Origin of the sequence: Microbacterium salsuginis (assembly GCF_012524205.1) — a bacterium.
Classification (GTDB): domain Bacteria; phylum Actinomycetota; class Actinomycetes; order Actinomycetales; family Microbacteriaceae; genus Microbacterium; species Microbacterium salsuginis.
Genome location: NZ_JABACI010000001.1, coordinates 286,865 through 344,535, shown reverse-complemented (window position 1 = coordinate 344,535; position 57,671 = coordinate 286,865). Strand labels below are relative to the sequence as shown.

Below are 57,671 nucleotides of genomic sequence, written 5' to 3'. Positions count from 1 at the left end.
GTTCACGATCACGGCAGAGCTGCCTGCGGCGACCGAGTTGGTCGACCTGTACCGATCGGTGGGCTGGACCGCCTACACCGATGATGCGGAGCGGCTCGTCGACGCGGTGAACGCATCGCACTGCGTGCTCGTGGCACGGAGCGAGTCGGGCGCGCTCGTCGGTCTGGCCAGGACCGTCTCGGATGGGCTGACGGTCGCCTATCTGCAAGACATCCTCGTCGCACCCGAGTACCAGCGGCGCGGCGTCGGCGGAGCGTTGCTGGACGAGATCCTGGTGCGCACGCGTGGCATCCGCCAGCTGGTCCTGCTGACCGACGCCGAAGAGGCTCAGCGGGCGTTCTACGAGTCGCGCGGGCTCGTCGAGGCGCACGACTTCGCTCCGAATCAGCTCAGGTCGTTCGTGCTGCTCCGCTGACGCCGTGCCCTGGGCCGAAACCGACCGCTATGCCGGGACCGCCGGGGCGGGCGCGTCGATCGCGAGCTTCACGCCGACGATGCCGAGCAGAACGCCGGTGATCTTCCGCTGCCAGCGCACCCACATCGGCCGGCGGCGCAGGAACACCGCGACGGACCCGGCCGCGAGGATGATCGCACCGTTCACGATGACGGCGACGGCGATCTGAACGGCGCCGAGCTGGAAGCCCTGGGCGATGACATCGCCGGCGCTCGCGTCGATGAACTGAGGGATCAGCGCGAGGTAGACGATCGCGGTCTTGGGGTTGAGCAGGTTGGTCACGAGCCCCATCCGGAAGAGCTTGCCGGCGGAGTCGCGGGGGAGGTCCCGGGGTTCGAACAGGGACGTGCCGCCAGGGCGGAGGGTCTTGTACGCCAGCCAGAGCAGGTAGAGCGCACCGGCCACCTTCAGCGCGGTGTAGAGCCACGGGACCACGAGGAACACGGCCGCGAGGCCGAGATTCGCCATGGTCATGTAGACCACGAATCCCACCGTGGTGCCGGCCAACGACATCATGCCTGCGCGCCAGCCCTGGCCGATGCTGCGGGAGACGAGGTAGACCATGTTCGGGCCGGGTGTGAGCGCCATTCCCAGTTCGACGAGCGCGATACCGGTGGCGGCGGCGAGTGTGATCAAGACGACCCCTTGGGTGACGGGTGGGGGCATCGTCGTCGACGCGCAGTGTTCCAGAACGAGTGTGGCACGGATCGAGTGGGAACCCTGCGCCCTCACTTTCCTCGAACATAACTGTCGGAAGTGCGAGGTATCCTCGTTCCCTGCGGGTTGAACGCATAGAACATGTGTTCTAGCCTGAGGGGATGGGGGCGATCGTGCAGCTCACAGCACAGCATGTGCTCGAGCCCGTCGGCCAGGAGCCGGCGGGCGCAGAGTCGAGCGGTGCTGAGCTGACCGGTACGGGTCTGACAAGCACGGGTCTGACAAGCACTGGTCTGACAAGCACCGTCGCACGGCTGCGGGCCCAGGTCGAACGCGTGCAGGGTCGCCGGCTCGACGCGCCGGTGCTGCCGGTGCATCCCGCACTCGCGGCGCTGCTTCCCGGCGGGGGCCTGCAGCCGGGCGCGGCATACTCGCTCCCTCGCTCGACCTCGCTGCTGCTGGCGCTGCTGGCGCTGCCGACGCAGTCCGGGTCATGGTGCGGGGTGGTGGGGATGCCTCGGCTCGGCGCCGAAGCGGCCGAGGCGCTGGGGGTCGATCTGTCGCGACTCGTGCTCGTCCCTGATCCGGGGGCCCGCTGGCTCGCGGTGACCGCGACCGTCGCCGAGGTGCTGCCGGTGGTGGCTGTCCGCCCGTCCGGGCGGGCGCCCGACGGCGAGGTGGCACGGCTGGCGGCGCGGTTGCGCGACCGTGGCGCTGTGCTGCTGGTGCAGGGTCCGTGGCCGCAGGCCGAGGCGGCGCTCGAGGTCGGCGAACCGGTGTGGGAGGGCGTGGGACGCGGCCATGGGTATCTCGCGGGGCGCGAGGTGACCCTCACCGCCTCCAGCAGGCGCTGGCCGCGGCCGCGTCGCGCGCGGGTGATGCTGCCGGATGCCGCGGGGCATGTCTCCGCGACGCCGGAGCAGGCGCGCCCGGTGCAGCCGGTGCGTCCCGTCGATGTCGAGACGCGGTCGGTCTACCCCCTCGAGGCCAGGGCGGTGGGTTGACATGGCGCTGCGCTCTCCGGTGCGCAGCCTGGTGCTGTGGTTTCCGGACTGGCCGGTCACGGCATTGGTCCGCGACGCGGCGATGTCGATGGATCCGGCGCGTCCGGTGGCCGTCGTCGAACGCAACCTCGTCGTCGCGTGCTCGGCAGCGGCGCGCGCCGAGGGGGTGCGGCGCGGTCAGCGTCGCCGCGATGCGCAGGCACGCTGCCCAGGACTGACGGTGGTTGCGGGGGATGCCGCGCGCGAGCACCGCGCGTTCGCTCCGATCGTGTCGCTGATCGAAGAGAAGGCGCCGGGCGTGCAGCTGGTGCGTGCCGGGCTCTGCGCACTGCGGGTGCGAGGCCCCGCCCGGTACTACGGCGGTGAGGCCGAGGCGGCGCGCGTGCTGATCGAGGCTCTGCACGGCTTCGGTCTCGATGAGGTGCGGGCAGGGATCGCCGACGGACCGTTCACGGCCGAGCAGGCGGCGAAGGCCGGTGCGAGCGCGCGGGACCCGGTGTTCGTCGTGCCCGCGGGCGGCGCCGCCGGCTTCCTCGCGCCGCTGTCGGTGGCGGTGCTCGATTCCTCGTCGTTCTCCGCGGGCGAGACGGCCGATCTGGTGGGGCTGCTCGCGAGACTCGGCGTGCAGACGCTCGGCGCGTTCGCGGCGATGGAGCCCGATCGGGTGCGCGAGCGGTTCGGCGAGCGTGGCATCCGCGTGCACGCCCTCGCCGCCGGCCGCGACTCGCGCCCCGTCGAGCCTCGTACGCCCCCGCCCGAGCTGCAGCGAGAGGTCGCGTTCGAGCCGCCGCTCGAGATCGCCGACCAGGTGGCGTTCGCGATGCGTCTGACCGCCGACGACTTCATCGCGGGGCTCGGAGCGGTCGACCTCGTGTGCACCGAGCTGCGCGTCGAGCTCGTCGGCGACCGGGGCGAGCGCAGCGAGCGGGTGTGGCTGCATCCCGGCTCGTTCGACGCCGCCGCGGTGGTCGACCGGGTGCGCTGGCAGCTCGCCGAGGACGTCGGCGGCGGCACGGACGGGGGAGGCCTGCGCAACGGGGGTCTGCATAGTGGGGTCGCACTCGTGCGGATCTCGCCCGAGGCGGTGGACGAGGCATCCCATCACGCCCCCGCGCTCTTCGGCGGCGGACCGGAGGAGCGCGTGCACCATGCGCTGTCGCGCGTGCAGGCGATGCTCGGCCATCGCGGTGTGCTGACCCCCGCGATCGGTGGCGGCCGGTGGCTGGCCGAACGGCAGGTGCTCGTGCCGTGGGGGGACCGGCACGTGAAGGGCCCCGACGGACTCGCCGTGCAGCGCAGCCGGCCGTGGCCGGGGAGCCTGCCCGACCCGCTGCCGGCGACGGTGTTCGCCGATCCGGTGCCGGTCGACGTGCGCGCCCTGGGCGGCGAGATCATCGATGTCGACGAGCGGGGCAATGTCTCGGCGGTCCCGGCCTTCCTCGTGGAGAGCGGGCGACGGCGCGAGATCGAGGCGTGGGCAGGACCGTGGCCGGTGGTCGAGAGGGGATGGGATGCCGCGCGCGCGCGTCGTGCGCACCGGTTCCAGGTGGTCGACGCCGAGGGCGGGGCGTGGCTGCTCGTCTGCGAGGGCGACACGTGGACGGCGGAGGCGGCGTATGACTGACGTGATCCGCCCCGAGCCGACGACCGAAGGCATCTTCCGGTCGTTGAGCGAACGAGGAACGAGCGAGACGAAACGTCCCGAGCCGACGAACGACGGCGGTGATCGCTGATGGGCTTCCACAACCCCGGTGTGCCGTGGTCCGAGATGGAGCGCGTGCTGAGCGGGCGCCGCCGCCCCGACGCGCGCCCCGCGGATGCGGACGGCGGCGACAGCCCGGCCTGGTCGCACAAGCGCGGTCCATATGTGCCGCCGAAGATCGATCGCCCGCCCGAGGTGATCCCGTACGCGGAGCTGCACGCGCATTCGTCGTTCTCGTTCCTCGATGGGGCGTCCTCTCCCGAAGAGCTCGCCGAAGAGGCCGAACGGCTTGGGCTGCACGCGCTCGCGATCACCGATCACGACGGCTTCTACGGGATCGTGCGCTTCGCCGAAGCGGCCGAGTCGCTCGAGCTGAAGACGGTGTTCGGTGCCGAACTGTCGCTCGAGCTTCCCCAGCCGCAGAACGGCGAGCCCGACCCGGTGGGGTCGCATCTGCTCGTGCTGGCCCGCGGCGAAGAGGGGTACCACCGGCTCGCGGGCGCGCTCACCCACGCGCAGCTGGCGGGCGCGGAGAAGGGGCGGCCGCGATACGACCTCGAGGAGCTCGCCGCCCAGGCCGGCGGGGAATGGGCGGTCCTCACCGGATGCCGCAAGGGCGCGGTGCGTCGCGCGCTGGCGCCGGGAGGGGAGGGACCGGATGCCGCGGCCCGCGAGCTCGATCGGCTGGTCTCGCTGTTCGGGCGCGAGGCCGTGCACGTCGAACTGATGGATCACGGCAATCCGCTCGACACGCGCGACAACGACGTGCTGGCAGGGCTCGCGCGCGAGCGGGGACTGCCGCTCCTCGCGACGAACAACGTGCACTACGCGGTGCCCCGGCGGCAGCTGCTGGCGGCGGCGGTCGCGGCGGTTCGTGCGAACCGCGGCCTCGACGAGCTGGACGGCTGGCTGCCGTCGCACGCGGGCGCCCATCTGCGCTCGGGGGCCGAGATGGCGGAGCGGTTCGTGCGATATCCGGATGCCGTGGCCCGCACCGTCACGCTGGCCGACGAGCTCGCCTTCCCACTGCGGCGTGCGAAGCCGGCGCTGCCGAAGCAGGAAGTGCCCGAGGGGCATACGCCGATGTCGTGGCTGCGGCACCTGGTGTGGGAGGCGGTGCCCCGCAAGTACCCCGATCTCGCGAGGAAGGACCGCGACCGCATCGAGCGCGAGCTCGGGGTCATCGAGATGAAGGACTTCCCGGGTTACTTCCTGATCGTCTACGGCATCGTGCAAGAGGCCCGGCGCCGCGGCATCCTGTGTCAAGGCCGCGGCTCGGCCGCCAACAGCGCCATCTGCTACCTGCTCGACATCACGGCGGTCGACGCGATCGCGTACGACCTGCCGTTCGAGCGGTTCCTGTCGAGCCTGCGTGACGAAGAGCCCGACATCGACGTCGACTTCGACTCGGACCGCCGCGAAGAGATCATCCAGTGGGTCTACGCCACCTACGGGCGCGAGCGCGCGGCGCAGGTCGCGAACGTGATCCAGTACCGGCCGAAGAACGCCGTCCGCGACATGGCGAAGGCGCTCGGGCATTCGCCGGGTCAGCAGGATGCGTGGTCGAAGCAGGTGGAGCGCTGGGGCGCGATGCTCGACACCGGCGACGACCACGACATCCCCGACCAGGTCATCGAGTTCGCCTCGGAGCTGCTGAAGGCACCGCGGCATCTCGGCATCCATTCCGGCGGCATGGTGCTCACCGACCGGCCGGTAGGCGAGGTCGTGCCGATCGAGCACGCGCGCATGGAGAACCGCACGGTGATCCAGTGGGACAAGGACGACGCCGCATGGATGGGCCTGGTGAAGTTCGACCTTCTGGGGCTCGGGATGCTGGCAGCCCTGCAGTACTGCTTCGACATGATCCGCGCCTCGACAGGGGAGGACTGGGAGCTGTCGACCATCCCCAAGGAGGAGAAGGCGGTGTACGACATGCTGTGCCGCGCCGATTCCATCGGGGTGTTCCAGGTCGAGTCGCGCGCGCAGATGGGGCTGTTGCCCAGGTTGCAGCCGCGACGCTTCTACGACCTCGTGATCGAGATCGCTCTGATCCGTCCCGGGCCCATCCAGGGCGGCGCGGTGCACCCGTACGTGCGGCGCAAGATGGGGCTCGAGGAGGTGACCTATGCCCACGAGAAGCTCGAGCCGGTGCTGGCGCGCACCCTCGGCATCCCGGTGTTCCAGGAGCAGCTCATGCAGATGGCGGTCGCCGTCGGCGAGGTCAGCGGTGAGGATGCCGACCTGCTGCGCCGGGCGATGGGCTCCAAGCGCGGGATCGAGCGCATCGACTCGCTGAAGGAGAAGCTCTACGCCGGCATGGCGAAGAACAATCTCGTGGGGGAGGACGCCGACGCGATCTACGCGAAGATCCAGGCGTTCGCGAACTTCGGCTTCGCCGAGTCGCACTCGCTGTCGTTCGGGCTGCTCGTGTACGCCAGCTCGTGGATCAAGCTGCACTATCCGGCGGCGTTCCTCGCGGGGCTGCTGCGCGCGCAGCCGATGGGCTTCTACTCGCCCGGCACGCTCGTGTCGGACGCACGCCGCCACGGTGTGGAGGTGCGTCGCCCCGATCTGCATCTGTCCGGCGTCGAGGCGGTGCTCGAGTCGGCCTCCCCCCGGTCGTTGAGCGAGGAGCGCAGCGACGAGACGAAACGCACCGGGCTGGACTCGTGCCTGGACCGGCACCAGCCGCCGGTGGGGGAGTTCGATCTCCACGCGCCCGACGAATCGGCGGCGCACCGCCGCGACGGGGGGTTCGCGGTGCGGCTGGGTCTTGCCGGGGTGAAGGGCATCGGCAAGACGGTCGCGCAGCGCGTCGTCGCCGAGCGTGAGGCGCAGGGGCCGTTCCGGGATCTGCGCGATCTGGTGCGCCGCACCGGCATCACCGCCGCGCAGGTCGAAGCGCTGGCGACGGCGGGAGCCTTCGAGAGCCTGGGGCTCGCTCGCCGAGAGGCGATCTGGCTCGCCGGCTCGGCCGCCCAGGATCGCCCGGAGTTCCTGCCCGACTCTCTCGTCTCGGTGCAGCCGCCGCTGTTCACCGATCCCACCAGCTACGAGATCCTCGCCGCCGACCTGTGGGCCACCGGCATCTCGACCGACGATCATCCGATGACGCACTACCGGTCCGGACTGGTTGCCCGCGGTGTCCTGACCTCGCGTGAGCTGCGCAGTCACGAGACCGGGCGTCGTGTGGAGGTCGCGGGACTCGTGACGCACCGGCAACGGCCGGCCACGGCATCCGGGGTCACCTTCCTCAATCTCGAGGACGAGCACGGGCTCGTGAACATCGTGTGCTCGGTGGGGGTGTGGAACCGCTACCGCCGTATCGTGCGGGACTCCCCGGCGCTGGTCGCGCGCGGCATCCTCGAGCGCTCCGCCGAAGGCGTGACGAACCTCGTCGCCGACCGATTCGAAGACCTGCGGGTGGGTGTGCAGCACCGGGCCCGGGACTTCCGGTGAACGTCAGGTCGTAGCGGTGCCCGGGCATCGTCGCAACCCCCTACGGCATCGAAGGTTGCGCACGTAACGTCGCAGCATCGAAAGGAGATCATCGATGTCACAGACGATGCTCGAAACCCCCACCGACCTGCTCCGCTTCCAGCTGCGGACCGCCTTCACGATGGAGGAGGACTCGCTCGCTGCCCTCGGAGAGCTTGCCCAGGCCGCGAAGTCGGCCGACGTCAAGAAGCTCTTCCGCCACCACGCGGACGAGACCAAGGAGCAGATCGAGATCCTGCGTCGCGTGTTCGGCGTTCTCGACTTTCCGGTCTCGACGGCCGCGTCGCCGAGCACGAAGGGCATTTCGAAGCAGGCCAAGTCGCTGATCGATCGATCGGCACCCGCGCTGCGCGACCAGGTCACCCTGTCTGCGGCGCTGGGGAACGAGCATTACGAGATCTCGGCGTACGAGTCGCTCATCCTCGCGACGCGCTCGATCGGAGCAGCCGATGCCGTCGCGATGCTGCAGCAGAACCTCGACCAGGAAGTTCGTACAAGCCAGGAGCTGAACACCCGCCTTTCGACGATGACGGGTTGACGCTTCATGCCGCTCCCGGGAGAGCGGCAGGAAGGTCGACGTGACAACGCGCCACCAGTTGGTCATCAATGGCCACACGTATCCACTCGCCGACGATGATCGCGTCGTCGACGTGAAACATGCGATCCTGACAGCGGTCCACGACGGCGGCGCGTTCGTCGAAGTGCCCGCCGGTGCGATCACCACCGCCGAGGTGCTCGTGACGCCGGCGACGGCCGTCTTCATCGAGCACATCGACGTCGCCGACAACGGTCACTACGAGCTGCGGGAGCTCGAGACTTTGCGGTCCGAGTCGGGGCACGATGACGAGACCGACCTCTGGATATGAGGCAACGACGGGCCCTGAACACGGGCGCCGCCGACGCGGTCTGCGTACGATCGAGGCATGACGGATGCCTCTCTCGTACTCGTGGCCAACGCCGGCGACGGCAGCATCAGCACCTTCCGGCTCGCCGGAGGTGCGCTCGAACGCATCGCCGTCACTGACGGGCTGCCGGGCTGCTCGACGTTCGCGGTCGATTCGGACCGTGACCTCGTATATGCGGGCGTCAAGGGCCGCACCGACGACGAGGGCGCCGGCATCCTGACCCTGCGGCTGCATCGCGACACGGGAGAACTCGAGCCGCTGTCGCGCCACGATCTCACTGGCGGCGGCATGAACTATCTCGCGCTCACGCGGGACGGCACGGGCCTGCTCGGGGCGTCGTACGGCGGCGGGTACGGGATCAGCTGTGCCGTGGCGGATGGCGTCGTGGGTGAGCCCGTGTCGCGCATCGAATTCCCCAACCTGCACGCCGTACTGCCCAGTGCCGACGGCCGCTTCGCGTACTTCGTCTCGCTCGGGGCCGACCTCGTCGCGCAATACTCACTTGCCGATGATCTGCGTCTGGTGCCGCTCACGCCCGAGACGGTGGCCGCGCCCGAGGGAAGCGGTCCACGACACCTGGTGCTCAATGACGCGCAGGACGCGCTCTATGTCCTCACCGAGTTCTCGGGGGAGGTGCTGCACTTCTCGCGCGACACCGAGGCCGGAACCCTCGAACTCCGCAATGCCGCCACAGCGTTCGACCTCTCGAAAGGCCTGGGGCACAGCCGCTTCGGGGCGGACCCCATGAAGGAGCACTTCGTCTGGGGCGCAGACATCCACTTCGCGGACGGCGGCCGGCGCCTGTGGTGCACCGAGCGGACGGAGAGCACGCTCGGCGCCGTGGCCGTCGCGGCCGATGGGTCGGTGTCGGCGCCGGCGCGCTTCATCACGACCGAGCCGCAGCCGCGCGGTTTCGCGGTGAGCCCGGACGGCGCATACCTGGTTGCGGCGGGAGAGCGGTCGACCACCGTCTCGCTGTATGCCGTGGACGGCGACGGCCTGGAGCTGCTGCAGCGGGCCGAGACCGGTCGCGGGGCGAACTGGGTGCGCTTCGTGTGAGCTTGCAGGGCACCGGTGCGCTGCCCTAACCGGTGCTCGCGGGTGGCGTCAAGCCCCTCAGTGAAAGGGGCGCCGATGACGCACGCTGAGCGGACTTCGCCGCTCGAAACCGTCCCGGAACCAAGGCAGCAGCATGACCACCACGATCGGACCTTCTCCCTCGGGCAGGCTCACCGCCCCGCCGCCGACGGAGTCCACGCGGCCGCGAGACGAGCACCGGGTTGAGCTGGAGTGGATCGGCGACGGTGCGTGGCGCGCGTGCGATGTGACCGTGCCTCCGGATGACGCCACCTGTCTGATCGCCTACGTGGAGTGCCGGGCCGACTGCGTCGAGGTGACCTGGGTTCGTCCCTTCCGTCCCATGTCCACCTTCGAATCGCTGCGTGAGGCATACACGGCCGTCAGTCGAGCGTTGTAGAAGAGCATCGTCATCGGGCGCCGTAATGCGGCCTGAGTCGACGTTGCGATCTGCGAGTCGCGCCGCGCACCCGTGCGGCGCTGAGACGAAGGGGGCCGACCATTGGGTCTGGAGTACGACCTCTCGGTGTGGGAAGGCTATGCGACCGAACTCGCGCTCGGGTTCGGCGATACGCCGACGAGGGTTCGCGCTGTGCGGACGGCCTACTATCAGCACGGCTTCGACATCGATCTGATCTCGCAGGCCAGCGGCTTCCCTGCCTGGCGCGTGCGCCAGGCGATCCTTGCCGAGCGCCCGGGCTCAGAGCGGGAGTGAACCCGCGATCTGCGCGCCGATGAGGCGTTCGGACTCGTCCCACACCCGCCGCGCGGCGTCCATGGCGGTCAGCGGCGCCCACAGGTTCCGTCGGGCGGGCGGTCCGCTCATGACGCGCTTCGGACCGTAGAACTCGTCGCCGCGCGCATCCGGATCCGTCGCCGCCATGAGCGCCGGCAGGGCGGCGCTCGCCGGGGTGCCGGCGATGCCGATGCGTGACAGCATCCGGATCACGCGGCGTCCGCCGACCTCGCGGGCTCGGCCCAGCGCCGGCTGCGCGGCCAGCAGGTTCGTGGGCGAGACGCCGGGGTGCGACAGGTTGCTGCTGATGCCCCAGCCCTCCCGACGGCTGCGCGCGTCGAGCTCACGGGCGAACAAGCCCACCGCGATCTTCGACTGCACATATGCCTTCATGCCGTCGTAGTCGTTCTCCCAGTTCAGGTCGCTCCAGTTGATGCCGCCGCTGCGTGCCGCGATGCTCGTCTGATGCGTGACCCGTGCGCGGCCCTGCCGCAGCAGTGGGAGCAAGCCCAGCGTGAGCGCGAAGTGGCCCAGATGGTTCGTGCCGAACTGCAGTTCGAAGCCGTCCTTCGTGAGCTGACGGTTCGGCGGGGTCATGACGCCGGCGTTGTTGATGAGGATGTGGATGGGGCGGCCCTCACTCACGAGACTGCCGGTCAGCGCCGTCACCGAGTCCAGCGACGACAGGTCGAGTGCGCGGGTCGAGACCGCGGCATCCGGAATCTCTCGACGGATGCGGTCCGCCGCGGCATCACCCTTCGCGGACGAGCGCACCGGCATGACCACCTCGGCTCCCGCCTCAGCGAGGCGTGACGCGATGACAGAGCCGATGCCGTCGCTGGCGCCGGTCACGACGGCGAGCTTTCCGTTCAGGTCGGGAATCCGGATGCCGGGGGTACGAGTCATGGCGATGGGCCCTTCAGATCAGGGAGCGGGGTGCTCATGACCATGCTCGGGCCGCGCCGCATCGGCGTTCAGTGCCCGTTGATCCACTGATCGCCGATCCACCCCTTCGCGGGGGCGCCGTCGGCACTCGCGTGCGCCGCGCGGTCAGCGGATGGTCTGCGAGCCGATCACGCTGAGCAGCTGGAGTTTGTCGTAGCTCTCGCTGCCGGGCACGGCGGTGTACACGAGCAGGCGATGCGACTGCTCCGGGTCGAGCAGGGTCTGGCAGTGCAGCTCGAGCGCGCCGACCTCAGGATGGTGGAATCGCTTGATATCAGGCGGTCGCACGCCGACTTCATGCGAGTCCCACAGTTCACGGAACTCCGGGCTCAGAGCGAGGAGGAGGTCCGCGAGGTGCGCAGGCCGCGATTCCGGGCCACGTACGGTGATGAGCTCACGCAGACCCGACGCGTACACGCGCGACAGCATCCGCTGCTCGTCCGGCGGGTAGGGCGTGCGCGCCTGCGGGTCGGTGAACCAGCGGTAGCCGAGACTGCGTGCAGGCCCCTCGCGCAGGCGCGCGTCGCCGAGCAGCGAGACTCCCATCGGGGACTGGCGCAAGGTTTCGCCGAGCTCGGTGACGATCTCGGCCGGAGTGTCGGACAGCCGGTCGAGGATGCGCAGCAGGCCGGGGCCGATGTGCTCGCTCGATGCTCCGCGGGCAGGCGGGTTGTGGCCGGCGAGCCGGAACACATGATCGCGCTCGTCCAGTGAGAGGTGCAGTCCCTGTGCGATCGAGGCGACCATCTGCTCCGACGGCTGCGGGCCGGTGCCGCGCTCGAGGCGCGCGTAGTAGTCGGTCGACATGTGGCACAGTGCGGCGACCTCCTCGCGGCGCAGCCCACCCGTCCGCCGGCGCGGGCCGCGCGAGAGCCCGACATCCTCGGGCTGCAGCGACTCCCTGCGGCGTCGAAGGAACTCGGCCAGACCATCGCGATCGATCATCGACGCCCTCTCGTCCGCCCGTTCGCCTGGATCCTTCCTACCGTCCGCCGGTGACGCGAGCCAGGCTCCGCCGATCCACCCCTGGGCCGGAGGGCGCGCCCGCAGCGCTAGACGGGCGAGCGGCGCAGCACATCCACGATCCGTGACCATCCGTCGCCGGCGTGTCCCCGCTCGACGGCCTCCCGTGCGAGGTCGCGCATGAGGACTGGCAGAGCCGGGTCGACGCCCGCATCGCGGTTGGTCTCGACCATGTGGTTGAGCGCAGAGAGCTCCATACCGAGATTGTCTTCGTCGCCGGGATGCTCGCCCCGGTCGGTGTCCGACGCGAGTCCGGTGAACGTGGCGGGCAGGATGTCGAGCATCGAATTCGCCCAGGGCACGAAGTCGGACGCCGATAGTCCGTTGGCCGTCACGAGCGCGGCTGCATGGAGGAACGCGGTCATCCCGGTGAAGAAGACCTCCAGCATGGCGGTGTCGAGCACCGACGCCATCCCGGGGTCGGCGCCGACGAACGGCGAACGCGGCGCGAGCTTCTCGAGCGTGGGTCGATGCGCCGCCAGCAGCTCTTCTCGCCCGCTGTAGAGGATGAGCGCATCCGGCGCGCCGATCACGGGTGTCGGCACCATGATGGCCCCGATCAGCAGATCGATCCCCTTGGCCTCGGCCCAGGCCTGTGTCTTTCTGGCCTCAGCCGGCGTGGACGAGGCGAACACCACGACGGTGCGATCAGCCAGGTCGGCGGTCGGAATCTCGTCGAGCAGCTGCCGTGTGGAGGCGTGGTCGCGTAGGCACGTGATCACCAGGTCGGATGCCGCAACCGCAGCGGCGGCATCCGGAGCGATCACTGCCCCAGAGCGCTCCAGCGGCTGTGCCTTCGAAGCGGTGCGATTCCAGACCGTGGTGGTGGTCCGGGAGTTCAGCAGGGCATTCGCGAGCGCGGTGCCCATCGGGCCGAGACCGAGAACGGAGGCGGTGTTCGTGGTAAGGGGATGCGGATCGTTCGTCACATTCTCAGTCTTCGGAGTACCGCGGATCACGCAAGTACCCACTATTTTGTTCTCTACCCACCAATCGGTAAGGAGACGTGCGCGATGCCTGAATTCTTCTGTGGACTGGATGCCGCGGTGGCCGTCGTCGGCGGAAAGTGGAAGCCGCTGATCCTCTGGGCGCTGTCGACGGGGCCTCGTCGCACGGGAGAGCTGCGGCGGGAGCTTCCGGGTGTCTCGGAGAAGATGCTGACGCAGCACCTGCGAGAGCTCGAGCGCGACGGCGTCGTCCACCGCGAGGTGCATCATGAGGTGCCCCCGAAGGTGGTCTACAGCCTGACCCCGGCGGGGACATCCCTGGAGCTCGCGCTTCGACCGCTCGGAGACTGGGGCGAGGACCATATGCCGGCGATCGCCGCGGCGCGAGCGAGCTAGGACGAGCACAGTGGATGCATCACATGATGGGATGCATCCGCGCGCTCACGGCCGGGGTGGCCGGGACCTGGTCGCGGCCTGGATGCCCCACGCGATGAGTCCGCCGACGGCACCCGTAAGCGCGCCGGCGAAGAGACTCCCGGGAAGCACGGCGAGTCGTGGGATCACCCCCGCGATGCCGCTGTTGTCGAGGAAGGCGGGATTGCCGGCGTACAGCGAGGACCACAGCAGCTGATGTGTGATCGCGAGCATGACCGCGAAGATCAGGCCGATGACGAAGACCGTCAGGAACGGATTGGGCACCTTCTTCGCCACCGCGACGGCGATCCAGACCGCGACGGGTACGAGCGCAAGGAACCATGACGCCGGCTGCATCTCCTCGATGATGTGGAGATCGTGCAGGATCACGCGCGGCAGACCGAGGGTCGCGAGGCCGATGAGGGCGAGAACGGACAGTCCGAGCGGGCGTCGACGGACGGGGGGAGTGGGGTTGGGAGGTGTGTGGGAGGTCATGGCGCTCACGCTAGGTCTGGCGCCCGGCCGCCGTCGTCCTCTCGGGAGCGACACCTGAGTCGTGCGGCGACGACACCTCGGTCGCTCGACGCGTCACGCTCGTCGACGCCGCGTCCGCTGGATGGGAGTTGCGATGGCCCCCGCCAGGGCTCCGAGTCCCGCTGCGCGGGCGACCTCGATCCCACCCGCCGTGACGTTCAGGCCCACCCCGTAATCGGGCCATTCGCCGACGAGCACCGTTGTGGCGATGACTAACGCGCCGGAGAGGACCCCCGAGAGAGTGAGGGTGAGCACAGGCCGCGGTACGTCGCCGAACCCGGCGCCCAGTATCCAGACCAGCAGCGTCGCGACGAGCGCGACCAACGCCGTGCCGGTGTCCCCGATCACCGCATCGAGCCTCACCAGGCGCAGAACCGGCCAGAGGAGGCCGAGGGTGCCGAAGCCGATCACGGACGCCCAGCTGATCCGGCCACGGGCGGGCATAGGAGGTGACGCCGGGTGCGGCGGCGGGTCGAGGTGGCTCATGCCGTCAGCTAACGGCGATGCCGGCGGATTCGCGTCAGCCGAGGATCGGTCATGCTGTCGCCCCGGAGCGACACCCTTCGTCCTCGAGACGACTGGGCGCGTGCGCGCGCAGAGCGCGGCCGCGGCTGGCACCAACGCCGGACGACAACCGGGGTCGCCTCGCGTCGACGAGCGGAGCGTCGGGTCTCAGTCGGAAAGTCGTCCGGCGGGGGCATCCTTCGAAGCGCCCCGGATCGCACGATGGGATCCCATTCGACGCTTAGGAAGGCCCGAGATGGCAACCTCATCGCCCTATCTGTCCGTTCGCTCTCTCGGCGGCTCCGATCTGGATGCCGCGGCCAGGCTGCTCGGACGGGGAATGGCCGACAACCCGGTGCACGTCGCCGCGTACCGGGGCGACGACGCCTCGAGGGCACGCCGTCACGAGTTGCTCGTGCGCACCCTCCTTCGCCACTCGCCCTCGTGGCAGATCGAGGGCGTCGACCGGGGCGACGTGCTCGCCGGGGTCGCGGCATCCGCACCGCCTGGCCGCTGCCAACCGACCGTTTCGGCACGGCTGCGTCTGCTCGGACGAGCCTCCACGTTCGGACCGGTTGCTGCCTCACGGCTGGTGTCGTGGCAGAACGCATGGTCCCGGCACGACCCCGACGCGCCGCATGTCCACCTGGGGCCGGTCTCGGTAGACCGGCATCTGCGCGGCCACGGCATCGGGGGCCTGCTGTTGCTCCGTCACGTGGCGAGGCTCGATGCCACGGGTGCGACGGGCTACCTCGAGACCGACCGCCCGCAAGCGATCGAGTTCTATGAGCGGTTCGGATATGTCGTGGTCGAAGCGGCGGAGGTCATCGGCGTTCCCTGCTGGTTCATGCGCCGCCCCGCTGCGTAGGCGCTACGAGACGACCAAGCCGGACTTGTGGGCGATGACGACCAGCTCGGGCCGGTCGCGTGCCCCGAGCTTGGCGAGGATCCGACTCACGTACGTCCGAGCCGTCGCCGGGCTCAGGTGCAGAACCGCGGCGATCTCGTCGTTGGTGTCGCCGTGCCCGATCCGCGTCAGCACTTCGAGCTCGCGCGCACTCAGATAGGTCAGCCGGGGATCGGGGACCGGGGCGGCGTGCCCGGCTGCGACCATGTCCATCAGACGCTGCGTGATCGCAGGCGAGAGCAGACGCTCGCCCTGACCGGCACGCCTGACGGCGTCGCGGAGCTCGTCGCGCGGGGTGTTCTTGAGCAGGTATCCGATCGCGCCCGCGCGGATCGCCTCGACGACGTCGGCATCGTCGTCGAAGGTGGTCAGCACCACGACGTGCGTGCCGGTGAGCTGCTCATCGGCGCGGATCATGCGGGTCGCCTCGATGCCGTCCATGACCGGCATGCGGAGGTCCATGAGCACGACGTCGGGATTGTGCTTCCGCGCCGCCTCGACGCCGCGTCGGCCGCCGCGACCGATGGGGCCTGGGGCGCACGCCGACCGTCATCGACGATATTCACAATGATCATTCCGTCCTCGCTCTCGTGAACGTCGACGTCGACGCGAGTGGCGTCGGCGTGGCGGACGACATTGGTGATCGACTCCTGCACGATCCGGAACACGGCGGCCTCCACCGTCGGCGATGGCGTGGAGCGTAGGTCTACTCGGAGCTGCACGTCGAGGCCCGCCTGCCGGGCAGGGTTCGCCGCCGCCTCCAGGTCGGCGATGCGCAGGAGGGCGCGCGAGGCGACGCCGTCTCTGCGCAGGCTGGCGACCGTGCGACGCAGGTCGGTGAAGGTCGCGTCGGTGGTGTCGGCGATGGCCTTGAGGGAGCGCCGGACCTCGGCGTCGTCCAACCCGAGTGCGTCCTCGACCACCTGCGTGTGCAGTGTGATGACCGTCAGGGCATGCCCGACCGAGTCGTGCAGCTCGCGGGCGATCGCCAGGCGCTCGGCCAGCACCCGCTGCTCGGCCTCGCGCGCGTAGCGCTCCGCCGTCAGCTCGGCGATCTTGGCCGCCTGCCGCCGGAGTACACGGCGTGACCGCACGCTGTCGCCGAGCGCGACGGCGCCCGCGAGAAGCAGCGCGTGGCCGGGAAGGTCGTACCCCACGACGAATGCCGGGTCTTGATCGTTCACCAGCCGATAGACGACAGAGATCGTCATGACTGTCGCCGATGCGATGATCGCGGCACCGATCCGCCCGTACTCGGCGGCGGAGAACACCGCCGCGGCCAACGGCACCGCGACGCCGATCGGCGGGTTTCCGGCCGCGTAGTAGGCGATGAGGGCCACGACCGACAGCACGACGACGACGACCGGGTACCGGCGGCGCACCAGCATGAGGGCGCCGAGGCCGACCGCCCAGAGGTACGCCCACCCGTCGGGCTGGTCTCGGCTGATGTCTGCGGCGATCACCAGCGAGACGGTCAGGGCGACGCCGATGCCGAGGAGGACGTCGAGCACCCAGGGCGCGGGTCCCGTTTCGGACCGGCGGAGGCCGCGATCGTCGTCGATCATGCTGACATGGTAGGTCGCGACCCGGCGGCATGCGCCGTGCCGTGATCGCCCGCGCCGCGACTACTTCGGCCGCCGAGCAGCAGCCGCATCGCGCCGTTACGGAGCCCGAGACCTCGGCGCGCCGTCGCGATGCTGTTGAGCGTGCGCGCAGCGCGCACGATGCGCTGCGTGCGGCGGCGCCGCGCGCGGTCGTACCGCTGCAGGCCCGTCGGCACATCCGGGGCTGCGCTCACCGCGCTCGCGAGCACGACCGCGTCGATCAAGGACTCGCAGGCCCCGCGGCCGAGGTTCGGCGCCATCGCATGGGCGGCATCGCCGACCAGCGCCACCGTGGCCAGGACGTAGGGGTGGGGGAGTGCGACATCGAACAGCTCGCGTCGATCGATGCCGTCGTTGCTCAGCCGCGACACGATGGCAGCGACGGCGGGATGCCACGTCGAGAAGTGGCGGGCGAGCTCGGCGGCGGCATCCGATCCCGGTGGCGGGCTCATGTCGGCGCGTAGGCACGCGAACCAGTTGGCCAGGCCGTCGCTCGACGGGGTGATGCCGAAGAGGGCACCCTCGCCCCACGTCTCGGTCACTGAGCCGACGTCGCCGTCCACGACTCCGCGGAACGCGACGGTGCCGAGCGGGCGCTGAGCCCTGCGATCCCACAGGGCCGATCGCACGGCGCTGTGGATCCCGTCCGCACCGACGACGAGGTCGCTCTCGGGCAGATCGTCGATCGAACGCACCGGACTGGCCCATTGCACGGTGCCGTGGGGAAGCGCCTCATGGAGCGCGTGCAGTAGTCGCACGCGCGAGACGAGGTGTGCGCGGCGGCTCGCGGGGATGCGCGCGAGCACATCGCCATGGGGATCGAGGATCGTGCCGCCGTAGCTGAGCACCGCGTGGGCTCTTACGTGTGCGCCGACGTTCAGCTCGTCGAGCGTCGACATCGCCTCCGGCCACATGCCCAGCGCGGTGCCGCCCCCGGCGATGCCGTCGGCGCGTTCGAGCACCGTCACCGACCACCCGCGGTTGAGCAGTGCCCCCGCCGTGGCGAGACCGCCGATTCCTGCTCCGACGACGACTGCTCGCTTGACCACGCCGCATCACCCCTTCTCGTCCTGCACGACGGTATCGGGCCGCGGCGCGCCGGCGATATCGACGGGGGGCGCGTGTTGATGTCGCGCACAGGCGACATGCCCCATGTCGCTTCGAGTCGACTCGACATGTTGCCCTCGTGCGGACGCGGCGCCCTCGTCGCGGCTCGTATCGTCCCTGCCATGACCACAGCGCCGCCCTCAATCCCGCTCCCGACGCCGCGCCGGCGCCGCAACGCCGTCGGGCCCGTCGTCCTGCTCGGCGCGACCCTGCTGACGGCGGCAGCTGTCTTCACGGCCTGCACGATCGGGCCCGGCTTTTCGGATTCGTCGGTCTTCCAGCCCAAGGCGCCGCCGGCCTTCGATACGCCCCTGCCCATCCCGCCATTGGCGGACTCGCGGGTCGACGGCGGCACGCGGGTGTTCTCACTGACGGCCGATGAAGGGCAGATGGAGTTCACCCCGGGCATGACCACCCCCACGTGGGGCTTCAACGGCGACTACCTCGGCCCGACGCTCCGTGCGAGGCGAGGCGAGAAGGTCGCCGTCGAGGTGACCAACAAGCTGCCCGAGACGACGACGGTGCACTGGCACGGCATGCACCTTCCGGTCGCGATGGACGGTGGACCGCACCAGCCCATCGAACCAGACGCACAATGGCGTGCCTCGTGGCGCGTCGACCAGCCGGCCGCGACGCTGTGGTACCACCCGCATCCGCACGGCGACACCGAAGAGCACGTGCTGCGTGGCCTCTCGGGGATGTTCATCGTCGACGACGAGAACACCGGCACCTACGGCCTGCCGGCGCAATACGGGGTCGACGACATCCCGCTCGTGGTCCAGGACAAGAAGTTCACGGCGGGAGGCGAGTTCCAGCTCGACGCGCAGGGAAACGAAGTGGGTCTGCTCGGCAACGTCATCCTCACCAACGGCGCGTGGGGTTCCGTCCTCGATGTGACCACTGAGCTGGTGCGGCTCAGGATCCTCAACGGATCGAGCGCTCGCACCTACGACTTCGCGTTCGACGACGGCCGCGAGTTCTCCCTCGTCGGCACCGACGGAGGCCTGCTCGAGGCGCCGCACTCCACCGATCACGTGCGTCTCTCGCCGGGGGAGCGCGCCGAGATCGTGGTAGGGCTCGAGCCCGGCTCCGAGACGATGCTCCGCTCGCTCCCGCCGGATCTCGGGAATGTCGCCCTGCCGTCGGCGTATGGCGGCACCGACGAGTTTGACGTGCTGCTGCTGAGGGCCGCCGATGCGCTGCAGCCGTCGGCATCCCTCGCCGACCGGTTCGCTCCGGTCGAGCGTTTCGCCGAGCGCGACGCCGACTACGAGCGGACGTTCGAGGTACAGAACCGCGAGATCAACGGACTGCGGATGGACATGAACCGCATCGACGAGGTCATGCAGATCGACTCGACCGAGCTGTGGACCGTCACGAACCGCGACCTGTTCCCGCACAACTGGCACGTCCACGACGTCCAGTTCCAGGTGCTCGACATCGACGGCACACCGCCGCCCGCGGAGCTGCTGGGCTGGAAAGACACCATCTACCTCGAGCCGCGCCGCCAGTACCGCATCATGATGCGCTTCGAGGACTACGTCGACGACGACAAGCCGTACATGATCCACTGCCACCTGCTGCTGCACGAAGACGAAGGTCTGATGTCGCAGTTCGTCGTCAGCAAGAGCGAGCCCAGCCGCAACACCGAGCCTTCCGACGGCGGGGGTGGTCACGGCACGCACTGACCCCCGTCCCACCCTGACCACCGACCCGAAGGATCTTCGTGAACACCACCGGCCCCGTCGGACAGCATCACACCGACCTCTCCGTTCGCCCCGATGACGATGACGCCGAGTCACCGGCGAGCCGCCGCAAGATCGCCGTGTCGCGGCGGGCGCTACTGGGATCCGCACTCGCGACCGTGGGTGGCGCCGCCGTGGTCGGATTCACAGGAGGGCGTCTGCTCGCGAGCGCAGATGAGACAGCAGCCCAGCCGGCTCCCTCCGAGCACTCCGACATCGTCTCGGCGTTCGGAGCGCACCAGGCCGGCATAGCCACAGCCCAGCAGCGCTACGCCACTCTCGTCGTCGCTGATCTGACCGTCTCGGACGCCGCATCGTTTCGTCGCCTGATGGTCGACGTCTCCGCCACGGTGGCGCTGATCACGCGCGGCGAGGAACCGCCGCCGTCACGGATGTTCCCCGAGGGTGCGACCACTCCGACAGACTTCGCGACCGGGCTCTCGCCCTCACGGCTGACGGTGACTGTGGGGGTGGGCGCTGGGGTGTTCGAGCTGCCCGGCATGACGCGTGAAGCACCTCGGCGCCTTCGACCCCTCCCCGCATTCGCCGGCGATCACCTCGACCCGCGGTGGGGCGGGGGAGACATGATCTTCCAGATCTGCGCGGACGATGCCCAGGTGGTCAGCGCCGCGATGCGGGCATTGCGCGCACGATTGCCCGGCTACGCGGTCATCCGCTGGACCCAGTCCGGGTTCATCAGCGTCCCCGAGGGCGGCGGGACGCCGCGTAACATGTTCGGGCAGAAGGACGGTACCTCCAACCCGCCCACCGGCTCGGTCGAGTTCGCAGACACAGTGTGGACGCTTCCCGACGAGCCGGAATGGTTCGCTGGAGGCTCGTACCTGGTCTTCCGCAAGATCCGGATGAAGACGGCGAATTGGGATCTCACAGCCCGAGACGAGCAGGATGCGGTGATCGGCCGGCGCCGCTCGGACGGGGCGCCGCTCACGGGAAACGAGGAGTTCGACGAGCCCGACCTCGAGGCCACGGGTGCAGACGGCACGACCGTGATCGCCTCGGATGCCCATGTCCGCAGGGTGCATGGCTTTTCGATGCTGCGCCGCAGCTACAACTACGACTACGGCTTTCTGACCGCGATGGCCGGCGGCAGCCCCGATCCGCTGGAGCACCCCGAGAACCATCCGCATGCTCCCGGGACCGCGGACCACCATCACGGCGGACACGGCAAGCTCGACGTCGGGCTGCTGTTCTGCGCGTACGGCAACGACCCCGACAGTCAGTTCATCGCCGCCCAGCAGCGCATGGCCGAGCAGGATCGGCTGAATGCCTTCATCCAGCACACTGGGAGCGCCATCTTCGCGATCCTGCCTGGTTTTGGAAAGGACGGCTACCTTGGTGACACCCTCGTCTGAGCCGCGATCCGTCACGCCGGCCGAGCAGGCGACTCTCGCCGAGCTCGGCGCGCGCCACGCCCTGTGGCCGGAGGACGCAGCAGTCGTCACTCTGGCCAGAGGCGGCGAGAACACCACCTTCGCCGTCGCCGACTGCGTCGTGCGCATCAACGAAGACCGTGACGCTGTCGACCGTGAGGTCGCACTGCTCCGCGCGCTCGCCGAGGCGACAACCCTCGCGACGCCGGTGCCGCTGGTGCACGATGCCGCGCTCGGCCTCATCGCCTATCGCACGCTGCCGGGCGAGCCCCTGCTGCGCCGACCCCAGCGGCGCTCGACCGGTCTCGTGGAGGCACTGACCCAGGTGCTTGCCGCGCTGCGCGAGCTGCCCGTGGCCCAGCAGCTGCCCCGCGACGACAATCCGAACGACGCCTGGCACGCCGACGCCGTCGAGAACTTCCGCGCTGCACAGTCGCGGTTCGAGCCTCGACAGGCAGCCGCGGTCGCGTCGTTTCTGAGTGATCCGCCACCGTCCGACCGAGGTCTCGTGGTGCCGCAGCACAACGACCTCGGCGCCGAGCACCTCCTCGCCGACCCGGAGGGTGCACTGACGGGGATCATCGATTGGACGGATGCCGCCTGTGCCGACCCCGCTCGCGACCTCGGGCTGCTCTATCGCGATCTCGGGAGCGACGTCGCGTTCGCCATCGCCGCCGGGCTGGGCGGTCCTCTCACCGATGATGAGCGTGCGCGCATCCGCTTCCATGCCCGGTGCAAATGGCTGGAAGACTTCCGGTACGCCGTCGACGAGCCCGAGACGCGGGCCGCCTATCTCGCGAACTGCCTCTGGACCTTCGATCACACCTTCCGCGATCACGCATGATCGACCGAGAGTGCCTCCCCGCTGCTGCGGCATCCGCTCGCCCCGCCGCGCGAGCAGGCCGGCGGAGGACGGTGCTGATGCTGATCCTGACGGCTGCACCCGGCTTGCTGACGGGGTGCCATACCGTCGCCGACGCCGGACCATCCGCCCGGGACTCGGCGCACGAGCAGCTCGTCGAAAGCGCGGCAGCGGCGGATTCGACCTGCGTCTCGGTCGCCGAGGGCGACACGACCATCGTCAGCGACGGCGATCCGGATGGCGACCCGGTTCGTGCGTTCTCGATCACGAAGTCCGTCACCTCGCTCCTCATCGGCATCGCGCAGGACGAGGGACACCTCGAAATCTCCGATCCGGTCGCCGACTTCGTTTCGGACTGGCAGAACACCTCGTCCGCGGCGGTGACGATCCGAGATCTGTTGACGAACACATCGGGTCGCGAGTGGGACAGCCGGACCGACTATCGCGAGATGGCCCTGCAAGCCGACGATAAGACGGCTTTCGCCCTGGGGCTGGGGCAGGATGCCGACCCCGGCGAAGAGTGGATCTACAACAACTCCGCTGTGCAGGTTCTCGAAGCGGTCCTCGAAGCGGCGACCGGGATGGCCGTCGACGAGTTCGCACAGACGAGGCTGTTCGAACCGCTGGGACTGACGGGTACAAGGCTGGAGCACGACGGGACCGGCAACGCGAACGTCTTCGCCGGGCTGTGGACGACCTGCGCCGATCTGAGTAGTCTCGGTCGCCTGCTTCTGGACGACGGAATGGTCGACGGTCGCCGAGTGATCTCGGAGGAGTTCCTCGATGAGGCCGTGGGCGGGCCCAGCACCGACCTCAATGCGGCGTACGGATTGTTGTGGTGGCTCAATCGCCCCGGACCCGCCGTCGCGCCCGAGGTGGCCACGAGTGCGCGCGGCGGAGCCATCGAAGGACCTCTCGTTCCCGCTGCGCCCGAAGACACGTTCTGGGCCCTCGGGTTCCACGATCAGATCCTGATGGTCGTCCCCTCGCTGGACGCCGTGGCGGTGCGGCTGGGTGAAAAGCCTCCGTCCGGCAGCGGCTTCGGGCTGCGCGCGTTCAGCGAGGGCGTCCTGCAGGTCGTTCGCGAGGGCTAGAGGCCCGACCGCTCAGCGGTGGCGGTGCGGGCCAACCCGATGGCGACGTCGAGCGCACGCTCCACCTCGACCTCGACGTCCGGTGCGACTCCGGTGTGATCCCAGTTCGTCTGCGTGCGCGGATCGATCGGTGCACCGGTCGAGATGTAGACGGCGAACCCGATGCTGTCGATGAACGATTCGACGGGGTTTGCTGCCCCGGCGGTGTGCTCGCCGATGAGCGTGGCCCGCTTCGTCGTCTGCAGGGCGTAGGCGAAGCTCTCCGCCGCCGAGGCTGTGCCCGGCCCGATGACCGCGAACAGCGGCATCCGTTCCAGACCCGCGAGGGCAGGTTCGGGTCGCGACCACGAGATCACCTCGGGGTGCTCGGCGCTTTGGAATGTGACGATGGCGACCGGATCGGGTCCGACGAACGGTCCGAGCACGTACTCCACCATCGAGGGCCATCCGCCAGGGTTGCAGCGCAGGTCGACCACGGCAGCGTCGCAGTGGGACAGCTGGTCGAGCGCCTCCCTGGCCTGGTCTGCGGCACGCTCGTCGTCAGCATCGTCGAACAGCCGGATGGTGAGGATGCCGATCCGGCCGTCGCGATGGAAGCTCACGGTCGTGTCGTCCCGCTGCGAAGCATTTCGGAGTGGCAGGTCGGTAGGAGCCCCCCACGTCACGGAGAAGTGGCGATCGTGCTTCCGAAGCTGCTGCGTCAGCTGACGGCTGAACTCGACGGTCGTCGGCCCCTCGTCGGCGACCGGTCGCTCACGCAGTTCTCGCGCGCACTCGGCGGCGACGTCGGCGAAGACGTAGTGGCGCTCGATGAGCGCCGCGATGCCGTTGAGCGCGTCGCGCTGATCAGCGGGGGTCATGCGCCGGCTCGGCGGCGCGGCGTCGCGGCCCTCGCCGAGCTCGAATCGCATGCGGGGAAGTGATCGACCCGGGATCGAGCCGCTCGGCGTCTCACCGATGACGACCGCGCCGTGGCGGCGGTAGAAATCGGAGGCGTACGGGTCGGCATCCAGGTACAGCTCGGTGAATCCGGCGCTCGCCGCCTGGGTGAGCGCGTGCTGAAGCAGCAGTCCGCCGAGGCCGGTGCCGATGTGGTCGGGATCGACGAACAGCGCGTCCAGCTCACCGCCGGGTGCGTCGCCTTCGGTGGCGTAGAAGCCCAGGATGCTACCGTCTCGGGCCGCGACGAAGACCCGGCCCGATGCGCACCGGTCGGGCGTGTAGGTGAGTTCAGCTCGGCACTGCTCGAGGAAGTCCGGCGAGTAACCCCAGTGCGCCTTGGACCGCAGCGCGAGGGCCGAGATGGTCTCGGATTCGCTCGCGAGCGCCGGTCGGATCGTGAGTTCGGTCACTTCTGCCCTTTCAGCCTTGCGCCGCCGGTCGGCGTCAGTGCGGGACAGCCGATGGGGGCTTCGGTCATTCTGCGATGGATCGGTCGCGCCGCGGTACGTCAGCAAGCGACATCGGATGCCGCCTCTGGACGGCATATGCGCGTGAGACGCGCAGCCATGCTGGAGCCCGCTCGGCACTGACCTGGTCGAGCGGGGACCGGAAGGGAGGCGGTTGTGATGCGGCTGAGGACCAACGTCGGTGTTCTGCTCGCGATCGCTCTGGTCATCGTCTCAGTGGCGCCGGCGGGGGCGCACGACGAGCTCGTCGAGTCGAGCCCCAGCGCCGGCGCGGTGCTGGCATCGGCGCCGGCGGAGGTGAGGCTGACGTTCTCGGCGGAGATCATGGATGCCGGCGCCGTCGTCGCCGTCACGGATGTCCGGGACGAGAGCTGGACGATCGGTGAACCCCAGGTGGTCGAGAACCTCGTGACCGTGGGGATCCCCGACGTCCTGCCGGATGGCGGGTACGTCGTGCTGTGGCGGGTGGTGTCGTCGGACGGGCACCCCGTTTCAGGGACGTTCAGCTTCGCCGTCGGGAGCGGGGAGGATGCTGCGGCGCCGGGTTCGTCGGTGGGGGAGGAGCATGACGAGAGCGGCGGCGACTCGGATGCTCAGGGGGCGGCAGACGAACCGCTCCCCGTCGTGCTCGTGGCGATCGTGTCAGGATCGACGATCGCGCTTGTTCTCGGCGGGTCGGTGTTCTGGTACCGCCGGCGGCGCTTCCGAGGCGTTCAGTGACGTCGCCTCGGGACGACCGGTGAGGACGCCGGTTCGCGATCGCTCCGATGTCGTCGCCTACGCTTTCTCGGATGAGCACTTCGATCGGGACTGGATCGGTACGGGAGCCGACCGCGACACTCATCACCGGTGTGCAGGCTCCGGGCAAGACGACCGTTGGGCGGCTGCTGGCGGAACGGCTGTCGCCGGCCGCGTTCATCGAGGGTGACGACCTGTGGCGCATGGTCGTCAGCGGTCGTTCCGACATGAGCGAGACGCCGAGCGATGCCGCCCTCGCGCGACTTCAGCTGCGGTACCGGCACGGCGCGATGCTGAGCCAGTCGTTCGTCGGCGAGGGCATCCACGCCGTGCACGTCGACAACATCTACGGCACCGGGGTCACGGACCAGCTCGATCGCCTGTCATGCCGGCGCGCGCTGGTGGTGCTGCGGCCGAGTGTCGAAGCGGTGGCGGGGCGTGAGGCCCGACGCGGCACCGGCGCCTACGACGCGTGGCGCGGAGAGGGGACGATCGTCGATGCCGTGCGCCGGTTCGATGATTGGCTCGCTGAGACTCCGCCCATCGGGCTGTGGGTGGACTCGACCGGGCAGTCGGCCGAGCAGACTGTCGACTGGATCCTCGATCACTGGGATCACGCCGTTGTGGGCTGACAGCCACGATGCGGCTCTCCTGTGAAGCGGCCCGCCGATGGGAATCCCGCGCTGCCGGCGATGACCGCCGCATCATCGCCGGCCATCGCTCCTCACGCCGTCGATGGCTCCTAGAACTTTGAGCTGCTCTCAGAGAGCGCTCGCCGTGCGTGCTTTCGACTCGAGGCCCGTCAGCCAGCGGCGCTGCTCGCGGGCGAAGAGCACGGCGAAGATGCCCCAGAGGCCGAGGTCGTCGACGAGTCCAAGCGGGCCGAGCACCAGTTCGGGAATCAGATCGATAGGCGCGAAGGTGTAGACGACAGCGGCGATGGCAGCGACCCACGTCGTCGCTGCGACGCGGTGCTGCCGCGTTCTGACGGCCTTGAGGAATCTCCACCACATGCGCTCAGTGTGCGCCTTGCCCGGAGCGACGCCGGATCGATGCAGGACTTTGGCCGGAAGTTCCCAGCGATGACCAAGGTGGAGCATCGGCCGCCGACGGCGACACTCCTACGCAAGCGGAGTTTCTCGGGAAGGCGCTCGGGCAGCAATGCTCGAGCGGAGGACTCTGTCAGTCGAAGGTATCGGTCCAGGACGCGATGTCCACGCCGTGATTGTCCGGAGATGCGAGCGACCACCACGCGGGCGCGTGGGAATCGTCGACGAGTCTGCCGCCTGCGGCGAGGGCTGCCCCCACTCGCGCCTCAGCCTGGTCGGCCGGCACGAAGACGTCGAGGTGGGTGCGCCCTCTCGACGGCGCGTCTCCCGTGATCGGGTTGAAGGCGAGCTGTGGTCCGCAGCGCAGGGGATCGACGGCATCCGTCTCGCCGAACGCGTCGTAGCCGAGAGCAGCCATGAAGAACGGTCGCACGTCGGCTCGAGAGTGCTGGGCAACGTAGATGCCGACCGACTGTGCGCGTGAGGGATCAGCGGTCAGCAGTCGCTCGGCGGCGACCCGGGATACTGTCGCTGCGAACTCCACCGCCGCGGCAGGGATGCCCTCTGGGCCGCGATAGGGGATGCGCACGACGACGCCCTCGGAGCGCAGATCCACGTCCGGCAGTATGCCGAATCGCTCCGCCGCCGCGACGATCGGCGGGACGAGGTCGGCAGCCTGGGCGATGGATGTCGCGCTGAAGACGGCTTGCGGACCTGTTGCGGTGACGCGCCAGTCGGCGACACCGGCGGCCCGGTGGAACTCGGCCGGCGAGATCCAGTCCGACCCGTTGGCTGATGTGCCCATCGCGAACTCCCTCCTGCGGGGGCGGGTCCCCGTCCACTCGTGGGCGAGGATCTCCGCGGGCTTCACGGTACTCCTCGGCGCGGGAACCGCACCGTGCGCGGGATCAGTGCGGACCGCCAGCGGCGTGCGCGTCTCAGCTCCTTCGCGAACGACCCTGTCGTTCCCTCAGCACGTTCTGCTGCAGCCTGGAAGGCCATGCGCGTAGCGACGGGACAAGCGACGCCGTTCCTTCGGTGCCGGAAGCGGGACCTCGACGGCGAGATCGACCCGACCCGGAAGCTCGGTGGGGGCGCGCTCGAGGACCTCGACCCTGTTGGTCGTCATGATGAAGGGCACGTCGCTCACGCAGCAGGCGCCGTCGAAGCGCGGAGGATGAGGCGGGGTTCGACCTGGATCTGCAACGGCGGCTCAGCGCTTGGATCGCGGATGAGGTCGATGAGCAGACGAGTGGCCAGGGCTCCCACACGCCGTCTATCGGGCGCGACCGCCGAGATCGGGGGATCGGCGTGGGCCGATACGTCGTCGTCGTACGCCACAATGGACAGCCGATCCGGAACCGGGATCCCGCGCGCACGAGCGCTCTGAAGGAGACCGAAGAGCGAGTTCTCGTCGCCATGGCAGAACAGGGCGGTCGCGCCGATGCTCTCGACGGCGTCGAGCACGACGTCGGCGCTGCCGCGCTCCCACCGCGGCCCTGCACCGAGTTCCGCCGGTCCGAGAATGGTGCTCGCCGCGTCGAGGCCGAGCCGGTCCACGGCGTCGCGCCACCCACGGCGCACGAACTCTGCGCTCTGGGACCTGCCACGGCTAACCATGACCACACGTCGATGGCCCAATCCGTGCAGATGGCTGAGCGCGCTGAGGGCACCGCGTTCATGGGCGGAGCGCACCGAGGAGACCGTGCCGAGGCCGCCGCCGGGCATCTCGCGCTCGACGAACACCACGGGGACCTGCAGGCGCTCCACGGTTTCGCGGAATTCGGCCGTCGCCTCGCGCTCCGAGACGGTCGGAACCCAGAGGAGGCCATCGATGCCTTCGCGCACGAGATCCGCGATCAGCCGGTACTCCTCGTCGAGGTCGTACTCCGAGATCACAAGCTTCATCTCGCCGCCCGGTGCCAGCGTCTCATCGATTCCTTCGACCACGTAGCGGTAGTAGTAGGAGGTCGGAACGACCACCCCGATAGTGCCGCTGAACGTCGCGCGCGTCGCGTGAGAAGGATGATCTCCGCGAAGCACCGCGCCTCCACGCACCTTGTCGAGCATCCGCTCGGCGACGAGGGCGTCCAGGTCCCGACGGATAGTGACGTGCGAGACGCCGATGTCATCGACGAGTGAGGCGATCCGCACGGCGCCGTCCTGCTGCGCGCGGTCGAGGATCAATGCACGGCGCTCGGCTGCGAGCATGCCTTCCCCCCTTCCGAAGGGTGAATGTGGACCCATCATAACGGTGTGAACGGTTTCGATCATCCGGCGCCCTCATTGTTGTTAGATCTTCTATGAGTTTACAAAGCTTGCGGATGCTTTAAATATGTGTCGATACTGGATGGTCGGCGACGGTGCCGGCGCGAGCTTCGAAGGAGAAGGCATGTCCCGACGACGAGCGAATGCGTTGTGGAGAGGGGTGGCGGCGGTCGCGGCCGTGGCGGTGGGCGGAGTCATGATCGCCGCACCGCCCGCCGCAGCGGCCACCATCGACCAGGTTGCTGTGAGTCAGGGCGGCTACAGCGCGAGCGGCTACAAGGTCGGATTCGCGGTGGCCGACGGTGCCTTGGCTGGCGCGACCAGCTGCCGACTTCTCCAGGGCGAGACCGTGGTGCTGTCGTCGTGCACCCTTGGCGATCGTGGCACGACGTGGGGTGACCGCGTATACGAAGCCGACTTCAGCGCCTTCGACGATGTGGGAACCGATTTCGCGCTCGAGATCGGCGGAATCCGTTCTCCACGCTTCGCGATCGAGGGGAATGTGTGGTCGAGCTACCTCGACGAGATGACGGCCTTCTACCGGTTGCAGCGCTCCGGCGTCGCGACCGAAGACGCCTACCCCGACGGCTACAGCAGCATCCCACCCTCCGAGAAGATCTTCCACGCCGCCGGGCACCTCGACGACGCCGCCTCCGAAGACGGTACGCAGCACTACGACCTGACGGGCGGCTGGTACGACGCCGGGGACTACGGCATCTACGGCGGCAACCAGTGGGTCGCCGGCAACATCGCGATCACGTATCTGCGCTACGGCGACACTCCGGAAGTTGCCTTCGACGGCGACGCGAACGGCACTCCCGACCTCGTCGACGAGGCCTGGTTCGGCAGCGAGTATCTGCTGCGGATGCTGGACGCCTTCGGCGGGCCGTTCTGGGACGTCAAGGGCAGCGGCGGATTCCAGCATCCCGATGATCACACAGATGGCGTGGTCGGCACGGCCGATGATCGACGCATCTCTGGAATGGGCGTCGGCGGCTCAGCCAAGGCCTCGGGATCGCTCGCGGCGACGGCCCGCGCCATCCGCGCGGCGATAGCCGGCGGCGACATCGCCTCGGCGGATGCGACGGAGTGGGAGGCGCGGGCGACGGAAGCCGAGGACGGCGCGGTGGCCTTCTACCAGCACGCGGACACCCACCGCAGCGACCCGCTCGGCGGGTACTCGACCACACGGGGCGGAATTGCGAACTCGCTCCTGTTCGCGCAGGTGCAACTGCACCTGCTGACCGGGGATGCGGGCTATCGGACGTCAGCGGAGGCGACGATCGCCGCGACGCCTTTCACGATTCTGTCCAATACGAACTACTGGGACATGGGGCCTCTCTCGATGGCCGAGCTGTACCCGGTGGCGACATCGACCGGCAAGACCGACATCCAGCGCTATCTCAAGCGCCAGCTCGACTACGTTCTGTCATCTACCGATGACACCCCCTACGGCGTGATCAACCAGTTCAAGAACTTCGGAGTGAACGAGCCGCATGTCTCGTACATGGCCGACATCCTGCGCTACTGGGAGCTGTTCGGCGACGAGAGGGCCCTTCGTGCCGTGCAGAAGGGGCTGTACTGGGTGCTCGGCAACAACCCGTGGGGCACGAGCTGGGTCTCCGGCGTCGGCGAGAAGCACACGATGTTCTTGCACACACGGCTCGACGAACAGGCTCAGACTCAAGGCAGCACGGGCGTCGTGCTCCCGGGCGCGCTGGTGTCAGGACCGAACGCGAAGGACCCGCTCGACATGACGAGCGCGAGCCCGTGGTACGAGGACAGGCCGGGGTGGGTCGACGTCGGGCAGCAGTGGCGATACAACGAGTACAGCGTCAGCATCCAGGCCGGCCTCTTCTCGGCACTGTTCGGACTCACGGCCGCAGGGGATGCGCCTTGGGCGACGGGGACGCCACCGACCGCTCTGACCATTGGATCGCCGAAGATCGGTCAGTACGTCACCGACGAAGTCACCGTCTTCGCCCAAAGCGGCGCGTCGCTCACCGCTCATGCACTCGGCCCCGACTGGACGCCGATGACGCCCTCGGGCGGTGCGTCCACCGGGGTGGTCGATGTGAGCGGGCTGGCCCCGTACACGAACGCGCGCATCGACGTGCGCGGAACCCAGCCGAGCGGCGCCCACAGCTACACCTCGACGCACTACACCGTCGCTCCACCCCTGCCGACGCCGGACACCCCGCTGCTCTACGACGGATTCGGCCGCGACGGCCTCTTCGGCGTGCAGGGCTACACGTGGGTCAACTGGTACAACAACCACGCGGGTGTCGGCCAGGTGACCAATACCACCGTGGACGGCCGCACTGTCGGCCGGTTCTTCCAGAACCCCGCCACCTCGATGTCGCAGGCCAAGTTCCAGCCGTGGCATCACTCGGTCGATGCCGACGGCTATCGATACCTGTCCGTGACCATGCGGAGTCCTTCACCGAACTTGCGTCTGCGCATCGAGGTATCGGACGCCGACTCGGGGCACCGCGTCACCGGGCCGACCCCGATCGCCGTCTCCAACGGCTGGGCGACGTACGACTTCGACCTCGCGGCCTTCCCCGGGCTCGATCGCTCGCAGGCCAAACTCACGTTCTGGCTCCAGCAGACCGCTGACACCGATGGTGAATTGTTCATCGACGCGGTGGAGTTCACGAACGACGTCGGAGGCACGGCCCCCGTGCTCTCGGCGGTGAGCCACACGCCAGGAGCACTGACGCCGTCGACGCCCGTGACCGTCGAGACCACCTACACAGATGCCGACGGTGCAGCGCCTCATGCCGTCGAACTGGTCATGGACGGCGTGATCCACCCGATGTCACCGGTCGAGCCTGGGGACACCGATGTGACGGATGGCGCGAGGTATGCGATCACGGTTCCCCTGGTAAGGGGGGTGCACAGCTACTACGTGCGAACGACCGACACCACGTCGTCGGTGGTCGAGACGCCGGTGGTGACCGGCCTGGCGGTGGGCTGAGCGCGATCACGCGAACGGTGGGGAGCGGCATTCGGCCGCTCCCCACCGCTTCTGTCGCGGCGAGTTCGCGTGCGAGGCGTGCGCGTTCTCGGCGCCGCCGCACGCCAGGCATGCGGGAACGGCGCCCATCTCGCGGACAGCTTGTAGGTCAGGCGATGATGCCCAGCGAGGCGCTCTCGACGCGGTGCACCGGGGGGAGTCGCTGGCGCAGCCGGTCGATCTCATCCAGCGCCGAGTCGGCAAGGCGTCTGGTCTCAGCATGCATCGCGCCAGCGATGTGAGGGCTCAGCACGATGCCCGGCGTGTCGAAGAGTTCAGAGTCGGCCGGCAGCGGCTCGGGGTCCGTGACGTCGAGGATCGCGCGGAGGCTGCCATCTCGGCACCGCTGAATGAGGGCGTCGGTGTCGATGAGTGATCCTCGCGCCGTGTTGATGACGACCGCATCCCGGCGCAGCAGAGCGATCCGCCGCGCATCAAGCAGATGGTGCGTATCCGGCAGCGCGGGAGCGTGCACGGTGACGATGTCGCTCACGGAGAGCATCACGTCCAAGTCGACCAGGCGTGCGCCGACCGCGGCTGCGTCGGCGGGGTCGACGTGCGGATCGGCGACCAGCACCTCCAGGTCGAAGGGACGCAGGAGTTGGGCGACGCGCCTGCCGACTCTCGACAAACCGACGATTCCCACTGTGCCGCCGAAGTTCACGGCGGGAGGGATCACGTCGCGCCATGGGCCGTCGACCTCACGGTGCCGGCGGTACCCCTCCACATAGCGCGTCGCTCGCTTGCCTTCGAGCAGGATCGTCGCGAGCGTGAACTCGGCGACGGGGACGGCATTGGCATCCGCTGCGCTCGTGACGAGCACACCGCGATCCCAGAATGCTCTCGAGACGTGTTGCTTCACCGAGCCACCGGTGTGAATGACGGCTCGCAATGCGGGAGCGGCGTCAAGGACATCCGGCCCGAGCAGCGGAGAACCCCATCCCGTGATCAGGATCTCGGTGTGCAGGAGGCGGGCAGTGGCATCCGGCCCGCTCAGGTCGTCGAGACGCATCGGCTCCCCGAGGCGCACGAGCCGACGTAACCGTTCCAGGCGGGCGGAATCGAAGAGGTCGTCGAACGCGCGAGCGTTCATCAGGAGAAGGGCTGCGGGCAGTCCCTGCCTGGCGGTCTCCTCCGGGTTGTGTGACATGGACCAATCAGAGCATAGAATCGCCAAAGTTCACAAGTTGGAAACTCCCGTGTAAGAATTTGATTCTAAATCTTGTTTCTTGTTTGAAAGATCTGCATACTGGGCAAGACGCACGACGCGGTGTGGCCGGACTCCGGTCTCCGCCCTCGTCGGGCGGATATCGCGACCGCACACCGCGGCGCGTCCGAACGGAGGAATTCATGCACCAGCGCACCCGACGCGCCCTTGCGGGACTCGTCATGGGCACCCTGATCGCGGGCACAGCCGCCTGCAGCACGCCGGGCGGCGATGTCGAGGGGTCCGATGAGGCCGAGGAAGTCACCATCACGATCATGGGCAAGCCCGCAGCGACGAATACTGCCGCCGTCGAGCTCTTCGAGCGCCAGGTCGAGGCGTTCGAAGAAGCCAACCCCAACATCACGATCGAGGCCACGGACGTGCCATGGGACGCGAAGACCTTCGCGACCCGTCTTGCGGGAGGCAGCGCGCCGACGCTCCTGCGCGTCCCGCTCACCGAGCCGCCGGCGCTGATCGAGCGCGGGCAGGTCGCCGATATCTCGGATGTCGCGAGCCAGCTCGACAGCTTCGACGACCTGAACGAACGCGTCATGCAGTTCCTTGAGCGCGATGGTGCTGTGTACGGCATTCCCGAGAAGAGTTACGCGTTCGGACTCGTCTACAACCGCGACCTCTTCGAGCAGGCTGGGCTCGACCCCGATGCTCCGCCGCAGACCTGGGAAGAGGTGCGTGAGTACGCCAAGCAGATCAGCGATGCGACCGGTAAGACCGGTTTCGGCGAGATCACGACCAACAACAGCGGCGGCTGGCACCTCACCGGGTACGACTACACCTACGGCGGGCGCATCATCGAGCAGGAAGCCGACGGGACCTGGGTGGCCGCTTTCAACGACGACTCCGCGCGCGAGGTGCTCGAGCTGTGGAAGGACATGCGCTGGGAGGACGATTCGCTCGGCGACAACGTGCTCGGCAAGCAGGAGGACCTCGTCGCCGAGTTCACTGCGGGCAACGTCGGTATGTGGGTCTCGGCTCCGCCGGACGTCTACCCGAACTACATCGCGGCCGGCGGCGACCCCGATGCCTTCGGTGCTGGTCCGATGCCTCAGGGCGGCGCAGACGCAACTCTCGCCGGCGCCACCGTGCTCATGGTGAACGCTCAGGCGACCGAAGCCGAAAAGGCCGCGGCCGTGAAGTGGATCGATTGGCGGGCGCTTCGTCCGAATTACGACGTGGAGGTCGCGGCCGAGACCGCGAAGGCATCCGCCGCAGACGGACTGCCGGTCGGGGTTCCCGTCGCCCCGATCTTCAGCGATGAAGCGTACGAGGCCTATCGCGACGCGATCGCGGAGTACGTCAACGTGCCGGTCGAGAACTTCGCGCCCTATGTCGAGTCGCTCGGCGCCTTCGAGTACGTGCCGGAGCCGGAGGTCGCCTCGCAGGAGATCTACGCGGCACTGGATCCGCTCGTGCAGGCGATCCTCACGGATCCGAACGCCGACATCGACGCTCTTCTCGCCGATGCCGAGAGCCGGGTCAACACGATCCTCGCCCAGCACGCCTCATGACGATCGCACCAGAACGCCTGCGCGGTTCGGCCTCACAAGGCCGGGCCGCGCAGGCGGCGTCGCCGCCTCGGCGCACCCGGAGAGGACGCAGCACGGCACTCGCCGGCCTGCTGTTCCTGCTGCCATCGCTGCTGATCTTCGGCTACTTCGCTTGGTGGCCGGTCGCTCAGAGCTTCATGCTCGCATTCCAGCAGACCAACCTCGTCGAACCGGCCGAGTGGGTCGGTCTCCGTAATTTCGAGATCCTCTTCGCCGACCCCCTGCTCGGACGAGCGGCGCTCAACACCCTGTGGTTCACGCTCCTGTCACTCGCGATCGGACTCCCGATCCCGCTGCTGTGCGCTGTGCTCATGTCGGAACTGCGCCGCGGCGGAACTCTCGCCCGGATCTTGGCGTACCTGCCGGTCGTCGTGCCCCCCGTCGTCGCGGTCCTCCTGTGGAAGGTGTTCTTCAACCCGGGGGAGTCCGGCGTGGTGAACGCGCTCCTCGGTCTCGTCGGTCTGGGCCCGTTCCCCTGGCTGCAGTCGGCCGACCTCGCGATGCCGAGTCTCGTGATCGTCGCGACGTGGTCGGGTGCCGGCACCGCCATCCTCATCTACCTCGCCGCATTGATCGGGGTCAGCACCGAACTCTACGAAGCGGCTGAGCTCGACGGCGCCTCCGTCTGGCAGCGGGTGCGCCACATCACACTCCCGCAGATGCGCGGCGTCATCCTGGTGCTCCTTCTGTTGCAGATCATCGGAGCCATCCAGGTCTTCACCGAGCCGTACGTCATGACCGATGGCGGGCCGGCCAATGCCACCGTCACGATCCTCCTCATGATCTACCGCTATGCCTTCCTCTTCGGAAACTATGGCGTCGCCACGGCGCTGAGCCTCTTGCTCGCCGTCGTTCTCGTCGTGGTCTCGGCGGTGTACTTGCGGCTCACTCGATCCTGGAGCACCCGATGACCGGCCCCGCCCTGCGCCCGACCGCCGTCCGCAACTCGTCCGCGCCCCGCGAGCGCACCATCCTCTCGCCGTTCGACTGGCGGAGGCCGCGCATCTTCGTCGGCTGGCGCGCGATGCACATCGTCCTCTTCGTCGGTCTCATCGGCTTCGGTGCGATCCCCATCGTCTGGATGGTGCGTGCGGCGATCTCGAGCACGACCGATCTCGTTCAGCGCCCGCTCAGCCTCATCCCGGAGCCGGCCCGCTGGGAGAACATCCCGACGGCATGGGATCTTCTCGACATCGGTCACTATCTGATGAACACCGTCGTGCTGGTGGGCGGATCGTGGGTCGTGCAGCTCCTCGTATCGGTGACCGCCGGGTTCGCCCTTGCGGTGATCCGGCCCTGGTACGGCCGGTTCGTCTACGGCGCCTTCCTGGTGACTCTCTTCGTGCCCGGCACCGTCACCCTGATCGCCCTCTACCTGACGGTCCTCGATCTTCCGCTCCTCGGCATCCGGCTGGTCGACACGCCGTGGGCGGTGTGGCTCCCTGCCGGCGCCAGTGCCTTCACGATCCTGCTGGTCAAGCAGTTCTTCGAAGAGATTCCGCGCGACCTCTTCGAAGCGGCGCAACTCGACGGCGCCGGCTGGTTCTCGATCTTCTGGCGCATCGTGCTTCCGATGTCGAAGCCCATACTCGCGGTCGTCTCCCTGCTGTCGATCATGGCCGCGTGGAAGGAGTTCCTATGGCCGCTCATCGTGCTCACCGACCCGACGACGCAGCCGCTCTCCGTCGCGCTGCCGCGCCTCGCGCAGGCGACGGATCCCGCCTATCTCATTGCCGGCATGCTCATCGCGAGCATCCCGCCGATCCTGATCTTCCTCATCTTCCAGCGCTCCATCGTCAGTGGCATCGGCTTCACCGGCCTCAAAGGCTGAGCCGGTGCCGGCTCGTATCACCCCACACGACAAGGACTCCCGCGTGCCCGCACAACCCGCAGCAGACTTCGCCTGGCGCGACCTGAACGGCAATGGCCGACTCGACCCGTATGAAGATCCGCGCCTGACGCCTGCCGAGCGCACCGCTGACCTGCTCCCGCGATTGAGTCTCGAAGAGAAGGCCGGCCTGATGTTCCACACGGTGATCGAGGCCGGACCGGACGGCACGCTGCTCGAGACTCCGGGCGCATTGAGCAAATCGCCCACGAGCACCGTCGTGCTGGGCAAACGGATGAACCACTTCAACGTGCATGCCCTCGGACGTGCTCGTGACGCTGCACGATGGGCGAACGCCCTTCAGCGACTCGCGGCCGAGACACCGCACGGCATTCCGGTCACCATCAGCACCGACCCTCGACACGGATTCTTCGAGAACGAAGGGATGTCGTTCGCTGCCGGCTCGTTCTCGCAATGGCCCGAGCCGATCGGGTTGGCGACGCTCGGGGAGGACGACATCCGCGCGTTCGCAGACATCGCACGTCGCGAGTACCTCGCGGTCGGCATCCGGATGGCGCTGCACCCGCAGGTCGACCTGGCGTCTGAGCCGCGCTGGGGACGTCAACTGCACACGTTCGGTTCCGACCCCGAACGCACAGCGCGCGCTGTCGCCGCCTATATCGAGGGCTTCCAGGGCGCCGCCATCGGCGCTGGATCGGTAGCCTGCGTCACGAAGCACTTTCCCGGCGGAGGGCCCCAGCAGGACGGCGAGGACGCGCACTTCCCCTACGGGCGTGAGCAGGTGTACCCCGGCGGGGCATTCGATGTGCATCTCGGCCCGTTCCGCACGGCGATCGAGGCGGGCACGGCGGGGATGATGCCGTATTACGGCATGCCGGTCGGGCTGGAGCGCAACGGCGAGCCGATCGAGGCGGTCGGATTCGGATACAACCGGCAGATCGTCAACGGGCTCCTCCGCGATGAACTCGGATTCGACGGAATCGTCGTCACCGACTGGGAGCTCGTGAACGACAACGTCGCGCAGGGGCAGGTGCTTCCGGCCAAGGCATGGGGCGTCGAGCATTTGACGCCGGCGGAGCGCATCCTCACCGTGCTCGACGCGGGCTGCGATCAGTTCGGAGGCGAGGAGTGCGTCGACCTGCTCGTCGAGCTGGTGCGTTCTGGTCGCGTGAGCGAGTCTCGCATCGACGAGTCTGCCCGGCGGCTGCTCGAGCTGAAGTTCCGGCTCGGCCTGTTCGACGACCCATTCGTCGACGAGGATGCTGCCGAGGACGTGGTCGGTTGCGACGAGTTCCGATCGGCCGGATTCCGCGCCCAGGCGGACGCCGTCGTGGTGCTACGCAACGCCGGACGGGGCGGCAGCCCGCTCCTCCCGCTCGCGCCCTCCGCGGATCGCCGTGTGTACGTCGAAGGCATGCGCCGGGGCGAAGCCAGCGCGCTGGGTGTCGTCGTCGACACTCCGGAGGAAGCGGATCTGGCCGTGCTGCGCATCGCGGCGCCGTTCGATCCGCGGGACGATCTGCTGTTCGAGTCGCGCTTCCGCCAAGGATCTCTTGAATTCCGGCCCGGATTGATTGCCCGCCTCTCACGGATCGCGGCGAGCGTTCCCGTCGTGCTCGATGTGACCCTGGATCGCCCGGCGATTCTCACTCCGCTCGTGCCCTTGTGCTCGGTACTGCTCGCGACGTTCGGAACGAGCGACGCGGCACTGGCCGCCGCCCTCACGGGAGACGTCGTCCCCAGGGGCATACTGCCGTTCGAGATCCCTCGGTCGATGGATGCGGTGCGCGACTCGCGAGAGGACGTCCCGAACGACACAGCCCACCCGCTGTTCCCCGTCGGATTCTCGGTCCCCTTCCCGGTTCCCGCGACGTCAGCGACCCGAGCTGCGGCCGCGATCGCGCACTGACCAGGAGACGCCTTGCATTCCGACTTCCAGCGGGTTCGCGACAGACTCACCCGCTTCATCGACGAGAGTCTTCGTCCCGCGGTGCACATGCGCACCGCACCACTCGAGATATCCGCTTGGGCGGTGCCGGGGGAACCCGTTCCGTTCGGCGAAGCCCAGCGGCAGTCGTTCGAGCCGTTCGCCGTCGGCACGCGGTGGGGAGTCCCGTGGAGCACGCACTGGCTGCGCGCGCGAGGCTCCGTGCCCCGCGACTGGACGCTCGACTCCCGCTACCGCGCCGAGATCTCAGTCGATCTCGGCTTCGACGGGCTCGCACCTGGCTTCCAGGCCGAGGCTCTGGCGTTCCGACCGGACGGCACGGTCATCAAAGCGATCTCGCCGCGCAACGCCCACCTTCCCGTCGCCGCCGGGGGAGACGTGGATGTCTACCTCGAACTCGCAGCCAACCCCGGCATCCCGCCGGAGTCCCACTGGCGCACAACCGAACTCGGCGACAAAGCGACGGCCGGCCACGAACCCCTCTATCGCCTCCGCCGCCTGGAACTCGCGCTCACCGACCGGGAGGCATGGGAGTTGCTGCAGGACATCGGCATCGGTCGCGGCCTCGCCGAGGAACTGCCCGCCGATCATCCGCGAACGGCACAGCTGTGGGCAGCTCTGGATCGGATGCTCGACGTCGCCGATCCGGACGCGGTCGGCGCGACGGTCTCCGCAGCCCGGGCTGCCCTCGCCCCGGCACTCGCGGTCAGATCGACGGCGAGCGCGCACACGCTGATCGCAACCGGCCACGCGCACATCGACTCCGCGTGGCTCTGGCCGGTGCGAGAGACGGTGCGCAAGTGCGCCCGCACGTTCTCGAACGTGATCGCCCTGATGGACGAGTATCCCGAGTTTCGCTTCGCCTGCTCCTCTGCGCAGCAGCTCGCCTGGGTCAAAGAGAGTTACCCCGAACTCTTCGGCCGCATTCGCGAAAAGGTTGCGAGTGGTCAGTTCGTGCTTGTCGGCGGTCAATGGGTCGAGCCGGACACGAACATGCCCGGCGGCGAATCGACCGTGCGCCAGCTGGTCTACGGAAAGCGGTTCTTCCTGGACGAGTTCGGGGTCGAGACGACCGAGGTGTGGCTCCCGGACACGTTCGGCTACACCGCATCGCTCCCGCAGATCATCCGTCTCTCCGGCTCGGACTGGTTCATGACGCAGAAGATCTCGTGGAACCAGACGAACGCGATGCCTCACCACACCTTCTGGTGGGAGGGCATCGACGGCACACGGGTGTTCACCCATTTCCCGCCGATCGAGACCTACAACGCCGAACTCTCGCCGGCGGAGCTGGCGCACGCGCAGCGCACCTACCGCGATCACGGAGCCGGTACCGTCTCTCTCGCTCCGTTCGGCTGGGGCGACGGTGGCGGAGGGCCGACGCGGGAGATGGTGGCAGCCGCGCAGCGCCAGGCCGATCTCGAAGGATCGCCGCGGGTACGGCTCGGGACGCCGCGCGAGTTCTACGAGCGTGCGCGTTCCGAGCGCGACGAGCTGCCCGTCTGGTCCGGCGAGATGTATCTCGAACTGCATCGTGGAACGCTGACGAGCCAGCTGCGCACGAAACAAGGGAATCGCCGGGTGGAGCGGCTCCTGCGCGAGGCCGAACTCTGGTCGGCGACCGCGGCGGTCATGGCCGGCCACCCGTACCCCTACGACGCACTGCAGCGGATCTGGCAGCGTACGCTGCTGCTGCAATTCCACGACATCCTTCCCGGGAGCTCCATCGCGTGGGTGCATCGCGAGGCGGAGGCCGATCACGAACGGCTGGCCGCCGAGCTGGAGAACATGGTGGGGGACGCAATCCTCGTGGTTTCGGGCACGGGGGACCGACGCTTCCTCGCGAACTCGGCGCCTCTCGCGATGGAAGGAGTCGAAGCGGGAGCAATCGCGGCGGCAGCGTCGTCTCCGGTAGCGCCGGCGACGGTTCGATCCGCGGATCTCGGCGACGACGGCACCGAGGGATGGGTGCTGGACAACGGGCGGGTTCGCGTGGTGGTCGACGCCGACGGGCTTCTGCGGTCGGTACGCGACACGTCCGGTCGCGACGCCATCGCACAGGGCGAACGCGGCGCTCTGCTGCGACTCCACCGCGATGTGCCGGACAAGTGGGATGCCTGGGACATCGATCGGCACTATCGCAACACGGCGGTCGACCTCACCTCGGCTGAGGAGATCTCGGCTTCCGTCCGCGACGGCGTCGCGGTCGTGGAGGCGACGCGTCGCATCGGCGCCTCCGTCATCGTGCAGATGATCGCGCTCGGGCCGGGGCGCGATGCCGTCGACATCACGCTCGACGTGGAGTGGCGGGAACGGCACAAGCTGCTCAAGCTCGTCTTCCCCCTTGACGTGCACGCGGACCGTTCCACCTCCGAGATCCAATTCGGACACCTTGACCGCCCGACCCACGCCAACACGTCCTGGGATGAGGCGCGGTTCGAGTTCGTCGCTCATCGCTGGATACGCGTCGCCGAAGAAGGCTATGGAGTGGCGATCGCGAACGATTCGACCTTCGGGCACTCCGTCACCCGCGACACCCGTTCCGACGGGGGAACCACGACAATCGTGGGACTGTCGGTGCTGCGAGCTCCCACGTTCCCCGACCCGGAGTCGGATCAGGGTCGGCATACACTTCGATTCGCGCTTCGACCCGGTGCCTCCATCGCTGACGCAGCCGCGGAAGGTCACCGTTTGGACCGCGCCCTCCGCGAGGTCGTCGGCGGCCGAGAGGTCGCGCCATTGGTGTGGTCCAGCGACGCGGCCGTGCGGATCGAGACCGTCAAGCTGGCCGAAGACCGCACCGGCGACCTGATCGTGCGCCTGTATGAATCAAGCGGGGGACGACGCTCGACGGTGGTCGGCACCGATGCCGCAGTTGATCAGGTGCAGCTCGTCGATCTCCTTGAGCGCCCCCTCCCGGACGCCCCACCGCTCGACGGGGTACCGGGTCGGGTGCGCCTCGACACTCGGCCGTTCCAGATCGTCACTCTGCGGTATCGGCTCACCTCTTCGCCATGAACCCCACCCACCAGCAAGGTAAGGACAATGATGTTCAGAAGCTCGATGAAGAGATCGACGAGCTCAGCGGTCGCTCTTGTGATGACCGCGACCGCGCTGATTTTCACGCCGTTCGAAGCAGGGGCCAGCGTGTCTTCTGATCCCAAGGACAGCAACGTGCGGGGAGTAGTCACCGTAGCCGATGAGTTCGACGAGCTGAGGGAGAAGTACAAGGTCATGCTGACCGGGGGAACGGCGTACAGCCTGGCCGACCCCGACATCGCCGGGCGGATCGCAGAGATCACCGACATCGCACAAGGCCGCTGGGAGACCATGCACAAGGACCCAGGAAGAACACGCCTCTGGGATGATTCTCCCTTCGGCAACGACTCTGCCAGCATGACGCGAACATACGACCACCTCAGGGACATGGCGCTCGCCTATGTCACGCATGGCTCCGACTTGCAAGGTGACATCCAGCTCAAGGCGGACATCGTCAGCGCTCTCGACTGGATGGACACCAATCGGTTCTTCGATGGCGTCACCATGTACCAGAACTGGTGGCATTGGCAGATCGGCGCCCCGCTCGCCTTGAACGACATCGTCGCATTGATGTACGAGGAGTTGACGCCGACCCAGATCTCCCACTACATGGCCGCCATCGCGTACGTCCAGCCGAGCGTGACGATGAGTGGGGCCAACAGATTGTGGGAGAGCCAGGTCATCGCGATCTCGGGGATCAACAACAACGACTCTGCCCGAGTCGCCGCGGGACGGGACGGACTGAGCGCGTTGTTCCCCTACGTCATCGCAGGCGACGGTTTCTACGCCGACGGGTCCTTCGTGCAGCACAACTACTACGCGTACAACGGAGGCTACGGCGTCGCGCTGATGGAAGGGATCTCGAGTCTCCTGTACTTCCTCCACGGCTCTACGTGGGAAGTGACCGACCCCGCCGAAGCCCACGTGATCCAGTGGGTATACGACTCCTTCGAACCCTTCATCTATAAGGGAAACCTGATGGATATGGTCCGGGGGAGGGAGACGAGCCGCCACGGCGCACAGGACCTCTCCGTGGCCGTCGATGTGATGGTCTCCATCATCAGGTTGTCCGAGGTCGCTCCGTCCGCAGACGCCCACGCGTTCAGGAGCATGATCAAATACTGGCTGCAAATCGATACGGACAAGACCTTCATGAAAGACGTCCCGGTCGACATGATCATCGCGGCGAACGAGATCCTGACCGATGCATCCATCACGGCGCGGAACGAGCTCACCACTCATCGGCAGTTCCCCGGCATGGATCGTGCCGTTCATCTCCGGCCCGGGTTCGGGTTCGGGATCAGCATGTTCTCCAGCCGTATCGCCAACTACGAGGCGATCAACGCGGAGAACAACAAGGGCTGGCACACCGGCGACGGCATGACGTACCTCTACAACAACGATCTAAGCCAGTTCAACGACAATTTCTGGCCCACAGTGGACAGCTACCGGCTGCCGGGCACCACCGTGCTACAGAACACGACCCAGACCGCGAACAGCCGCAACGACAAGACGTGGGTCGGCGGCGCGGAGATCCTGGGGCAATACGGCGTCACCGGCATGGAACTGCACCCGGTCGGAAGGAGCCTGGAAGCCAAGAAGTCCTGGTTCATGTTCGATGACGAAGTCGTCGCTCTCGGCGCCGGAATCAGCAGCACGGATGGCATCGTCACGGAGACGATCGTGGAGAACAGGAAGCTCAACGGCACGGGCGACAACGCACTCACAGTGAACGGCGTCGCCCAACCGACCGCTCTCGGCTGGTCGGAAACACTGACAGGCACCGACCACGTGCACCTCGCAGGCAGCGTGCCGGGTTCGGATATCGGCTACTACTTTCCCGGAGGAGCCACCGTCAAGGGTCTGCGTGAGTCGCGGACGGGGAACTGGAAGCAGCTGAACTCGTCCTCGTCCTGGGGTGATTCGACCCCACACACGCGGAACTTCATGACCATGCTGGTCGACCACGGGACGAACCCGACGGATCTGTCCTATGCCTATGTCCTGCTTCCCAACAAGACGAGCTCACAGGTGGGCGCCTACGCCGCGACGCCAGGCATCACCATTCTGGAGAACTCCGAATCGGTGCAGGCGGTGAAGGAGAACAATCTGAACATCACCGGGATCAACTTCTGGACCGACGGACCGACCACAGCCGGTCTGGTCACATCCGACAGCAAGGCGTCGGTCATGACGAAGGAGACCGCCGACGACCTGGAGATTTCGGTATCCGACCCGACCCAGAAGAACGTCGGCACAATGTATCTGACGATCGACAAGAGTGCGACCGGGCTCATCTCCAAGGATCCTGAAGTCACCGTCATCCAATACCATCCGAACGTCGTCTTCAAGGTGGACGTGAAAGACGCACGGGGCAAGGCGATCAAGGTGAAGTTCGACCTGAGTGGTGCGCCGGAACCGAACCCCGCTCCGATAGCGATTGCGAATCCGTATGAGGCCGAGACGCTGCCCATTCACTTCCGGACGGATTCGGTCACGACCTACAATGACGCCACAGCCAGTGGAGGTCAGAAGCTGGGCCTGAACCACAACGCTGTCGGAGACTACGTCGAGTTCAGCCTCGACGTGACGCAACCAGGCACGTACGACGTGAACGCCCGAGTGCTCAAGGGCAGCAACAGCGGGATCTATCAGCTCTCCATCGATGGAACGATCGCGGGAGCCCCTCAGGATCTGTACTGGAACACCACTGGCAACCAGAAGGACTTCAATCTGGGCTCCTATACGTTCACCGCACCAGGGAGCTACCTGTTCCGGTTGACGACCACGGGCAAAAACGCCAGCGCTTCAGGCTACAAACTGATGCTTGACTACCTCACCCTTGATCCGGCGACCGGCTAGGCGTGCTCCCACGCCAACCGGATGGCGGGGACAGTTCCGGGCATGTTCGCGACGCAGTAGTCGGTGGCGATGTGACCGGCAAAGGTTGAGTAGACGGAAGATGCCCCTGGGGGGACTCGAACACGTTTTGAGCATTTTGCATAACGACGTCGACCGACAACTTCCGCGGAATTACGCGAGTTTTTGAGGTCGCGGCGACATCCAGCGGCGTCCGAAAACAGCCAGCAGCGAATGGAATGCGGCCAAAATGCGGGCAAGAGTTACCAGTCCTGGAGCGGCTTTCCGACCCATGCCAGAAACGAATGCGGGCAAGATCGTACTGACCATGCCGCAAAGGAGGCGATTTTGCGCGATTTGCACGCATGAGCACGCCTTGTTTGGCAATGTGCACAGATGCAGGTAGATGCGGTTCGTTGACGTCAGCGCCCTAGCGAGGGGCCGGACGGAGAGCCCGGGAGCTGGTGCGGGCGCGTGTGCTGCTCTTCGTCGGCGCGCATCCGGTTGTACGTCTCGCGGGTGATGAGATCCTCCGCGAGACCGGCTTCGCGAGCCCGCGCCATCATCCGCGTGGCCGTGCTGACGCTCACGCCGAGCTGGTCCGCAACGAGCTTGAGGGGCGCGATGTTCACCGTGGTCGCGATCCGGTACAGCCTCACCGCCTCGAGGACGGTCTCGCCGTACTCGCGATCGGATGCTTGAGCTTGCACGTCGGCGAGGTACTTGGTGAGGAACGCTGGCTCTCCCTCGTCCCGCTGTACCGTGACCACGCGGAGCGCAGAGCGCTGGACGATCTGCAGCACACTCACGTCACGCAGCAAGGCGGCGGTGACTTCCTCGCCCTCGCCCAGTCGATCCACACGGACGGATGCGGCGACCGACCGTCGCAACTGCTGGTCGTAGACCACGCCCACACGGATCGCACCCAGGTTGTCGGGCTCGCCGGTCGCGACGGCGTCCCATCTTGACGGCATGTGGACGCCGTCTCCGACATGGATCCGTTCGGGGTCGATCGCTTCGAGGAAGAGCTCGCTCACAACGGCGAGTGTCCCACGATGCGGGCGTGATGAGCAATTGATGTCGCGCTTTGCTCACAGAGGGAGTACGGTGTGCGCAAGCGATGTCACGCATTGCTCACGGGAAGGAGAAGGCAATGAACAAGTCCGCGAACTCACTCGCACTGACGATGAAGGATGCCGCCAAGCTCGTCGGCGTCGACTACCGCACGATCAAGCTCGGCATCGAGAGCGGGACCATCCCCACGGTCCAGCTCGGCCCACGCCGCATGATTCCGCGCGCCGGCCTGTTACGCGCCTTCGGCGTCGACGCCTGATGGCGGCGCGACGGGCGGTGCTGCCTCCCGTCCAAGCAGCCTTCAGGCACGGCGCGATCCATATCCGTGCGCCGCACGAAAGCTGCATCATCTCGTGCAAGGGATGGGATCGCGACTACGAGTGGCCTGCGAATCACTATTGATCACGCTTCGCGCGCCCCCGGTCGCTCTAGAGCGATCATCCCGACGAATCGCCCGAGCGATCGACTACGCTCTGCCATGTGCCTTTGTTGATCGGCGGCCGCTACGAAGTTCTTGATGAGATTGATTCCGGCGGATTCGGGGAGGTCTACAAGGCACGTGACACCGCGGCTGGCGCGGGCGCGACGACACTCGCGCTCAAGATCTTGCGCCTGGAGCGTCTCTCGGACCCAGGCGCCGTTTCCCGCTTCAAGCGCGAGATCAAGTTCGGAGTCAAACTGCCGCATCCGAACCTGATGCCGCTGCTGGATCACGGTGACGATGGGGGAACGCTGTGGTTTGTGATGCCCTTCGCGGATGGCGGCACTTTGACGAGCGCGGTGCCGAAGGGCGGATTCGATCCCGCGGGGGTGCTCTCAGTTCTGGTGCCAGTTGCCTCCGCAGTCGAGTTCCTTCATGCGAATGGCGCGCTTCACCGAGACATCTCGTCGAACAACATCTTGCGGTCGGGCTCCGAGTGGATGCTGTCCGATCTCGGGTTATCGGTTTCGTCGCTCATCCCCACTAGCTATCTCACTTCGACCGACGTCGCCGGGCTTGGCCACGTAGGTTACGTAGCGCCGGAGCAGCGCGCCGCACTGAAGAACGCGATCACTCGGTCGGACATCTACTCGCTCGGGAAGCTGGTTCAGTTCTTGAGCGAGGGCGTGTGGCCGGAGCACCTGCCGAACTCAGCCGGGCCGTTCGCCGCGGTGATCGGCCAGGCGACGCGGACTCACCCCCAACACAGGTACGCGACAGTCAGGGATCTCGTCGACGCGGTCCGGGTGGTCGCCACTGCGCCGCCGGTGACGGGCACCGTTGCCGACCGCGTCGAGGACATTCTCAAGACCCCCAGGCATCGCTTAGCCGCCAAGGGCGTAGAAATCGCGGGGCTAATCAACAACCTCGACCCGCACGACGAGTACGACCGGAAACACATCCAAGAACTGCTCCGGGCCGCGTCTCAGACCGCCTGGAAGTTCGCGTTTGACACCAACCCGGACCAGGCGCTGCTCGCGATCGACACCGCGGCCGAGGCGATATACGACGAGGCCGAGTTTAGGAAGCTGGATGGGCTGCTGCAGGGCATGCTCAACGCTGATCGAGCGATCGACACCCCACAGGTGCGCCACCGCGTCGTGGCGACACTCGCCCACGTGGGGAGTTCGAACGACCAATGGTCGTATCGCCGTCGCCTCGTCGAACTGCTCATCGATCGCACGCCCGCCCACCGCATGCAGGCCACCCTGAGTGGCTTCCGCGAGGCCGGGAAAGATGCCGCGCAGTGGGTGCTTCTCGATGCACGACTTGATGTCCTGCCGAACCCTCTCCGCGGCTGGCTCGCGGACTTCATCGCTTGATCAGCGCTGACTGAGTAGATCGGATCCGTATCGCGCAACGGCCCCAGCGGCAGGTCGCGCGGGGCGGCGAGCGTTCGCTTCCGATCCCTCTACGGGGGTTGCACGCAGACCGCACCGCTACCAGCGGCCTAGCTCGATAGTTCGACGAGGAAGCGTCGAGTGTCTGTGACCGTAAGATCTTGCGCGTGACAGATGAATCGATCCGAACCGCACCGGCGCGAACGATCGTCCACCTCAAGGTCAACGGCGAATGGGCGCCGTTTCCCGATCACAGGGTCTACAGCGGAACTGCCTGGCACTACACGGACGCCGCCGCGGCTCTCAGTATCGTGCGCGATGGGGAAGTCTGGGCTTCCTCCTCGCTCATGATGAACGACGCGGGTGAGCTCGACTACTCGATTGACCGCATCAGATCTGTCTTCGCCGAGTGGATGGGGCAAGGGCACGTAGGAGCCCACATGGCGCTCGCGAGTGCGATGAGCTCGCTCGAGGAGGACCTTCATGCAAATCCTCCGTTCATCGTGAGTGCGTCGAAGTCGAATCGCCTGCTCAACCAGTGGGCGAACTACGGGGTGACGAGCGGATTCGCCATCGGTTTTGACGTTGCCGTGCCATTAGTGCCGAAGCAGGCCGAACTCAATATGCCGACGGAGGGTCCCGGAGATTGGCGTCCTTTCGTGCACGGGTGGCGTGAGGTCGTGTACGACCCGACAGATCAGGCATCCCACATTCGCGCAGTCCTTGATGCGATGGTCAGCCCAGATGGCGTCGTCGCGCGCACAGTCGAGGCGGGAACGTCGCTGTCTAGCGTCATCACGATGACTAACCTTGCGCTACTCGCGACAACGCTCAAAGACCCGGCCTTCAGCGCCGAGCAGGAGGTCAGATACACTCTTCAACTCGCGGAAGGTATGGCTCCTGACTTCCGAGCGACGGCGCGGGGCATCGTTCCGTTTCTTCGACTTGTGGGAACCAAGATGGACGATGGGACGGCATACCTCGGCGCGCCGCTCCCGGTAGTCAGTGTCACAGTGGGCCCACCCCTCGCCTCCGAAAAGCGTCGGACAGCCTCAGTGATCTCGCTACGAGAGGCGACCGGTCACTCCTTCACAGTGACTTCAGCCGGCATTCCCTACTTGCCTTAGATCGCGCATTGGTCGCGGATCCCGATGCGGGCAATGCGCGGCGGGCGGCTGCGGACTAGCGCACGACGAACGAGGCGAGTGGGGCCCTCGCGCTCGCGCCGCGGGTTAGCCGCGTCAGGCGGACTCGGAATCTGGGTCGGTTGACGCAGCCGCCGAGCGCGCCACATCCTGCCCACTCCACCAGTCGCAGATGCGGAATGCCCCGCCGAACCCTCCAAGGACGACGCCCATCAGCGCAAGCAGGAGCCCGCCGAACCCGAGCCCGACAAGGAGACTCTGACTGTCCGCAGCGCGTTTCGCGCGGCGCGGTCCGCTCGCTCCTTTCCCCACTGGATCCGCCACCTCATCGTTGGCCGCGGACCGCTGTTGCTGAGACTCGCAGATGAGGTTGATTGCATCGATTGCGTCGACTGAAGTCATCCGCTCCGTCGCGAAACCCCACCAATACGATGAGCACATGCTCTACACCCCGCTGCATCGCCTCCTTGGCGAAGCTCCCGGCCCGATTACCGACGCGATGATCGCCGCCACCATCGCGCAGAAGCTCGAAGAGGGTCAGGAGCTGGACTTCAAGACGCGACTTCCTGAACAGAAGGCGATGCGCTCGGACGACATTGTGAAAGACATCACCGCCTTCGCCAACGCTGGCGGGGGTGTGCTCGTCTACGGAGTGGAAGACCAAGAGAAGGTGGCCATCGGGCGTACCGATGCGGGCGAGCTGAGTGAGAACTACGACCGCTCGCTTCAGCAACTGTGCACGAACGCCATCACCCCTCCCGTGCTGGGAGTGAAAGCCTATGCGGTGGGCGCGGAGCCGACGCGGGCCGTTGTGATCGTTGTTCCTCCCACCGTAGACAGCCCTCATATGTTCTTCAACAACGAGAAGTTTGCTGTGCCGCTCCGAGTCAACGCCGACACGATCTGGCTGCGCGAGAGTCAGATCGCGACCGCGTACCGCGCGCGCTTCGAGTCGGCGAGCCGTGCGCAGCGCGAGCTCGAGGACCTGTACGAGCAGATGGCTGAGACACTGAATCCAGAACGAGGCGCAGTGCTGGTCGGCGTCGCCCGCCCACGCACCCCGTCAGTGGTCTCCGGAAGACGAGACTCCGATGAAGCGACATCCATCGCGCTCTCGGCCACCCTGCTGGCCCGATGGTGGCTGGCCGGCAACGAAAAGTATCACCCGCTGGAGGATGTCGCGATCTACTCCGACCGTCCGGGCCTGCGCAGCTGGCTGATGCCAGCGAACAGTGACTCGGAGGAATGGCGAGAGGCTCACGCCGCCATCTTCGACGACGGTTCTCTCGGTCTCGCCTGGCGTGCGGGTGGACACCGACATGGCGCCAAGGGGGACAGATTGTCTGGATGGACCGTCCGGGTACCTGCGATCGAAGGGTTCGTGGGGGCACTGCTCGCGCTGGTGCACGCTGCGGCTGAGCAAAGACCAGCCGGCGAGGTCGAAGTGATGGTCGGCGTCGAATGGAACCCGCCCGAGGGGAAGCGCATCCCGCTCCGATTCGTCGAGAAGGACGACGTCGAGACGAGTCCGAAGACGCTAACCGGTAATCGATTCCGGAGGGTGGTGCATACGGTCGATCCTTCGGCCAGTGAGAAGGATTTCATCCAGGCAGCAATCGACATCGCCACAGACTGCGTCAACCAGATCGGCATCAAGGCTCCGCGGACGCTTCACCGACAACTTCCACATCGTCCTCGACGGATCTACTGAGCAACAGCACCCGGGCCGATCGATTCCGACTAAGTCCGGCGGACCGTTCACACAGCGGGCGGCGGCCGTCGACGGGGGACTGCGCGAGACGAGGGCTAATCAGACGCCGGCTCAGGATCCCTAATCGGGCAAATGCGCGCGATCTTACGGTGCGTTCCCCATGCTCCCAAGAACCCTGCGTCAGGTGTGCCTTGGCGTCGACCACCTACGCGCCGATGCTATTGAAGCCGAGGTCGCGAAGCTCAACGCGGAGCGCGATGGCATCGACCTGCGACTCTCGCAGATTAAGCGTGAGCTAGTTTCGGCGTAACAGTTGCCGAATCGACTTCTGCCGCGTTCCGACAGGCGTAGCCGCGACCGCTGGCTAGTTGGCCTGTCGTTCGATAGCGCGTGCCGCAAGTTGCGAGAACCCGAAGTAGAGGTGCGAGAGCCCAATCATCGACTCGCCAACGTGCATCCGCTCCAATGCTGTCCACACTTCGTCGCGACCGAGCGCCGATTCAAGGTCCGAGCGCTTGTCGCCCCAATGGATGAGTTCGCCGTAGTTCCACCGAGACATGACTTCAAGCGGCTTTACATCCTCATGGGGAACCGGTGTGGGGATGGTGCCGATCACGTGGGAGGAATCTGCGACCAGTCGTGCCACGTAGGGCTTGAGCATTGTCGCCATTATCTTGCCGACCGCCCGACCCCAATCCCGCAGGTGATCCTTACGCAAGTCGTCATGCGCGTCCTCGGGAGTCATCCTTGCGTATCGATTCAAGATGGAGTGGACGACGCGAAACGAGGCACCCTCTCGCTGCTCGTGAATCTGACGGAACAAGACCGCGTACGCGCTGAGAGACTCGAACGAGGCGAAGTTCGTCTCAAGCTTCGTCGTGCCGTTCTTAGTGTCGACCGTCATCCCCTCGGCAAAACTGACGAACGAATAGCCCGCGAGACGGCGGCACGCAGCGATGTAGCGGCGAACTGCGGCCAGGTCGGACGGCTCGAACGTTCGCTCGTAAGGCGGGAAGCTTGACGGCTTCGGCAGGCGAAACGCGTGCTCCAACAACTGCCAGTTGTAGGCGAACGCCTGGGGATTTGTTGACAGGTCTGCGTACGGCGGCGGGAAGCGAAGCGGGACCGGCAGGATTGAGTCCTCCAGCGACACAACCTTGAACATCACGCTCTTGGTTGCGGGTTTGTGAGTCACATGTGAACCGTAGCCGGGTCGTACCACCCACTGCCGGACGCGCCGCTGGCGAGTCAGGCGGCGCGCTCAGTCAATCGCCGCACGCGCATGTGCGTGGCACGAGGGATGCCCCATCCGCATATCTGCGTCGTTGACGCACTGGCATCCGCGTCAGATGGCGGGCCGCCCCCAGCCGGTCTCTAGAGGTACTTGCGCGCCGCCGCTGAGAATGTCTCCTGCGGCTTCATGTAGACGATGTCAGCGGGGCGGTACAGACCGTCCTCGCGACGCACTGCGCCGTAGTACTTGAACTCGCCGCTCGAACGGTGACCGACCGTCCACGAACCGTCGCTATTTGCGATGCATTCGACGGAGCGGCCGTCCTCCCAGGTGATCGAGAAGGTCTGAAACTGAGGTAGAGCGAGTGCTTCGTCTTCGGTGATCTGCTGGCCGTCCGCGTTTCTGTATTCGGGCATGGGCCAAAGCGTAGTGATCTGGATGCCCGCACGGGGGCTAATCGCGGTCAGGGGATCCCTATCCAGACATTGAACGTGGGATGGGCGTGGGCGTGCGGCGCAAATCCCCTTCGACATTCGCGTCAGACTGGAGAGATTCCGAGCACGCGATTCATTACCCCGAGGAGTAGTCCTCGGGCCTCGCGTAACGGCCCGAGATCGACTTGGGCAGCCGCGTCGAGCGACGCAGCTGCCTCTGTCGCCTCGATGCGATCCAATACAACGTGGTGGTACTCCGATGCCACGATTCTCACCGGATCGGGACCGACGAGGTACACCCGCGATTGCGAACGCGCGACTGCGTCTTCTAGTTCGCTGAGCCGAAGCGCATAGGCGCCCCTATCCATCACCGGTTCGCCATGCTGGTGTTCCAGCCATCTAGTGGTCGACGCCTGCATCCAGAGGTCGATCGAGGCAAGGTATTCCCCGTACGCGTCGAGACGTGATTCGCGAAGCCATCGCTGGTGGTCTCTCCTGGTTTGAAGGTGTGGGATGAGGAGACTGAATCCGCCGGCGATGAGTGCGCCCAGGAGCACCGCCGCCGCCCCACGAACACGCTAAGGCTCTCCACGAGCGTCCTTCCGTTGCGGCCTGGAGACATCCTGCCTGATCTCGTCACCGCGTCGCGACCCGATCCGCCTGCGAGCAACGCCGATTCGGGACCCCTCTTCGTTCTCTTGTTGCTGGTCGATGAGGGTGCAGTGGTTCCACGCGAGCTCTGAGCGCCGCTTGCACGTGAAGCGCCCCCTGGAGCTGTAGAACGGGTAGGACGATCCCAGAAATTGCCGGAAAGCGGCGGCGCTGTGCGTTCGGCTTGCGGTCAGCCGACTCTGAGCGCTTCCATGTACTGTTCAGCGGTCCGCTGATATACGACGAGCTGTGGCTGGGCGTCACGCATGTGGTGTTGGCCGCTGGCGACGGCAGCGACCACGGGGACCGCTGCGAGGAGGTGAATACGCTCGCAATTCGGATAGTCGGATTCGACAGTGGCCAGGGCGCGGCGCCACGCTGAGGCGAACGCGGCGAGGTCCGCTTTCGTCTGGATGGAGTCTGGACCGATGTTCTCGACAGTGAGCGTGACGCGGGGAAGGTCCAGTAGATCCGCCGGTGCTCGGCTCACATCGACCGGTGCCGACACGCTCACCGTCACGATCACGTCCTGGGCCTGGGCATCGGCGTTGCTGCCCGGTGAGACCTCGAAGGTGGCCGGGGTGAGCGGTTCGTTCCGCCAGCACCACGCGAGGTCTTCCGCGTCACGGAATCGGGGGAACACTCGGATGTCGGCCTTGTCATCGAGCTGCGACCCTAGGAACACCAGGAGCGGGATCGGTGCCATCGCGAAGACGGCGACGGTGGGGTAGGGGGAGTCGCGAAGCCCGGCGAGCTTGGCCGCGATCTTCTTCATGCCCTCTTCCCACACCCAGGGGTCGGTGTCGTCGGAGTCGATGGACACGATGTACTCGGCGTCGCGGGGGTGCTCGCCCGCGGGCCGTAGATCCTCGTAGTGGAGTGCTGCGCCGACCTGTCGGTCGGTTGCCGGTGAGAGTGTGCCGCGGATTCTGCCTGTGACGCGAACGACTGCGGTTTGAGTGACCGTGGCGAAGTTGGTGACCTTGCGAACGCGATCCTCGTGATCGCGCTTGTGTCGAGCGAGGTACTCCTCGGTATAGATCTTTTCTGCCCCGACGTCGTCGACCATGCGATGGCACTGGTGGCAAAGGAGCAGCAAGTTCTCCGGCAGGGCACGTTCGTCGAGGGTGAGTGTCGACTTTCCGCGCGGCGACTTCCTTCCTTGAGTCGCGCCCACGTTGTGAGCTACCTGTCCGTGGGGGATGTGGTGGAAGAACGTGCGGCCCCCTCCGACAAGGTAGGCGGAGCACAGCACACACCGGCCAGCCGCGCGAACCCAGATCTCTCGGATCACCGGCTCACCGATGCGTGACCTCGCGACCAGTGTGTTCCTACGCGTCATGCGTTCCCCATCTCAATGTCTGAGGCCCTCTATATCATAGGAACTACACCGTTGTGATTCATCGGCGGTGCTGGGGATGAAAGTTCGAATCGAAGGGGTCCCGTCATGCAGCTCGAGGATCATTTCGGAGTATTGCTCCGAGACACGGTCAACCTGAGTCAGTTCCGGCTCGACACGCTCGACGACCGTGTTGCCAAAATCTATTCCGCACTTGAGGGCGACACCGAGCTCGGCCCGCGCGTCCTCGGCATGAGCAAGCAGGGATCGTGGGCACACCGGACCATCATCAACCCGGTCGGGGACAACGAGTTCGACGCCGACTTCATGCTCTACCTCGAAGACGACACGGAATGGTCTGCGCAGGACTTCCTCACCAACGTCAAGTCGGCTCTGATGCGGAGCCCCGTCTACGGGAAGATGACCGTGAACCGGAAGAACCGGTGCGTGCGCGTCGTCTACGCGAACTCGTGCCACATCGACATCGTTCCCGCCATCACGCGGGGTGGCATCGAATACGTCGCGAACTACGAGGATAACAACTGGGAACTGACAGACCCTGAGGGGTTCACCGCGTGGATGAAGGAGAAGGACACCATTGCAGGCGGCAACCTCCGACGGGTCATCCGCCTCATGAAGTTCCTGCGCGACCACCGGGGATCCTTCAAGGGCACCCGATCAGTCATCCTCACCACGCTGCTCGGTGAGCAGGTCAGTGCGTTCCGCACTTTTGGCGACTCGGGCTACTACAAGAACGTTCCGACCGCGCTGCTGCACATCGTCAGCGATCTCGACGGATACCTTCAAGCGAACCCCACCAAGCCCGTCATCATGGACCCGTCGGGCTCGGGTGCCAGCTTCGACCACCGGTGGACGCAGGAGACCTACGCGAACTTCCGCGACCGGATCCACACCTACGCCGCAGACATGGACGCCTCGTACCGCTCGACCGATAAGGACGACAGCGTCTCGAAGTGGCAGGCGCTGTTCGGGAATGGATTCAAGGCGCCGACGACATCCGAGTCGAGCACGCCGTTCGGCGAACCAAAGTCCGCTCCCGCGTCGACGAGCCTCTCGGGACGCGCCGGTTGAGTCCCCCCGCCCGCCGTTCACCGTGGCAGGACCAGTTCCTCGCCGACCTCGACTCGGCCGCGCGTGCACATCCGGATCTTGTCGTCATCCGTGAGCGGCGCAAGCTCTCCGATGCCGGCGAGCTGCCGATCCAACTCGCGATCCACACCGCGGGCCTGGTTCACGGCGAAGGCGGGCTCGAGCTCGACAACACCGAGGTCGTCGAGATCACGATCCCGAGGGAGCGAGCGCAGCCCCCGTCGGCCCAAGTCACCCACCCGAGGTTCGTCGGATACCCGCACGTGCTCAACGGCTGTGTTCTATGCATCTACCTCGACCCGGATCGAGAGTGGAACCCGGACGACAGTGCCACGGGGTTCCTCAACCGCCTCTGGGGTTGGTTCGAATCGGCCGCGGCCGGAAAGTTCGACCCGCACTCATCACTGTTCCACGCCGTCGGCGGAACAAGTCACGCCACGGAATCCGCCCCGACAGTCGTCATCCGCGACGAACTCGCCGACGGAATCGCTCGGGTTTCGCTCGCGCCCAGAAATAGCCACCGATTCGACCTCAAGCTCATCGACTCCACCGACAGCCTCCGCGCGCCGGTAGTCACCGCCCCCGCGCCGCTACCCCTGGGAACCGGCACCACCGTTCTCGGGCTCTCCACCGTTCTAGACGACCCCACTCTAAGTCGCGCTGGGCAGCCACAGCCCGGCATGCCTGCGAAGCGAGACTCACTGTGGGACATGTTCATCGCCGCCGCGAAGAGGAACCCGGAAAACTCGCCGCAGCCCTTCATCCTCCGAGTACCGCATCCTGCAGGAGGCGCCCCTCATATCCTCGTCGGCGCGCTTCCCGTGGCAGCTGCAGACGCACTTCGCTCGGGAGCTGATCCAAGGGATCCGGAGATCGAATGGTGGCGCGTATCCGACGAACGGCCCTCCGTGACGACGCGTCGCGACTCAGCCCGACCTACCGCCGCATTCGCCGGACGCACCGTGCTCCTCCTCGGCTGCGGAGGCCTGGGCTCGTGGATCGCCGAGTTCATCGCGCGAGCAGGCGTGAAGAGGATTGTGCTGTCAGACCCAGCCGTGATCTCCGGCGGGCTCCTTGTCCGGCAGAACTACGCCGAAGGAGACGTCGGCGCGACCAAGCAATCTGCGCTGGTTTCCCGTCTCCGCGCCATCCGCGACGATCTCGACGTCGAGATGCTCGCGGACAGCGAGTCGCTCGAGCTCAAGGACATTGATCTCATTATCGATGCGACCGTCAATCTCGCGAACAGCCAAGCTCTCGCCGCTGTTTCTAAGAGCACGCTGGTAGCGCAGGTAGCAGTCGACCCGCGCACCGCATCCATGGGAATGGTGCTCATGAAGCCTGCGAGATCCACTAGTTCCATGTCCGAACTCGATGTGATGGCGGGACGCATCGTCTTGGATGATCCGACTCTCGAGGACTATCACTCCATGTGGTCCGCGGGCACGCACGGCTTCCTTATACCCACCCGCGGTTGCTCCATCCCAACGTTCCATGGGTCAGCCTCGGACGTCGCCGCCGCGGCCGGAGTGATGGTCTCCTTGCTCGGCGCCCAACTCTTGTCCCCGGCGACCGGAGTCCACCTCTTTACGCTCCCACACGCGGGTTCGCGTGAAAGCAAGGCGGCCGTGTTTCTTCCCCTCAACGGCGCCTGAAGTGACATTCGAAGTTCTCTCGAGCAACGGGATACGGCGTCATTGCGGCGACATCCCGGACTCTCGTTGGCTGTGCACACTCTGAGGCTTGAACCTTGAAGGCACTCGTCGAGAGCGCACGGTTGGGCTGTCAGCCTTCGGGTGTACTCGCGGCCGGAAGCGGGCGTCAGCGTGCGGTCAGCCGAACCCACACACCTCTCGGGTCATGAGCTCGAGGTCGGCGCAAACCTCATCTGGCTCGATTCGCTTGGCGACGGCAACAGCCGATAGTCCGAACTGCTGGAGCACTTCCTTTCCTCTTAGATCAACGAGAGGGGCAGCCACGGAGGTCTTGACGTATGTCCCTCGCTTGATCACCAGCGAGAAGTCATCCTTCAGCACTGACTTCACGTCGACCTCCGCGCGACCAGTCGCGCGTGCGATCGCCGCAGGCACGATCAGATAAGACTCCAAGTAGCGCCGGCGCCACTTCCTCGAGAGGAAGTCGGCTTCTCCATGTGAATCAGCTTTATCCTCGAGCGAGATTCCGACGGTGTTAGGTGGTTCGTCGTCGCGGTCCCTGAGGCTAAGCGCACGCACCTCGCCGAACTCGGCGCGGAGCGCACGCCAGATCATCCGCCTCTCCTTGTGACTCTGCGTCGTCTGCCACTCAGGCAGATGGTTTGGCCACTCAAGCGTAAGCACCCGCGCTACTTCGCGAAGTACCGCAATATCCGAGCTGCCCTCAAAGAAGAAAACGCGCTTGGTGCTCCGAATCCCGTCGAGCCGGGGGGCGTATAGCGAGCCGATCCCGAGCATCATCCCGACCTTCTGGTCTTCGGTCTTGAGGTAACGGTGCTTCCCACCGCCTTGTACCTCCAGGATCTTCGTTCGAGCCGTTTCGCGGATGATTTCTGGTGAGTGCGTCGCGAGCAGGACCTGCTTGCCTGTGTGCTTGGCCAGGCCCCCTAGTCGATCCACGAGCTGAGCCTGGAGTGTGGCATGGAGGTGAGCGTCCGGCTCATCGAACAGGAGTACGTCGACCTCGGGTGAGGTCGCGAGCGTGTAGACGCTGAGCCACTGCAGAAACCCGCTCCCCTCGACCATGAGATCTCGAGGGGTGTACTTGGGGAACCGGGTGAGCTTGTATCCGCTCACTGTTCCTCGATCGACGGAAGCCTGGATATAGGTGTGATACTCCTCATCGAAGTCGCGGAGGGCGATCTCAGCGCCGAACACGTCTCGCATCGTCTGTTGGAGGAGCTCCCAAGTATCGGTAGCCCTGAGCGACCGCAGGTCGGCATCGGAGATCTTCGTCTTGATTCCCCGCAGTCGCTCGCGCGTCGCGAGGTTGGAATCGCGCATGTCGAGGAGGAGATTCCGCAGTACAGCGCCCGCAAGTCCTTCGCCGATGCGTCGACGCCGGACTGCCCCTCGTACACGCTCCTCCCGCGCGCT

At 67.0% G+C, this 57,671-nt stretch carries 49 protein-coding genes (2 of these 49 running past the window's edge); 30 read left to right on the top strand and 19 right to left on the bottom strand.

All coding sequences use genetic code 11. The features are described from left to right. Nucleotides 1-415, top strand: the 3' portion of a protein-coding gene (locus HF576_RS01560) for a GNAT family N-acetyltransferase (protein ID WP_168911025.1). It extends 5 nt beyond the left edge of the window; 415 of the gene's 420 nt are visible here — the last part of the coding sequence; its start codon lies off the left edge, out of view; it ends in the stop codon at nt 413-415. Nucleotides 416-442: 27 nt separating this feature from the next. On the opposite strand, the gene HF576_RS01555 is transcribed toward HF576_RS01560, so the two are convergent. Further along, nucleotides 443-1,090 carry a LysE family translocator gene (locus HF576_RS01555; RefSeq protein WP_168911024.1) on the bottom strand — a complete coding sequence of 216 codons (648 nt, stop codon included), beginning with the start codon at nt 1,088-1,090 and terminating at the stop codon, nt 443-445. Nucleotides 1,091-1,272: 182 nt separating this feature from the next. Here HF576_RS01555 and HF576_RS01550 point away from each other — a divergent pair, with 182 nt between their 5' ends. From HF576_RS01550 to HF576_RS01515, 8 genes are all read left to right on the top strand, one after another. Next, entirely contained in the window at nt 1,273-2,115 is an 843-nt protein-coding gene (locus tag HF576_RS01550) for a hypothetical protein (protein ID WP_240948613.1), read from the top strand. A gap of 1 nt (nt 2,116) precedes the next feature. Then, the gene (locus HF576_RS01545; protein ID WP_168911023.1) at nt 2,117-3,739 is read left to right on the top strand and encodes a DNA polymerase Y family protein; all 1,623 of its coding nucleotides are present in this window, start codon (nt 2,117-2,119) and stop codon (nt 3,737-3,739) included. A gap of 108 nt (nt 3,740-3,847) precedes the next feature. Then, nucleotides 3,848-7,276: an error-prone DNA polymerase gene (locus HF576_RS01540; RefSeq protein WP_168911022.1), complete on the top strand. Its 3,429-nt coding sequence runs from the start codon at nt 3,848-3,850 to the stop codon at nt 7,274-7,276. A gap of 94 nt (nt 7,277-7,370) precedes the next feature. Continuing rightward, nucleotides 7,371-7,853 carry a YciE/YciF ferroxidase family protein gene (locus tag HF576_RS01535; RefSeq protein WP_168911021.1) on the top strand — a complete coding sequence of 161 codons (483 nt, stop codon included), beginning with the start codon at nt 7,371-7,373 and terminating at the stop codon, nt 7,851-7,853. A gap of 40 nt (nt 7,854-7,893) precedes the next feature. Next, nucleotides 7,894-8,181: a hypothetical protein gene (locus HF576_RS01530; protein ID WP_168911020.1), complete on the top strand. Its 288-nt coding sequence runs from the start codon at nt 7,894-7,896 to the stop codon at nt 8,179-8,181. Nucleotides 8,182-8,238: 57 nt separating this feature from the next. Beyond that, nucleotides 8,239-9,279, top strand: a complete 1,041-nt coding sequence (locus HF576_RS01525) for a lactonase family protein (protein WP_168911019.1) — start codon at nt 8,239-8,241, stop codon at nt 9,277-9,279. A 133-nt stretch (nt 9,280-9,412) separates the two neighbouring features. After that, nucleotides 9,413-9,697, top strand: a complete 285-nt coding sequence (locus HF576_RS01520) for a hypothetical protein (protein WP_168911018.1) — start codon at nt 9,413-9,415, stop codon at nt 9,695-9,697. A gap of 102 nt (nt 9,698-9,799) precedes the next feature. Continuing rightward, nucleotides 9,800-10,012, top strand: coding sequence for a hypothetical protein (locus HF576_RS01515; RefSeq protein WP_168911017.1), 213 nt, complete (start codon nt 9,800-9,802; stop codon nt 10,010-10,012). Here the strand turns inward: HF576_RS01515 and HF576_RS01510 are convergent. The 3 genes from HF576_RS01510 to HF576_RS01500 form a co-directional block, all read right to left on the bottom strand. Beyond that, nucleotides 9,998-10,939: an SDR family oxidoreductase gene (locus HF576_RS01510; RefSeq protein WP_168911016.1), complete on the bottom strand. Its 942-nt coding sequence runs from the start codon at nt 10,937-10,939 to the stop codon at nt 9,998-10,000. The two genes, HF576_RS01515 and HF576_RS01510, sit on opposite strands and share 15 nt — an antisense overlap. A 144-nt stretch (nt 10,940-11,083) precedes the next feature. Then, a complete protein-coding gene (locus HF576_RS01505) occupies nt 11,084-11,923 on the bottom strand; it encodes a helix-turn-helix transcriptional regulator (RefSeq protein WP_168911015.1) in 840 nt (279 codons plus the stop codon). A gap of 107 nt (nt 11,924-12,030) precedes the next feature. Then, entirely contained in the window at nt 12,031-12,930 is a 900-nt protein-coding gene (locus tag HF576_RS01500) for an imine reductase family protein (RefSeq protein WP_168911014.1), read from the bottom strand. 84 nt (nt 12,931-13,014) lie between these two features. Here HF576_RS01500 and HF576_RS01495 point away from each other — a divergent pair, with 84 nt between their 5' ends. Then, nucleotides 13,015-13,344 (top strand): winged helix-turn-helix transcriptional regulator, encoded by a 330-nt coding sequence (locus HF576_RS01495; RefSeq protein WP_168911013.1) that lies wholly within the window; start codon nt 13,015-13,017, stop codon nt 13,342-13,344. Nucleotides 13,345-13,389: 45 nt separating this feature from the next. Here HF576_RS01495 and HF576_RS01490 read toward each other — a convergent pair whose 3' ends face one another. Together HF576_RS01490 and HF576_RS01485 are read right to left on the bottom strand one after the other, a co-directional pair. After that, nucleotides 13,390-13,857, bottom strand: coding sequence for a hypothetical protein (locus HF576_RS01490; RefSeq protein ID WP_168911012.1), 468 nt, complete (start codon nt 13,855-13,857; stop codon nt 13,390-13,392). Nucleotides 13,858-13,950: 93 nt separating this feature from the next. Then, nucleotides 13,951-14,382 carry a hypothetical protein gene (locus HF576_RS01485; protein WP_168911011.1) on the bottom strand — a complete coding sequence of 144 codons (432 nt, stop codon included), beginning with the start codon at nt 14,380-14,382 and terminating at the stop codon, nt 13,951-13,953. A gap of 274 nt (nt 14,383-14,656) precedes the next feature. On the opposite strand from HF576_RS01485, the gene HF576_RS01480 reads away from it, so the two are divergent. Then, on the top strand, nt 14,657-15,268 hold the full coding sequence (locus HF576_RS01480; protein ID WP_168911010.1) for a GNAT family N-acetyltransferase: 612 nt from the start codon (nt 14,657-14,659) through the stop codon (nt 15,266-15,268). Nucleotides 15,269-15,271: 3 nt separating this feature from the next. Here HF576_RS01480 and HF576_RS01475 read toward each other — a convergent pair whose 3' ends face one another. Genes HF576_RS01475 through HF576_RS01465 form a run of 3 tightly spaced genes read right to left on the bottom strand, consistent with a single transcriptional unit; the run spans nt 15,272 to nt 17,960 of the window. After that, entirely contained in the window at nt 15,272-15,769 is a 498-nt protein-coding gene (locus HF576_RS01475) for a LuxR C-terminal-related transcriptional regulator (RefSeq protein ID WP_240948680.1), read from the bottom strand. Next, nucleotides 15,721-16,872 carry a sensor histidine kinase gene (locus HF576_RS01470; protein ID WP_168911009.1) on the bottom strand — a complete coding sequence of 384 codons (1,152 nt, stop codon included), beginning with the start codon at nt 16,870-16,872 and terminating at the stop codon, nt 15,721-15,723. Before HF576_RS01470 ends, HF576_RS01475 begins: the two co-directional genes overlap by 49 nt. Continuing rightward, the gene (locus tag HF576_RS01465; RefSeq protein WP_168911008.1) at nt 16,869-17,960 is read right to left on the bottom strand and encodes an FAD-dependent monooxygenase; all 1,092 of its coding nucleotides are present in this window, start codon (nt 17,958-17,960) and stop codon (nt 16,869-16,871) included. Before HF576_RS01465 ends, HF576_RS01470 begins: the two co-directional genes overlap by 4 nt. Nucleotides 17,961-18,140: 180 nt before the next feature. Between HF576_RS01465 and HF576_RS01460 the strand changes: the two genes are divergently transcribed. From HF576_RS01460 to HF576_RS01445, 4 genes are all read left to right on the top strand, one after another. After that, nucleotides 18,141-19,706, top strand: a complete 1,566-nt coding sequence (locus HF576_RS01460; protein ID WP_168911007.1) for a multicopper oxidase family protein — start codon at nt 18,141-18,143, stop codon at nt 19,704-19,706. Between the two features lie 38 nt (nt 19,707-19,744). Continuing rightward, complete coding sequence (locus HF576_RS01455; RefSeq protein ID WP_205834623.1) at nt 19,745-21,136, top strand: Dyp-type peroxidase; 1,392 nt, start codon at nt 19,745-19,747, stop codon at nt 21,134-21,136. Next, nucleotides 21,120-21,998, top strand: a complete 879-nt coding sequence (locus HF576_RS01450) for a phosphotransferase (RefSeq protein WP_168911006.1) — start codon at nt 21,120-21,122, stop codon at nt 21,996-21,998. The genes HF576_RS01455 and HF576_RS01450 overlap by 17 nt, the downstream gene beginning before the upstream one ends. A 77-nt stretch (nt 21,999-22,075) precedes the next feature. Continuing rightward, the gene (locus HF576_RS01445; RefSeq protein ID WP_168911005.1) at nt 22,076-23,110 is read left to right on the top strand and encodes a serine hydrolase domain-containing protein; all 1,035 of its coding nucleotides are present in this window, start codon (nt 22,076-22,078) and stop codon (nt 23,108-23,110) included. On the opposite strand, the gene HF576_RS01440 is transcribed toward HF576_RS01445, so the two are convergent. Further along, nucleotides 23,107-24,462 carry a GNAT family N-acetyltransferase gene (locus HF576_RS01440; protein ID WP_343234142.1) on the bottom strand — a complete coding sequence of 452 codons (1,356 nt, stop codon included), beginning with the start codon at nt 24,460-24,462 and terminating at the stop codon, nt 23,107-23,109. The genes HF576_RS01445 and HF576_RS01440 overlap by 4 nt on opposite strands. A 216-nt stretch (nt 24,463-24,678) precedes the next feature. Here HF576_RS01440 and HF576_RS01435 point away from each other — a divergent pair, with 216 nt between their 5' ends. Further along, nucleotides 24,679-25,239 (top strand): copper resistance CopC family protein, encoded by a 561-nt coding sequence (locus HF576_RS01435; protein WP_168911003.1) that lies wholly within the window; start codon nt 24,679-24,681, stop codon nt 25,237-25,239. Between the two features lie 71 nt (nt 25,240-25,310). Further along, on the top strand, nt 25,311-25,889 hold the full coding sequence (locus HF576_RS01430; RefSeq protein WP_168911002.1) for a nucleoside/nucleotide kinase family protein: 579 nt from the start codon (nt 25,311-25,313) through the stop codon (nt 25,887-25,889). Between the two features lie 129 nt (nt 25,890-26,018). On the opposite strand, the gene HF576_RS01425 is transcribed toward HF576_RS01430, so the two are convergent. The 3 genes from HF576_RS01425 to HF576_RS01415 form a co-directional block, all read right to left on the bottom strand. After that, complete coding sequence (locus HF576_RS01425) at nt 26,019-26,270, bottom strand: YkvA family protein (protein ID WP_168911001.1); 252 nt, start codon at nt 26,268-26,270, stop codon at nt 26,019-26,021. A 169-nt stretch (nt 26,271-26,439) separates the two neighbouring features. Further along, nucleotides 26,440-27,177 carry a VOC family protein gene (locus HF576_RS01420; RefSeq protein ID WP_343234141.1) on the bottom strand — a complete coding sequence of 246 codons (738 nt, stop codon included), beginning with the start codon at nt 27,175-27,177 and terminating at the stop codon, nt 26,440-26,442. A gap of 275 nt (nt 27,178-27,452) precedes the next feature. Next, nucleotides 27,453-28,517, bottom strand: a complete 1,065-nt coding sequence (locus HF576_RS01415; protein WP_168911000.1) for a substrate-binding domain-containing protein — start codon at nt 28,515-28,517, stop codon at nt 27,453-27,455. A 181-nt stretch (nt 28,518-28,698) separates the two neighbouring features. Here HF576_RS01415 and HF576_RS01410 point away from each other — a divergent pair, with 181 nt between their 5' ends. Beyond that, complete coding sequence (locus HF576_RS01410; RefSeq protein WP_168910999.1) at nt 28,699-31,554, top strand: glycoside hydrolase family 9 protein; 2,856 nt, start codon at nt 28,699-28,701, stop codon at nt 31,552-31,554. A 148-nt stretch (nt 31,555-31,702) separates the two neighbouring features. Here the strand turns inward: HF576_RS01410 and HF576_RS01405 are convergent, their stop codons facing one another. Continuing rightward, nucleotides 31,703-32,743, bottom strand: a complete 1,041-nt coding sequence (locus HF576_RS01405; protein WP_168910998.1) for a hydroxyacid dehydrogenase — start codon at nt 32,741-32,743, stop codon at nt 31,703-31,705. A 200-nt stretch (nt 32,744-32,943) separates the two neighbouring features. On the opposite strand from HF576_RS01405, the gene HF576_RS01400 reads away from it, so the two are divergent. From HF576_RS01400 to HF576_RS01375, 6 genes are all read left to right on the top strand, one after another. Next, the gene (locus HF576_RS01400; protein ID WP_168910997.1) at nt 32,944-34,326 is read left to right on the top strand and encodes an ABC transporter substrate-binding protein; all 1,383 of its coding nucleotides are present in this window, start codon (nt 32,944-32,946) and stop codon (nt 34,324-34,326) included. After that, nucleotides 34,323-35,276, top strand: a complete 954-nt coding sequence (locus tag HF576_RS01395; RefSeq protein ID WP_168910996.1) for a carbohydrate ABC transporter permease — start codon at nt 34,323-34,325, stop codon at nt 35,274-35,276. The genes HF576_RS01400 and HF576_RS01395 overlap by 4 nt, the downstream gene beginning before the upstream one ends. Beyond that, complete coding sequence (locus HF576_RS01390) at nt 35,273-36,196, top strand: carbohydrate ABC transporter permease (RefSeq protein WP_168910995.1); 924 nt, start codon at nt 35,273-35,275, stop codon at nt 36,194-36,196. The genes HF576_RS01395 and HF576_RS01390 overlap by 4 nt, the downstream gene beginning before the upstream one ends. Before the next feature lie 43 nt (nt 36,197-36,239). Continuing rightward, complete coding sequence (locus HF576_RS01385; protein WP_168910994.1) at nt 36,240-38,123, top strand: glycoside hydrolase family 3 protein; 1,884 nt, start codon at nt 36,240-36,242, stop codon at nt 38,121-38,123. A 12-nt stretch (nt 38,124-38,135) separates the two neighbouring features. After that, nucleotides 38,136-41,180, top strand: a complete 3,045-nt coding sequence (locus HF576_RS01380; protein WP_425522965.1) for an alpha-mannosidase — start codon at nt 38,136-38,138, stop codon at nt 41,178-41,180. Between the two features lie 81 nt (nt 41,181-41,261). After that, on the top strand, nt 41,262-44,063 hold the full coding sequence (locus tag HF576_RS01375) for a polysaccharide lyase family 8 super-sandwich domain-containing protein (RefSeq protein WP_168910993.1): 2,802 nt from the start codon (nt 41,262-41,264) through the stop codon (nt 44,061-44,063). A 419-nt stretch (nt 44,064-44,482) separates the two neighbouring features. On the opposite strand, the gene HF576_RS01370 is transcribed toward HF576_RS01375, so the two are convergent. After that, complete coding sequence (locus HF576_RS01370) at nt 44,483-45,097, bottom strand: helix-turn-helix domain-containing protein (RefSeq protein WP_168910992.1); 615 nt, start codon at nt 45,095-45,097, stop codon at nt 44,483-44,485. Nucleotides 45,098-45,213: 116 nt separating this feature from the next. On the opposite strand from HF576_RS01370, the gene HF576_RS01365 reads away from it, so the two are divergent. The 4 genes from HF576_RS01365 to HF576_RS01350 all read left to right on the top strand — a co-directional run bounded on the left by HF576_RS01365 (nt 45,214) and on the right by HF576_RS01350 (nt 49,811). Beyond that, entirely contained in the window at nt 45,214-45,393 is a 180-nt protein-coding gene (locus HF576_RS01365; protein WP_240948611.1) for a helix-turn-helix domain-containing protein, read from the top strand. Nucleotides 45,394-45,614: 221 nt separating this feature from the next. Then, nucleotides 45,615-46,937, top strand: coding sequence for a protein kinase domain-containing protein (locus HF576_RS01360; RefSeq protein ID WP_168910991.1), 1,323 nt, complete (start codon nt 45,615-45,617; stop codon nt 46,935-46,937). 185 nt (nt 46,938-47,122) lie between these two features. After that, nucleotides 47,123-48,082, top strand: coding sequence for a DUF2971 domain-containing protein (locus tag HF576_RS01355; RefSeq protein ID WP_168910990.1), 960 nt, complete (start codon nt 47,123-47,125; stop codon nt 48,080-48,082). 457 nt (nt 48,083-48,539) lie between these two features. Further along, nucleotides 48,540-49,811, top strand: a complete 1,272-nt coding sequence (locus HF576_RS01350) for an AlbA family DNA-binding domain-containing protein (RefSeq protein ID WP_168910989.1) — start codon at nt 48,540-48,542, stop codon at nt 49,809-49,811. A 364-nt stretch (nt 49,812-50,175) separates the two neighbouring features. Here HF576_RS01350 and HF576_RS01345 read toward each other — a convergent pair whose 3' ends face one another. The 3 genes from HF576_RS01345 to HF576_RS01335 form a co-directional block, all read right to left on the bottom strand. Next, a complete protein-coding gene (locus HF576_RS01345) occupies nt 50,176-51,006 on the bottom strand; it encodes a hypothetical protein (protein WP_168910988.1) in 831 nt (276 codons plus the stop codon). Nucleotides 51,007-51,185: 179 nt separating this feature from the next. Continuing rightward, on the bottom strand, nt 51,186-51,461 hold the full coding sequence (locus HF576_RS01340) for a hypothetical protein (protein WP_168910987.1): 276 nt from the start codon (nt 51,459-51,461) through the stop codon (nt 51,186-51,188). A gap of 859 nt (nt 51,462-52,320) precedes the next feature. Then, on the bottom strand, nt 52,321-53,424 hold the full coding sequence (locus HF576_RS01335) for an SAVED domain-containing protein (RefSeq protein WP_168910986.1): 1,104 nt from the start codon (nt 53,422-53,424) through the stop codon (nt 52,321-52,323). Between the two features lie 153 nt (nt 53,425-53,577). Here HF576_RS01335 and HF576_RS01330 point away from each other — a divergent pair, with 153 nt between their 5' ends. Both HF576_RS01330 and HF576_RS20665 read left to right on the top strand, forming a co-directional pair. Then, on the top strand, nt 53,578-54,561 hold the full coding sequence (locus HF576_RS01330; RefSeq protein WP_168910985.1) for a nucleotidyltransferase: 984 nt from the start codon (nt 53,578-53,580) through the stop codon (nt 54,559-54,561). Further along, entirely contained in the window at nt 54,444-56,234 is a 1,791-nt protein-coding gene (locus HF576_RS20665; RefSeq protein ID WP_168910984.1) for a ThiF family adenylyltransferase, read from the top strand. Before HF576_RS01330 ends, HF576_RS20665 begins: the two co-directional genes overlap by 118 nt. 177 nt (nt 56,235-56,411) lie before the next feature. Here the strand turns inward: HF576_RS20665 and HF576_RS01320 are convergent, their stop codons facing one another. Then, nucleotides 56,412-57,671, bottom strand: partial view of an ATP-dependent nuclease gene (locus HF576_RS01320; protein ID WP_168910983.1) — the 3' portion only. Its footprint extends 486 nt past the window's final position; 1,260 of the gene's 1,746 nt are visible here — the last part of the coding sequence; the start codon falls outside the window, past its right edge; it ends in the stop codon at nt 56,412-56,414.

Bases quoted from the DNA above. Each gene is read 5' to 3' on its own strand.
- HF576_RS01540 (WP_168911022.1), top strand. From the start codon at position 3,848: ATGGGCTTCCACAACCCCGGTGTGCCGTGGTCCGAGATGGAGCGCGTG.
- HF576_RS01505 (WP_168911015.1), bottom strand. From the start codon at position 11,923: ATGATCGATCGCGATGGTCTGGCCGAGTTCCTTCGACGCCGCAGGGAG.
- HF576_RS01445 (WP_168911005.1), top strand. From the start codon at position 22,076: ATGCTGATCCTGACGGCTGCACCCGGCTTGCTGACGGGGTGCCATACC.
- HF576_RS01460 (WP_168911007.1), top strand. From the start codon at position 18,141: ATGACCACAGCGCCGCCCTCAATCCCGCTCCCGACGCCGCGCCGGCGC.
- HF576_RS01390 (WP_168910995.1), top strand. From the start codon at position 35,273: ATGACCGGCCCCGCCCTGCGCCCGACCGCCGTCCGCAACTCGTCCGCG.
- HF576_RS01525 (WP_168911019.1), top strand. From the start codon at position 8,239: ATGACGGATGCCTCTCTCGTACTCGTGGCCAACGCCGGCGACGGCAGC.
- HF576_RS01485 (WP_168911011.1), bottom strand. From the start codon at position 14,382: ATGAGCCACCTCGACCCGCCGCCGCACCCGGCGTCACCTCCTATGCCC.
- HF576_RS01425 (WP_168911001.1), bottom strand. From the start codon at position 26,270: ATGTGGTGGAGATTCCTCAAGGCCGTCAGAACGCGGCAGCACCGCGTC.
- HF576_RS01400 (WP_168910997.1), top strand. From the start codon at position 32,944: ATGCACCAGCGCACCCGACGCGCCCTTGCGGGACTCGTCATGGGCACC.
- HF576_RS01475 (WP_240948680.1), bottom strand. From the start codon at position 15,769: ATGGACCTCCGCATGCCGGTCATGGACGGCATCGAGGCGACCCGCATG.
- HF576_RS01415 (WP_168911000.1), bottom strand. From the start codon at position 28,517: ATGCTCGCAGCCGAGCGCCGTGCATTGATCCTCGACCGCGCGCAGCAG.
- HF576_RS01480 (WP_168911010.1), top strand. From the start codon at position 14,657: ATGGCAACCTCATCGCCCTATCTGTCCGTTCGCTCTCTCGGCGGCTCC.
- HF576_RS01520 (WP_168911018.1), top strand. From the start codon at position 9,413: ATGACCACCACGATCGGACCTTCTCCCTCGGGCAGGCTCACCGCCCCG.
- HF576_RS01435 (WP_168911003.1), top strand. From the start codon at position 24,679: ATGCGGCTGAGGACCAACGTCGGTGTTCTGCTCGCGATCGCTCTGGTC.
- HF576_RS01490 (WP_168911012.1), bottom strand. From the start codon at position 13,857: ATGACCTCCCACACACCTCCCAACCCCACTCCCCCCGTCCGTCGACGC.
- HF576_RS01365 (WP_240948611.1), top strand. From the start codon at position 45,214: ATGAACAAGTCCGCGAACTCACTCGCACTGACGATGAAGGATGCCGCC.
- HF576_RS01495 (WP_168911013.1), top strand. From the start codon at position 13,015: ATGCCTGAATTCTTCTGTGGACTGGATGCCGCGGTGGCCGTCGTCGGC.
- HF576_RS01395 (WP_168910996.1), top strand. From the start codon at position 34,323: ATGACGATCGCACCAGAACGCCTGCGCGGTTCGGCCTCACAAGGCCGG.
- HF576_RS01350 (WP_168910989.1), top strand. From the start codon at position 48,540: ATGCTCTACACCCCGCTGCATCGCCTCCTTGGCGAAGCTCCCGGCCCG.
- HF576_RS01470 (WP_168911009.1), bottom strand. From the start codon at position 16,872: ATGATCGACGACGATCGCGGCCTCCGCCGGTCCGAAACGGGACCCGCG.
- HF576_RS01510 (WP_168911016.1), bottom strand. From the start codon at position 10,939: ATGACTCGTACCCCCGGCATCCGGATTCCCGACCTGAACGGAAAGCTC.
- HF576_RS01340 (WP_168910987.1), bottom strand. From the start codon at position 51,461: ATGCCCGAATACAGAAACGCGGACGGCCAGCAGATCACCGAAGACGAA.
- HF576_RS01535 (WP_168911021.1), top strand. From the start codon at position 7,371: ATGTCACAGACGATGCTCGAAACCCCCACCGACCTGCTCCGCTTCCAG.
- HF576_RS01550 (WP_240948613.1), top strand. From the start codon at position 1,273: ATGGGGGCGATCGTGCAGCTCACAGCACAGCATGTGCTCGAGCCCGTC.
- HF576_RS01405 (WP_168910998.1), bottom strand. From the start codon at position 32,743: ATGTCACACAACCCGGAGGAGACCGCCAGGCAGGGACTGCCCGCAGCC.
- HF576_RS01375 (WP_168910993.1), top strand. From the start codon at position 41,262: ATGACCGCGACCGCGCTGATTTTCACGCCGTTCGAAGCAGGGGCCAGC.
- HF576_RS01330 (WP_168910985.1), top strand. From the start codon at position 53,578: ATGCAGCTCGAGGATCATTTCGGAGTATTGCTCCGAGACACGGTCAAC.
- HF576_RS01545 (WP_168911023.1), top strand. From the start codon at position 2,117: ATGGCGCTGCGCTCTCCGGTGCGCAGCCTGGTGCTGTGGTTTCCGGAC.
- HF576_RS01410 (WP_168910999.1), top strand. From the start codon at position 28,699: ATGTCCCGACGACGAGCGAATGCGTTGTGGAGAGGGGTGGCGGCGGTC.
- HF576_RS01430 (WP_168911002.1), top strand. From the start codon at position 25,311: ATGAGCACTTCGATCGGGACTGGATCGGTACGGGAGCCGACCGCGACA.